Consider the following 57,671-nt stretch of genomic DNA (forward strand, 5'->3'; position numbering starts at 1 on the left):
AGGGGAGAGTCAGGGCCTACTCCTCCTCAAAGGCACCATCCGTCCCGTGACCCAGGAGACCGCGGGCGCGCCTGGGCCTGGCTAAGACAGGCGCACCCGGCACCTAGCGTGAGGAGGCCAGGGCGAGCAGGATGATGCCGACCACGGCAAGGGTGATGCCAAGCGCGGTGGTGAGGGCCTCCCGCCGGGTCCGGGTCTCCCCAAGCAGGATGATGCCGCCCAACGAGGAGATGACGAAGGCGAGCTGAGACAGCGCGAGTGAGGTGGCCACACCGACCGTCGAGGTCGACAGCAGCAAGATGACGTTGCCAACGGCCCACAGACCGCCACCGATGGCGCTGGGGGTGAAGGCCTCGCCGACAAGCGGCTCCTCGCGCGGCAGGATGACGGTGAACACCGCGGCCCCCAGCAGCAGCCCGATTCCCATGGGGCCAACGGCGTCGGAGGAGGAGACGTCCACCAGGCGCAGCATGAAGGGGTAGATGCCGTAGAGCACGGAACAGATGATCGAGCAGATCAGCCCCTCGCGGTGCTGGGCCGGGGTGGGCCCGGACCCAGCGCCCTTCTCCTGCCACGAGCACGAGGCAGCGCCAGCGATGATCGCCACGAGAGCCGTCAGCCCCAGCGGCATGGCGCCAGGGGCGCGCCACTCTCCCAGCAGGATGATGCCGGCCAGGGCGTTGATGATGATCTGTCCTGAGGCGTTGAGCGGCATCGTCCGGCTCACTCCCCAGGACTGGAAGGCGCGCAGGGTGAAGACGAGCGCCGTCGCCCACAGGACACCGGACAGCACTCCCCAGAACGTGGCGTGCAGGCTCCACGCACCACCGGTCAGCGGCGCGGCGACGACGCTCACGACTCCCGCACCGGCCAGGACTGCGACGTTCTGACGGCGTGGGCGAGCAGGCCAGGCGCCCATGATGAGCTGCTGGGTGCCGAACAGGAAGCAAGGAAGGAGGGCGAGGAGGAAGGCCACGGGGTGACGTTATCCTCCCAGCGACCCGCGAAGAAAACTCGTTCGACCACGCGTGATCCCGGCTCGCTGCGTCGGCTGGCGCGGTGGGACCCGGAGGGCGGCGGGGCACCGTTAGGGTGGTGCCCATGACGATTATCGCGGCGGCGGACGGATCCGCCCTGGGCAACCCCGGCCCCGCTGGCTGGGCCTGGTACGTGGACGAGTCCTGCTGGGCGGCCGGAGGCTGGCCGGAGTCCACCAACAACAGGGGCGAGCTCACCGCCGTCCTGGAGCTTCTGCGTGCCACCGCCGCAGCGGGCCTGGCCGGCGAGGAGCTGCTCATTCAGGCCGACTCCCAGTACGTCATCAACTCCCTGACGAAGTGGCGCCACGGCTGGAAGAAGCGCGGCTGGCGCAAGGCCGATGGCAAGCCGGTGCTCAACGAGGACCTCATGAAGGCTCTCGACGCTGAGCTGGCGGGCCGCCAGGTGCGCTTCGAGTGGGTCAAGGGCCACGCCGGGCACCCGGCCAACGAGCGTGCTGACGACCTGGCTCGCGGCGCTGCCACGGCCTACCAGCAGGGAGGCTCCGTCCCCTCGGGACCGGGGTGGCCCGGCGTGGCCGACGGCGGCCGCAACGGGCAGGACGGGGACCTCGCCTCCCAGTCCTCGGGCGCTGCCCCGGCCTCGCCGCAGGCCCACGACACGCTTTTCTAACCGCTGACCGCTCACGCCGGGAAGGCTGTGAGCGGTCGCGCAGACGCAACGGCCCCCGACGATGCTCGTCGGGGGCCGTTGCTGTGGGGCGCGCCTCAGATGAGGGTCAGCGCCTGACGGGCGATGGCCAGCTCCTCATTGGTCGGGTAGACCGTGACGACGACGGCGGAGTCCTCGGTGGAGATGGTCGTGGGCTCCGAGATGCGCATCGGGTCCTTGTCCGGGTCGATCTTGATCCCCAGGTAGGCCAGGCGCTCGCACAGGCCCTCGCGCACGCCCTTGTCGTTCTCGCCGATGCCAGCGGTGAAGGTCAGGGCGTCCAGGCCGCCCATGACCGCGGTGTAGGCACCGACGTACTTGGTCAGGCGGTGGAGGTAGATGTCCATGGACTCACGCGCCTGCTTGTCACCGGCGTCGATGAGCTTCCAGACCTCGCGCATGTCCGACTCGCCGGTCAGGCCCTTCATGCCGGACTCGCGGTTGAACAGGTGGTCGATCTCGTCGATGCTCATGCCGGCCACGCGGGCCAGGTGGAAGACGGCGGCCGGGTCGATGTCACCGGTGCGCCCACCCATGATGAGGCCCTCCAGCGGGGTCAGGCCCATGGAGGTCTCCACGGCCTTGCCGTTCACGACGGCGGACACGGAGGCGCCGTTGCCCAGGTGCAGGACGATCTGCTTGAGGTCGTCACGGCCCAGGCGCTCGGAGATGGCCTGGGAGACGAACTGGTGGCTGGTGCCGTGAGCACCGTAGCGGCGGATGGAGTACTTGTCCGCGATCTCGCGGTTGAGGCCGTAACGGGCCGCCTCCTCCGGCAGGTCCTGGAAGAAGGCGGTGTCGAAGACGGCCACGTGCGGGACGTCGGACAGTAGCTTGCGGGCGACCTCGATGCCCTTGAGGTGGGCGGGGTTGTGCAGCGGGCCGAGCGGCACGAGCTCGTCGATCTTGGCCACGACCTCGTCGTCGATGAGGGCGGGGCCGGAGAAGTAGCGGCCGCCCTGGACCACGCGGTGGCCCACGGCCACGATGTGGGCGTCGGCCAGGGAGGGGCCGTGCTCCTCGAACAGGCGCAGGACCTCGGCCAGGCCGTAGCCATGGTCGGGAACGGGCTCGTCCAGCTCGATCTTCTGGCCGGCGTGCTTGTGCGTGATAGCGCCGATCGAGTCGCCGATGCGCTCGACGATGCCCGAGGCCAGCGAGTCGCCGGAGTCGGGGTCCACCAGCTGGTACTTGATGGAGGAGGAACCGGAATTGATGACGAGGACGGTACGTGTGGTCATGGGGTGCCTTTCTGTGGGCGCTCGTGACGGATAGAAGGAGCGGGCGGGCAGCACGGGGACGCTGGTACGGACCGATCGGCCCGCGGCCAGCGCCCCGATGCCTCAGCCCTGTGCCTGGACGGCGGTGATGGCGACGGTGTTGATGATGTCCTCAACCAGCGCGCCTCGTGACAGGTCGTTGACCGGCTTGTTCAGGCCCTGCAGCACCGGGCCGATCGCCACGGCGCCGGAGGAGCGCTGGACGGCCTTGTAGCCGATGTTGCCGGCTGACAGGTCCGGGAAGATGAAGACGGTGGCCTTACCTGCCACAGCCGATCCCGGCGCCTTCTTGGCGGCCACGGTCGGGTCGATCGCGGCGTCGTACTGGATCGGGCCCTCCACGGCGAGCTCGGGAGCCTTGGCTCGCACGATCTCAGTGGCCTCGCGGACCTTGTCCACGTCCGCTCCCTTGCCGGAGGTGCCGGTGGAGAAGGAGAGCATGGCCACGCGGGGCTCGACGCCGAACTGGCGAGCGGTCTCGGCCGAGGAGATGGCGATGTCGGCCAGCTCGGCGGCGGTGGGCTCGGGGTTGACGGCGCAGTCACCGTAGACCAGGACCCGGTCCTCCAGGAGCATGAGGAAGACCGAGGAGACGATCGAGGTGCCTGGCTTGGTCTTGATGATCTGGAAGGAGGGGACGATCGTGTGGGCGGTGGTGTGAGCCGCGCCCGAGACCATGCCGTCGGCGTCGCCCATGTGCACCATCATCGTGCCGAAGTAGGACACGTCCTGGACCTTCTCGCGCGCCTGTTCCAGGGTCACGCCCTTCTTGGCACGCAGGCGGGCGAACTCGGCGGCGTACTTCTCCAGCAGCTCAGGGTCGGAGGTGGAGACCACACGGGCGGCGGCGATGTCCAGGCCCAGCTCGGTGGCGCGGGTGCGCACCGTCTCCTCCTCGCCCAGCAGGACGACGTCGGAGATGCCGCGGCGCAGGATGGCGTCAGCGGCGTGGAGGATACGGTCGTCGTCAGGCTCAGGCAGGACGATCGTGCGGCGGTCGGCACGGGCCCGCTCAACCAGCTCTGCCTGGAACATGATCGGCGTGACCACGTCAGAGGGCTCAACCTCCAGGGCGCTGAGCAGCGCCTCCAGGTCCGCCTCCTGCTCGAAGGTGGTCACGGCGACGTCGATCTTGCGGTCTGAGGCGTGGGCCAGGCTGCCAGTGACGGCGCCGGCGACCTTGGCGGCCTCGAAGGTGTCCAGGGCGGTGGTCAGTACTGGGATCGGCTGGTCCAGTCCCTTGAGCAGCTGCAGGACGTAGGGGGCCGGCTCGAAGCCGCCGTTGAGGACCAGGGCCGCCAGGTTCGGGAAGCCGGAGGCGGCGTTGGCGGCGGCCAGGGAGATGAGAACGGCCGAGCGGTCAGCCGGGGTGATGACGACCTGCCCCTCGACCAGGCGCTCCAGCAGGTGCGAGACGTCCATGGCCCCCACGAGCAGGGACTCGGCTTCGCGGTCCAGCAGGGCGTCGTCGCCGGCGATGAGGTTGGCGTCCAGGGCGGTGGCGATCTCACGCAGCGTGGGAGCGGTGAGGAAGGGGACGGCCGGCAGGGTCGTCGTCGTGACGCCGGGGACCTCGGCGATGGCGCTGGCCACCTCCTGGCGGGTCCCGGGCTGGCAGCGGTTGGCCAGCACCGCCACCGTGCGGGCGTGGTTCTCGGCGATCTCGGCGATGGAGACCTCCGCGGAGGAACGCACGTCAGCGGCGCTCTGGTCTCCAGAGACCACCAGCAGCACCGGGGCGCCGATGTTGGCGGCCACGCGGGCGTTGAGGGAGAGCTCGGGGGTGCCGGCGACGTCGTCGAAGTCAGAGCCGTCGATGATGACGACGTCGTGCTCGCGCGCCATGGCCCGGTAGGAGTCGACGATGCGGGTGAGGGCTTCCTCAGGGTCGGCGCGGAACTCGTCCCAGGTCACGCCCACGCAGGCGGCCGGGGAGGCGCTCGATCCTGAGCGGGACAGCAGCAGGCCCAGGACTGGGTCCTGCTCGCGGGTGGCCACGAAGGGGCGGAACACGCCCACCTTCGCGACGACCTTGGTCAGAGAGGCGATGAGGCCAAGGGCCACGGTCGTCTTGCCGGTTCCGGCACTGGGTGAGGCGATGTAGATACTGCGCGCCACGTTGATGCGTTCCTTCTGTGGGTCTCGGGGTCGAGCCGAGCAGGTCGGTATGGCCGATCCCGCCCACCATTGATTGTGCCTCGAAGGAGGCGTACGAGGTAAGCGCATGGTGGTCAACGGGCGAAGGTCACTGTGTGGCGGACAGCACAGCGAGGGGGTGGGTCGGTTGCTGGGCGGCAGCCAGCCCGGCTGCCGGGGGCTGGAGGAGCGGCGAGGCCGGGCTCAGGCCGACTCGCGCCTGACCAGGCTCATCTCCAGCACGATGTCTCGGGCTGGGGCGCCGTCGGCCATCTCCAGGGCCAGGGTGGCTGCCTGGCGGCCCTGCTCGACCAGCGGCTGGTGGACGGTGGTGAGCGTGGGGGTGGTCTCGGTCGCGATCCGGTGATCGTCGAAGCCGATGACGCTGATGTCCTCAGGTAGCCGTCTGCCGTGGCGCTGGAGGGCGGCCAGGGCTCCTGCCGCGATGCGGTCCGAGGCGGCGAGCACGCCGTCGATATGCGGGTCGCCCTGCAGCAGGGTCTCCATACGCTCCAGGCCGGAGACGACGTCCCAGGCTCCGTAGCTCACGGAGACCGGTGGGCAGACCGGATCAAGGATCTCCCGGTAGCCCATCACGCGGTCCACGGCTGCGGGATTGTCCTCGGGGCCGGACAGGACGGCGATCCGGCGTCGCCCGCAGGACAGGAGGTGGTGGGCCGCCATCCGGGCGCCGACGACGTCGTCAGCGTAGACGTGGGCCATGGCTGAGGTGCGCTCCCGGGCACCGGGCTGTCCGCACAGGACGGTCGGCAGGGCAGCCTCCTCCAGGCTGGACAGCAGCTCCTGGCCGATGTAGGGCGTCAGCGCGATGACGGCGTCGGCGTTGCCCTGGGCCAGTCGCCGCCGGGCGCGGGCCTGCTCGAAGCTGGTGGCGGCCTGCAGCAGGAACGGGGCGGTGGTGGTCTCGGCCAGCCCCTCGTGGATGCCGCGCACCACCATCGCGTAGGTAGGGTCGGCGAACATCTCGTCCAGGGGCTCGGTGAAGACGATGGCGATCGCCTCCGCCCTGCCCAGGGCCAGCGCCCTGGCCTGCGGGTTCATGACGTAGCCCACCTGCTCGGCCGCCGCGCGGACTCGCTCCTTGGTGTCCTCGGTGACCTTGGGGGACCCGTTGAGAGCGCGTGAGACGGTGGCCTTGGACATCCCGATGAGGTCGGCGACGTCCTGGAGAGTCGCGGCGGTGCGTCGGCTGGCGGTGCGTCGGGTCATGACTGGTTCTCCGGGCAGAGGTGGAACGGTGCGGCAAGTACGGGAAAGAGGAAGGTGCTATGCTCGTGTAACCGGTTGTATTCAATGAGGAAGGACAACGTATGCCGTGCCAGCGTGATTGGGAGAATCCTCGTGTGACGCACAGGCATCGTCTGCCGCCTCGAGCCGACTTCCAGGCCTTCGCGCCGTGGGAGGAGGCGGTAGCGGGCGCAGGACGTCGCAGCGAGCGCGTGCTCAGTCTCAATGGTCAATGGCGTTTCCACCTCCTCGACAGTCCTCTGCGCGTGACTGACCAACTCACCTCCTGCCTGCAGGAGGAGTGGGGGAGCGTCGAGGTGCCCCACATGTGGCAGCTCGACGGCTTCGGGAAGCTGCAGTACACCGACGAGGGCTTTCCCTTCCCGGTCGACCCGCCCCACGTGCCCAGTGACAATCCAACGGGAGTCTACCAACGCCTCTTTACCTACGAGCCCGAGCAGGCCGGTGAGCAGGTGCTCCTGCACCTGGGTGGTGTGGAGAGCTACGTCGAGGTCTACCTCAACGGCTCTTACGTCGGGATGAGCAAGGGCTCGCGCCTGGCGGCCGAGTTCGACCTCACCGGGCTCGTGACGCTGGGACCGAACCTGGTGGTGCTCTGCGTGGCACAGTTCAGCGACGGCACCTACCTGGAGGACCAGGACATGTGGTGGGCCAGCGGCGTCTTCCGCGACGTGTGGGTGGAGCGCCGCCCGCCGGCCCGCCTGGAGGACTTCACCGTCACCACGCACCTGGTCCGTGAGCGCGCCCAGGTGGACGTGGCCTGCTGGACCCAGGGCGCAGCGCGGGTGGAGTGCGAGATCTGGGACCACGGGACCCTTCTGGCGCAGGGATGGTGCACGAGCGAGGGCAGCGTGCGCCTGTGCGTGGACGCACCACGCACCTGGTCCCCGGAGGACCCCTACCTCTACGACCTGCGCCTGCGGGTGTGGGACGGGCAGACCCAGACCGAGGTGGTCCCCTATCGCCTGGGGCTGCGCGAGATCACGATCCGTGACGGCCTGATGTACCTCAACGGCCGCTACTTCATGATGCACGGTGTCAACCGCCACGACTTCGACCCGCGTCGGGGCCGTGCCGTGAGCGCTGAGCGCATCCGGGCGGACCTGGAGCTGATGAAGCGGCACAACATCAACGCCGTGAGGACCTCGCACTATCCCAACGACCCGCGCTTCTACGAGATGTGCGACGAGCTGGGTCTGATGGTGATGGCAGAGAACGACCTGGAGACTCACGGCTTCGCGCTGTGCGGGGACCTGGAGCGGCTCACTGACGATCCCGGGTGGCAGCCCGCCTTCGTTGACCGCATCGAGCGGCACGTCGTCGCCCAGCGTAACCACGCCTCGATCCTCATCTGGAGCCTGGGCAACGAGTCCGGGGACGGCTGCAATATCGCTGCGATGTACGAGCGGGCCAAGGCCCTGGACCCCAGCCGCCCGGTCCACTACGAGGAGGATCGCGACGGCCGGATCGTGGACGTGGTCTCCACCATGTACTCCCGCGTCTCGCAGATGAACGACCTAGGTGAGCGGCCCTGCGGCAAGCCCCGAGTCCTGTGCGAGTACGCCCACGCCATGGGCAACGGGCCTGGAGGGCTGTCGGAGTACCAGGAGGTCTTCCGGCGCTGGCCCTCGATCCAGGGCCACTTCGTGTGGGAGTGGATCGACCACGGTGTGCTCCAGGTTGATGAGGAGGGCCGCCAGTACTACGCCTACGGCGGGGACTTCGGGGATGAGCCGAACAACGCCAACTTCTGCATCGACGGGCTGGTCTTCCCGTGGCTGGAGCCCAGCCCCGGCCTGCTGGAGTACAAGCAGGTGATCTGTCCAGTGGGCGTCGAGCTGTCAGACGGCCAGGTGCGCGTGACCAGCCGTCGCTGGTTCACGGACCTGTCGGACGTCGAGCTGGAGGTGGGACTGAGGGACGACGGCGTCCTGCTCGCCTCCCAGCGGGTGCGTCCGGGTGCGCTCCTACCGGGTGAGAGCCTCACCCTCGCCCTGAGCCCTGAGCTGGCGGCCCGCCACGCCCGAGGCGAGGCGATCCTGTCCGCCAGCGTGTGGGGCACGGCGATCGCGGGCCAGGCGCCGTGTGAGCTGGGAGTCTTCCAGCAGGTCCTCACGCCCTGGAGCCCTGCCACGCTGACAGCGTCCTCGCACGAGCCGGTGACGGTCTTGAGCCGCGGTGAGCACCTCGACGTCGAGCGTGCTGGCACGCGCCTGACCTTCGACCGCGTCAGCGGCCAGCTGTGCTCCTGGCAGGTTGACGGCATCGAGCTCCTGGCCGGGCCGCCCGAGGTCGGCCTATGGAGCCCGGTGATCGACAACCACCGCCGCGAGGCGGAGACCCTGTGGTGGCCGCGCAACCTGCACCTGATGAGCCGCAGCCTGAGGCAGATGTCCTGGCACGAGGCGGGCGACGCCGTCGTGGTGGAGTGCCGGGAACGGATCGGTACGCCCTCCTACGACATCGCGATGACCGTGGACCTGCGGTGGACCGTCCGTCCCGACGGCGGCGTCGAGCTCGCCGTCCAGGGCAGGGCCGAAGGTGACTATGACGACCTCATTCCCCGCATTGGCCTGACCTGGACGCTCAGCGAGGATCTGCGCGAGATCGAGTGGTACGGACGCGGACCAGGGGAGTCCTATCCGGACTCCTGGACCGCCAGTCCGATCGGGCTGTGGGAGTCGGATGTGGAGAGCATGCTGACCCCGTACGTCCTGCCGCAGGGTAACGGCAACCACCAGGACGTGCGCTGGGTCCAGGCACGGGCCGGAGACGGCCATGGCCTGCAGGTGCGTGCCTGCTCCAGCGACCTCCTGGCCTTCTCCGCCTGGCCGTGCACCGCGCGTGACCTGGACCAGGCGCGCCACCTCAACGACGTTCCGCGCCGCGGACCGGTCACCCTCAACGTCGATCACAAGGTGCTCGGACTGGGGTCGAACTCCTGGGGCTCGGAGGTGCTGGAGCGCTACCGGCTCCGGTTCACCGACTTCAGCTTCCGTCTCATGCTTGAGCCCGTACGAGGAGGACACACAGATGCAGCTCATCACTGACTTCGACCAGGAGCAGGTGGCCTGGGGCTCGCCCCGGGTGTGGCGTGCGATCCGCCAGGCCGTGGGCAAGGCGCCCCGGATGACGCTGTCAGTGGCCTACTCGGTGGGTGACGTGCTCACCTACGTCACTGACCGTGCCAGCGCGCTCGCGGACGAGCGCTTCGTGGCACGACGCCGGTACTGGACCGTCCTGGCGTGCTTGGAGGGCCGGGTGAAGGTTGAGGTCGCGCCGCTGGCCGACCTCCAGGTGGACCAGGCCTATCGCGATTCCACGGACCGGGAGTACCTGCGGGGCCGGGGCGCGCAGGTGGTGCTTGAACCGGGGATGGGCGTCGGCATCCCGCCTCACCAGGCGGTGCGTGTCCTGCCCGGTGAGGCCAAGGTTGTCGAGCTCCACGTCGCCGTGGAGGGCTTCGCCCTGGCTCACTGAGCGCTGGTGGCACTGCCCGCCGGCGTCACTTGAGGCCCTCATCGGTTGGTTCCCATGCTGCCAGCACGGGAACCAACCGATGAGGGCCTCAAACAAGGTGTGGTCACGCCTCCTGGGAACGCCGCATCGCGATGTCGATCGCCAGCGCGGCAGACCAGCCGAATAGCACCGTGGCGCTGTCTGCGCGTTGACCGGTGTCCGGGGTGAAGTACTCACACGGACCGGCCGAGGCGACCAGCGCCAGGAGCTCGTCCTCGATCTGTCGTGCCAGGTCGAGGTAGCCGTGGCGGCGCAGCCCCTGGCAGACGAGCCACGAGGTGTTGACCCACACCGGGCCTCTCCACATGCGTGTGCGCGAGAACGACGGGTCGTCGATGGCCACGGTAGGGATCCGGTAGCGCGTGGCGAAACGGCCTCCCTCGGTGAGGTCACGGACCAGGGCCTCGACCATGTCCTGGGGCAGCTGGGGGACGAGCAACGGCATGAGTGAGACCACGGTGGCCGGAGCCAGGTCGCGCCCGTCCTCAGCCTGGGCCGGGAACATCTTCCTGTGCGGGTCCCAGCGTGCTACGAGCTGGTCGGTCAGGCGCTGGGCGCGGGCCTCTGCCTGGTGGGCTTCCGCCTCTGCACCGTCCTCGCGCTCCCATCGGGCCACGGTGAGCTCAGAGGCGATGAGGTAGGACGCAAGGTCAGGGGAGGCCACTAGGGCGTCGTCATCAAAGACGGGGCTGTCGTCGAGCCCCGAGGAGTAGGGGTGCAGGTAGCACGGCAGGCCCTGCCTGGAGGAGTGCTCATACCACCAGCGCAGGTTGGAGCGCACCGCCTCACCCAGCTTCTGGCGCACGCCGGCGTGCCCGTGGCTGGCCAGGGCGTCGACTGCCAGGGCCAGCAGGGGTGGCTTGGTCAGTGGTACCTCCTGCCCGTCGAGACTGGGCGAGGCCAGCTCGCGCAGCCGTGCCAGGTCCGCCGGCGGAAGGTCCGCGGAGGAGGCCAGCACCCCGCCGTCGTGGGTCACGTCCGGCAGCTGACCGTCGGACCGCTGGTAGCGCACGGCGAGCTGTAGCTGCTCGGCGGCGAGCTGTGGATCGCCCCACGCCAGGCCCAGGGCGATGAAGTAGGAGTCCCACTGCCAGGCGCCGAGGTAACCGATCTTGGACGGGACGACGGCGGTGGCTGGCGCGCCGGGGGTCTCCAACACGACGGTGTTGACGCCGAGCGTCCACCAGCACTGGCGCACCATCTCCTGCCAGCGCTCGTGCGGGCGTGGGCAGCGCGCCATCCAGCTGCGGGTGCGTTCGACTACCGCGTCGCGGGCCTCAGCAAGCTCGGGTTCGGGGGCCAGGTGGGCGTTCAGACCGGGATCCGCTGGCCAGCCCCCGCCCCGTTCCAGCACGACGGCGTCGCCCGGCCTGGTGACCAGGCTCGCCTGCTCAGTGCTCACCGTGCAGCCGGCCGGCAGGTGGGTCAGGACCACACTGCCGGCGGGGGTCAGTGTGAGGCTGGCGCCATTGGACATGATGAGCTCGGCCGGGGTGACGGCGCGGACGGTCGCCGGCTCGCCGTCGTCGGCCAGGCGGATCCTGGCGGCCGTAGAGGCCTCCTCGGGGCGTTCGTAGGCCGACTCGTAGACCACGAGGTCGGCCTCGTCGCGGTAGACGAGCAGGCGTGAGCCGATCGTGGTGAAGGGGACGCTACGCAGATCGACGAGGCAGTCAAGGAAGGTGGTGTCCATCGCTCAGCGCCCTCCCAGCCCGGAGGTGGCCAGAGACTCGATGATCTGGCGCTGGCCGATGAGGAAGGCGATGAGCATCGGGATAGTGGACAGCGACGTGGCGGCCATGACGATGCCGTAGTTCATACCTCCGAACTGCCCGTTGAACTGGCTGAGCAGCAGCGGGACGGTGAACAGCTCGGTGGAGTTGAGCAGGACCAGGGGAAGCAGGAAGTTGTTCCACGCGTCCAGGGCCACGATGATGCCCAGGGCTCCCATTCCCGGCCGGATCGCCGGGAGGATGACCTTCCAGTAGATCCGCCAGCGCGAGGCGCCGTCGATCATGGCAGCCTCCTCCAGCTCACGCGGGATCGAGGCGATGAACTGGCGCATGAGGAAGACCCCGAAGGGATTGACCAGGATGGCAGGGACGATGAGGGCCAGGTGAGAGTCCACCCAGCCGATCTTGGCCATGAGGAAGTAGAAGGGCACGAGCGTGACCTGCTTGGGCACCATCTGCATCGCCAGAAAGATGCCGAAGATGACCTTGGACCCCTTGAAGGGCAGGCGGCTGAATCCGTAGGCCGCCATCGAGGTGGTCAGCAGGGTTCCGGCCACCACGAGGACGGTGATGTAGAAGGAGTTGAGGTAGGCCCGGCCAAAGGGCAAGGCGTTCCAGGCATCCGGCCAGTTGGTGAAGATCCACGGGTCGGGCAGGGCTGACAGCGGGTCGGTCAGCAGCTGGCTGAGCGGCTTGAAGGAGGTGAGCACCATCCAGATGAATGGCGCGACCATCATCAAGCCAACGGCCAGGAGGACCAGGTGCTTGAGGGGCGGTACCAGGCTGCGCAGAGCGCGACGTGGAGCTGAAGAAGCGATCGTGCTCATGACATCAGCTTTCGTAGTGGACGAGTTTCTTCTGCGCGCCAAACTGGATGGCGGTGACCACGAGCGTCAGGGCCAGCAGCACCACGGAGGCGGCGCTGGACAGACCGAACTGGGACTTGGCGAAGCCCAGGTCGTAGATGTGGTAGACGATGGTGCGCGTGCCGTTGTCTGGGCCGGCGTTCTTGACCAGGACGAAGACGAGATCGAAGGTCTGCAGCGACGAGATACAGGCGACGATGCACTGGTAGAAGATGATGGGGGACAGCAGCGGCAGCGTGATCCGGAAGAAGCGGGCGATCGGGCCGGCGCCGTCGATCTTGGCGGCCTCCATGACCGACGGCGAGATGCCCTGCAGCCCGGCCATGAAGATGACGATGTTGAGGCCGACCGAGGACCAGATGGTCACGATGCACACGGAGATGAGCGCGAGCCAGGGGTGTCCGAGCCAGTCGATATTCTCCACACCGAAGACCGCCGAGATGACCCCGGAGATGACTCCGTCCTGGCGCAGCAGCTGCTGCCAGATCAGGGCGATGGCGACGGCGCTGGTGACCACCGGGGCGAAGAGCATGACCAGGTAGACCGAGCGGAAGCGGACCTTGTTGAGCACTGTGGCGCCCACGATCGACAGAAAGAGGCCGATCGGGACCGTCACGAGCATGATGACGCCGGTGTTGAGCACGGCGCGTCCTAGGTCGGGGTCGGAGAGCTGGTCGCGGAAGTTGTCCAGCCCGACGAAGCTTGGCATCCCGAAGCCGTTCCACTGGGTGAAGGCCAGGACGAAGGAGGCTGCGAAGGGAATGAGGGTGAACAGGCAGATGCCGAGGACCTGAGGGGCGACGAAGAACATCCCCCACCGTCGGTCGTTGCGGCGCCAGCGAGCCTCGGTGCTCTGAGGGCCGCGGCGTTGAGTGCCTTCAGGTTCTGCGGAAGCGGGTTGCTCGCCGGGGCGGGTGGCAGTGTCAGGACACGAGCTCATGGTCATGAGGCCTTCTCAGCCACCAGGGCGGCGATCGCGTCAAGGGTTTCCTGAGTGGTGGCCTTGCCCTGGTAGAGCGGCTGCATGTACTCCACGGCGATCTCGTTGGACAGGTCAGTGACGGCTGCCTCGACGGGGTAGTTGGAGAATCCGGCGTCACGCATGTCCAGCATGGTCTGGGCGTGGGCGGGGTAGCCGTCAGCCAGGACGATCTCGTCAGCGCCCGTGATCGAGGGTACGGCGTTGCCACCTTCGCTCAGGCGCAGCTCCTGGCCAGCGGCGCTGAGGTAGGTGTCGTAGAAGGCGAGGGCACCAGCCTTGTTCTTCGTCTTGGCGTTGATGGCGAGGTAGGAGGCAGCCACTCCTGTGGGCGCGGCAGCGCCGTCCGGGGTGGGCCAGCGAACGATGTCGTAGAGGTCCTTGTCCACGCCTGCGCCCTCGATCGTGCCGATGGTGTAGCGGCCTGCAGCGAGGAAGCCGAGCTGGTGGGTCACGAGCAGGCTGTCCTCGCCAGTGCCCTCGGGAAGCAGATCGGCCACGATGAGCTCGCCGCTGCGGAACCTCGTGGCGTACTCCTCCAGTGCTTTGACGCTGGCCGGATCCGTGTTGGCCACGTAGGTGTCTCCGTCGTAGACCTTGCCTCCGCCGCAGCTGATGATCGAGTCGTGGGTGCCCCAGTAGTTCCAGTAGCAGGCGCCGTTGAGGCCAGCTGCCTTGAGCTTGGCCGTCATGGCGAAGAAGGCCTCGGTGGTCCACTGGTCGGAGGCAGCGAGCGTGGCCGGGTCCTCGGTGATTCCGGCGGCCTTGAGCGCCTCCTTGTCGAACCACAGGCAGTCGGGGTTGCAGTCATTGGGCAGGGCGTAGAGAGCACCCTCGAAACGGGCGACGTCGAGCAGAGAGCTGTTGAAGCTGTCCAGGTCGAGGCTGGTCTCGCCCTCAATAGGAAGCAGGACGCCGTTACGGATGAAGGAGGCGATGCGGTCATCGCCCACGTAGAAGACATCCGGTGCCGTGCCTGAGGAGAGCTGGGTGAGCAGCTTGGAGTGGTAGTCGGAGTAGGACGCCGTGGGCTGGAAGACGAGCTCGACCTCAGGGTGGTCCTTCTTGAACTGCTCCTGGACGGCGTCGTAGCGCTTGAGCTCCTCGGGTGAGCCCCAGGTAGACCAGGTCACGGTGTTGGCGCCGGAGGACCCGGACGAGCCGGAGCATCCGGCCAGGACGGCGGCTGCCAGGCTGAGGCTGGAGATCTGGGCGAAACGGCGACGGGACAGGGTGTTCATGGTGTTTTCTCCTTCACTAGTCGACGGTGACGTTGTGAGATGTGACTGCGGCCTGGGTGGTCGTAGCCACGGGGGTCTGTGGGGTGCTGCGGGCGCCGAGGACCGTGGCGGCGAGGATGACGCCGCCTCCGATCAGCAGCCGCGCGCTCAGGTGCTCCCCGCCGAGCGCGATCGCGAAGAGGGAGGCGAAGACGGGCTCAAAGGTCATCATGAGCGCGGTCCGAGTGGCGCTGAGGTGCCGCTGGGCCCAGGTCTGCAGGAGCATGGTGGCGATACCGGCGACCAGCACGGTGTAGGCGATGGCACGCCATGCCACGGGGTCGGCACTCAAGTGAACGCCGCCGGGGATGGCTGCGACCAGGCAGGTCAGGGCGACGCCGACGAGCTGGACCGCGGTGAGGGCCAGCGCGTCCCACTGGGGTGCGAAGCGCTCCAGGACCACGATGTGCAGGGCGTAGAAGAAGGCTCCGAGCAGTGTGAGCCACTCGCCCCAGCCCATGGCGGCTGGACCGGTCAGCGTCAGTACACCCAGGCCGAGGCAGGCCAAGGCGACCGCAACCCATGCCTGGGCAGACAGGCGCACCTTGAGGAAGAGCCACAGGATGATGGGCGTGAGGACCACGTAGGTGCCGGTGATGAAGCCCGAGACCGAGGCGGAGGTGTGCTTGAGCCCATAGGTCTGGGCGATCTGTGCCAGCCCGTACAGGACGCCGAGCCCTAGTCCCGCGCGCCAGCCCCCGGCGGGCAGGCGGCGCAGACGCGGCCACAGGACGAGGGCGATGAGCGCTGCGGCGATGGTGAAGCGGATCGCGAGGAAGTCGATGGGCTCCATACGGTCGACGGCGTCCTTGATGATGAAGAACGTCGAGCCCCAGATCACGGTGATCGTGAGCACAGCGAGCGTCGCCAGACCTGAGCGTCGCATCCTCGCCTCCTTGCGATGTAAGCGGTTGCATTGAAGGATAGAGGCGCGTTTTCAGGTTGTCAATCACGGGAGCTGAGGCAGCCTCGTCTGCCCGGTCGTCAGGCGATCACGTGAGAGAGGCTGTGAGACAGGCGCTTGCGCGCGCAGACACCGAGCGAGGAGTATGACGGGGACGGGGCGAGCCGGTCGCTCCCGACTCGGGGTGCCCGCGGCCGCATCCCCACGAGCACGAGGCGTCACACGACCAGGAGGAGCCATGGGCAGCGCACCCCAGCGCGCCGTCACCCAGGAGCAGGTGGCTCGCGAGGCAGGGGTCTCCCGTGGACTGGTCTCCATGGCGCTGGCAGGCTCTCCCCGCGTCGCCCAGGCCACCCGAGACCACATCCTCGGCACCGCGGCCCGACTGGGCTACCGCGTCAACCGCTCCGCCGCAGCCCTGGCCTCCGGGCGCTCGGGGCTGATCGGCCTGGTCCTGCCAGACCTGCGTAACCCCTTCTTCGACTTCATCGCCCACGCCCTCCAGGTCGCGGCCCGGGAGCAGGGCCTGACCCTCGTCATCACCCTGGCCACCCAGGTCGGTGACGGTGAGGGCGCCGTGGACACCATGCTCGCCATGCAGCTCGAGGGGCTGGTGCTCGTCTCCCCGGCCATGCCCGACCCAGTGATCCGGGCCCTGGGCAGGGAGACGGCCGTGTGCCTCATCGGGCGCACCAGCGCCGGGGGCCGGGTGGACACGGTCCGCCTGGACGAGGAGGCTGCCGCGCTCGTCGTCGTCGACCACCTGCTGGGGGCCGGCACGCAGGACCTGGTCTACCTCACCCCGCCCGAGCACGAGGACCCCAACGCGACCGAGCGCGGCGGAGCCCTGGCGCAGGCCTGCCGTGAGGCGGGGGTCAGGCTGCACACGCTCCTCGCGCCGCGCGACGGGGGCGGAGGAGTCGGTCAGGCCCTGGCGCGCTGCGCCCAGGACGGGCGCCGGATCGGCGTGGTGGCACACAACGACGTCGTCGCCCTGGACGCGCTCGCGGCCCTGCGGGCCGTTGGAGGGTGGACGCCGCTGGTGTCCTACGACGACACCTACCTGGCTCGACGAGAGGAGTTCTCTCTCACCAGCGTCGAGCAGCCCGCTGACGCGATGGCCCGTGACGCGATCCGCCTGGTGTGCGAGCGGTCGGGCCGCCTCACCCTGCAGGGCCGGCAGGAGACGGGCGACGGCGTACCCGCTGGCCCGGAGGCGGCGTCGGGTCCTGGGCGCAGCCTCACCCTGGAGCCGGTGCTGGCGGTGCGGCGCTCCTCGACCCGGCCTGCCGGAGACCTCGCGCCCACCCTGCGCTGAGACCAGGGCGTCTGGGGCTGGAGGTGCTCGGAGCGACGCCGCCAGGCTGGCCGCGCGGCGTGCCACGCACGTGGCGGCAGGCGCTGCACACAGTCAAGGTCCTGGGCGCTCAGGATCGACGAGGTGGGTAAGAGCGTCCAGGAAGGTCTGGGACGACGGCGGTCGGCAGGGCCGGAGGCCTGTCTGGCCGCCGTCGTGGGCTGCTCACAGGGCCTTGGCGGCTGCCAGCAGGTTCGAGGCAGAAATCTGCAGGCCCTCGACGTTGCCGTACTCGGCGTCCTCGTGCTCGATGTTGACATTCATGTTCGGGTCAGCCTGCTCGATCGCGCGCAAGAACTCGGCCCAGTAGTCGGTGTCGTGCCCCAGACCGAAGGCAACGAAGCGCCAGGCCGGGTCCTTGGGCCAGGAACTGCACCAGTAGCCGTAGGCCACCGGGACCTTGCCCTCGGCCTCGGCCGGGACGTGGCCGAAGTCAGTGTCGAGCACCCCGCGGTAAGCGGCGCCGGGGAAGATCTTGGTGTCCTTGGCGTGGACGTGGCCGATGAACTTGCCCAGGCGCTTGGTCGCGGCGATCGGGTCCATCTGCTGCCAGAACAGGTGTGAGGGGTCCATGTTGACGCGCAGGTTGGTCGCCCCGGTCTCCTCGACAAGGCGCTCGAAGGAGGGGACGTTGAACACGAGGTTGCGCGGGTGCAGCTCGAGGCAGACCTTGACGTCGTTGTCGCGGGCCAGGGCGTCGATCTCCTTGAAGAAGGGGACGACGACGCTCCACTGGTAGTCCAGGATCTCCATGTCGATCCCGTTCCAGGGATTGACGACCCAGGTGGGGTACCTTGCACCGGGGTCGGTGCCCGGGGTGCCGGACATCGTGACGATTTCTTTCACACCCAGGGCGCCAGCCAGGCGGATGGCATTGCGCAGGTCCTCGGCGTGCTTGAGACCCTCGTTCGGCAATGGCGAGGTCGGGTTACCGGAGGTGTTGAGGCCGGACAGGACCATGCCCTTGTCCTCGAAGATCCCCAGGTAGTCCTCGCGGGCAGTTTTGGACGCCAGCAGGGAATCGACGGGGCAGTGAGGGGAGGGGATGAAGCCGCCGACGTTGACTTCTGCGCCGGTCAGGCCAGCAGCCTTGAGGACGTCGAGAGTCTCGGGCAGGCTGTGGTCGCCCAGGCAAGCGGTGTAGGCGCCGTAGGTCAGTGCCATGGTGGTCTTCTCCTAGAAACAGTCGTGGTGGGTGGTGATTACTTGTTGAAGCGGGAGACGTCGACGGCGGCGCCTCCATTGGCGGCGGACTCGGCCACGGCGTTGGCGATGAGCATCTCGCGATAGCCGTCGGCGAAGGTGGCGCAGCGCGGCAGGGAGTCGGCCTCGCTCACGCCCGCGACCTGCTGGAGGAAGGCGTAGGCCTGGTAGGTGAACTGCTCGATCTGGGTGCAGCCCACGCCGCCGAAGGCCATGGAGGAGCCACGCTCGAAGTAGGGGAAGGTGGGGTTGACCAGCACCCGGCGCGGGCCGGACAGGCCGGCCGGGGCGCAGGCGTCGTCGACCATGATCTCGCCGGTGCGGGACAGGTCCCAGGAGGCGCGGCCTCGCGAGCCGTGGACGTCGATCATCATGGCGTTGGGCATGCCCCAGGCGATGCGTGAGGCGGAGAAGGTGCCCACGGCGCCGTTGTCGAAGACGCCGGTGAAGGAGGCGACGTCGTCGTTGGTCACGGGGGCCGTCTCGGCGTCGGAGGTGTCCAGGGCGGTGCCGCGGGTCACGTGGCCCTTGGCGACCGGACGCTCCTTGATCGCGGTGACCATGGCGCCCCCGGAGACGGACACGAGGCGGCCACAGATGGTCTCAGCGGTGTCGATGAGGTGGGAGCCGACGTCGCCCAGGGCGCCCGAGCCCATGGGACCGGCGTAGCGCCAGGCCATCGGGGTGGAGGGGTCGCAGCCGTAGTCGCACCAGTAGCGGGCGTTGATGTGGTTGACCTCGCCCAGGTGGCCGGTGTCGACCAGCTTCTTGATCTCGGCCACGGCCGCGTTGCGGCGGTAGGTGAAGCCGGTGGAGGTGACGACCTCGGGGTGGGCGGCCTCGGCCTCAGCCATGGCCTTGGCGTTCTCGAGGGTGTCAGCCAAGGGCTTCTCACACAGGACGTGCTTGCCAGCGCGGATCATGGCTTCTGCGATCTCGCGGTGCAGGGCGTTGCCGACGACGATGGAGACCATGTCGATACTGGGGTCGTCAGCGATGTCGCGCCAGTCGGTGACGGCCTTCTCATAGCCGTAGCGCTCGGCGGCGTCGACGGCGAAGGGTTCGTAGGCGTCGGCGATGGCGGCGAGTCGGACCTTGGGTAGGCCCAGGTCGAAGACGGTGCCGACCTGCCTCCAGGCGTTGGCGTGGGTGGTACCGGCCATGCCGGCTCCGATGACGGCGACGGAGAGCGTTGTGTCCATGGTGTGTCCTCTTTGACGTGGTAGTGATGCAGGTTTCCACCCCGGCGTTAACGCGCGTTAACGTATGTGGCGAGTATAGACGCTCAGTGTTGACGCGTGTCAAGTCCATGTCGATGACAGCTTGAACGTGACGGTGAGCCTGACGGCGTACTTCTGGGGCGCCCGAGCGGAGGGGTGGGACTTTGCGGCGTACTTCCACGGTGGGGGCGTGCCTGCGCGGTCAGGGCGTTCTTGTGCTGTGAGGGCGCTCGCTACGACGTCGGAGCGGCACGTCTCATTTGCGGGCGTACGCCCTCATCTCACAAGCACGCCGTCATGAGGGGCGGAGAAACGTGGGATAATGGCGAAAACCATGGTAGCGATGCACAGGGAGGTGCGGGCTGTGTCCCGACCGAGACGATCGGTCACGATTGCCACCGTGGCTCAACGTGCAGGCCGCTCAATCTCGACGGTGTCTGCGGCATTGAATAATGCCTCTGGTGTCGCCGACTCGACACGCGAGGAGATCCTCAAGGTCGCCGAGGAACTCGGCTATGAGGTTGATCCTCGTGCCAGACTGATGCGAGCCGCTCACACCGGGATTATCGGGGTCTCATATTTCCCTGGACAGGCTTTTCAAGCTGAGCTCGTCGATGGCCTCTATCAGGCGGCAGAACGTCATGGACACGGTCTGGGACTTGCAGCTTCGACGCCCCGTCACAGTGAGGTTGAAGGTATCCGCGCCCTGGTGCGCGATCGTTGTGAGGCGATCATCGTCGTCGATTCGCGTGTGCCCTATGAGGATTTGCGTAGCGCCGCTGGTGATGTGCCGCTCTTAGTGTTGTGTCGTCAGGGCCTGACCGACGACGTCGACGCGGTACGTTCGGCTGACGAGGCGGCGGTGGCTGAGCTCGTTGAACACGTGCTGAGCTCGGGTCGTACGGATCTGGTTTATGTTGACGGCGGTGCAGCCTCTTCGGCTGAGCTGCGGGCAGATGGATACCGTCGGGCGATGCAGGTTCACGGGCTTGCGGAGAGGATTGTGCCCGGAGGCGACGGGGAAGAAGACGGAATCCGTGCGGTTGCCGAGCTGGCTGAGCGCGATGAACTTCCACAGGCGCTGGTGCTGTACAACGACCATGCTGCGTTAGGGGCGTTGCTGGAGCTGCGCCGTCGTGGAATCACGGTGCCGCAGCAGGTTGCGGTGGCCGGCTTTGACGACGTCGCGCTCACGGCACTCAGCGCGGTCGACCTCACCACCGTGCACCAGGACGTCGACGCCATCGCGGACGTCGCGGTGCGCCACCTGGTGGAGCGCCTGGGCTGTGAGGACCCGGGCCGCGACCTGCCGGTGCCCGACGGCGTGCAGCGCCACGACCAGCCTGGGGGCGGGGCCCTCTTCACCGTCCCGGCCAGCCTGGTGGTCAGGGGCTCGACCGCCGTGCGGTGAGCCTGCCGGGTCCTGTGCCGCAGCAGACGGGTCCCGGACTCTCCCGGGTCCCTAAGCCTGCGCTGTGTGGTGCGTCGGGTCCTTGAGGGAGCGTGTCAGCAGGAGCAGGCGGATGTAGAGGTAGACGCACAGCGCGGCGCACAGCAGCGCTGGGTGCGTCAGCTCAAAGGTGTAGGAGCTCAGGACGTCGGTCATGTGCAACGTGGTACTGAACGTGTAGGCCACACCGCATGCGAAGGCCAGTGCCAGCTGGGGAGGGAGGAGCCCGATGAGGAGGATCCTCTGCGCGCGGGCACGCGACGTCACGACTCTCGCGCTCGCGTCTGCGACGCACGCCAGGGCAAGGCCGGTTCCAAGCGCCCAGGTTGCGGCGGAAAACGGGTTGACGCCGCTGGTCGCGCGGTAGGTCACGCCGAGGAGGAGCGCCAGGCTAAGAACAAGAGCGGCTAAGGGGGGCGCTGTGCGTGAGATCTGCATTGCGGGTCTCCGTTTCTAGTGAATGTTGGGGCTGCAGGTCCACTTCGTGCAGCATTTTCCAGCCCTGCCTGCAAGCGTCGTAACGAAACATGCGATCTTCGGAACTGCTCCGGGGAGAAACGAGCAGGCGTTTTCCAGCCATCCGGGTGCGATTGATTTGAGGCAGTTCAGGCTATAGTTTTCGCAGCGATGGACTAGGCCGGCAGGGCAGGTGCCGGTTGCTGCTGCGGGGGGAGATGCTTATAGAATTGTCCAGCGCAAACGCAGGCGCTTTCTCATAGGCGGAGACTGCATCGGGTTGCTCGATGATGAGTGAGGGGTTCTTGGGATCTGATGTGTCGATGATAACATCGACAAAAGGAAGTACGGCCGTTGCTCCAGTAGCATGATCCTGATCGAATCCTCCAACTCGGTACCCGTTAACTTCGTTCTGAAGGACGATCACTCGGTCGTAGGTTGAGTATTCTGCTTTGACTCCGGAGATGACGGCCCGCTCGTCGATAGCAGACGTGCTCGCACCATGGTCGCCGTCTGGTGACGTAGCAGCCTCTGTGAGGGACGTCCTAAGCAACTGAGTAGCTGCGACGAGTTCATCCCTGTCAAGAGAGTCAATCGCTGTCACTGCGTTGCAGTCAGATTGTGTCAATGTGTCCGCGCTGGGCGCACCGGTCGCGGGTGCGACTGTGAGCAGGCTCAGGCATTGCAAATGCGGTGAGGAATTTCATTGTTGCTTTCATGATGACCTCTGGGCAGGGAATGGGGATGAGGAAGGTCTCACTAGGATATCTGCGCAATATGTGAGGTGCAACACGTAATTGACCTCGGAGGGGGCGCTCGTGGCAGGCCGGAGGCGGCTGTGCGGCAGGGACGGCAGACAAGGCGAGACGGCGCCCGCTGGTGGCGGGCGCCGTCGTCACTGAGCCGGGAGAGGTAAGCTCCCGGCCACCTCGTGCCTGGGGCTCAGCCTCAGGCCAGGCGGACCGGCTGACCGGTCCTGGCGGACTTGGTAGCGGCCTCGGCCAGGCGCAGGGCCTCGACGGCGTCGTCGATGGTGGTCGGGGTCGGGGTGTCGGCCTCAACGGCCTCGATGAAGGCGCTCAGCTCGATGCGGTAGGCGTCGGCGTAGCGCTCAAGGAAGAAGTCGAGGTACGGCTCCTGGGCGTCGGTCACCTCGGCGTTGGACAGACGCACTGTGGTGGCGCGCACGTTCTCGGCGAACAGGGCGCCGCCACGGCCGGAGGCCTCCAGGCGCTGGTCATAGCCGGAAGCGCAGTGGCGGTTGTTGATGATCGTTGCCACGGCGCCCGAGGTGGCACGCAGGGTGACGACGGCGGCGTCGTAGTCGCCGGTCTCCTTGATGGCCGGGTCGAGGTTCTGGCCAACCGCGTGGACCTCAACAATGTCGCCCAGGAAGAAGCGGGCGGTGTCAAAGTCGTGGATGGTCATGTCGCGGAAGATGCCACCGGAGACCTTGATGTACTCCACCGGCGGGGCGGCGGGGTCACGAGAGATGATGGTCAACTGCTCCAGGTCGCCGATGCGGCCCTCGTTGACCGCTGAGCGCACAGCCGCGAAGCTGGGGTCAAAGCGGCGGTTGAAGCCGAACATCACCGGGGTCGTGATGGCGTCGAGCTCGGTCTGAGCGGCGACGACGTCCTTCATGTCCAGGGCGATGGGCTTCTCGCACAGCACAGCCTTGCCAGCCTTCGCGGCGGCGAGCAGGTGGGGGATGTGCAGGGGGGTCGGGGAACCGATGACGACGGCGTCAACCTCGGGGTCGGCGAAGACGTCCTCGGCGTCCTTGCAGGAGCGAGCGCCGTACTGACTTGCCAGCTTCTCGGCGGCGTCGCCGAAGGGGTCGCAGACCAGAGCGAGGGTGGCCTGGGGGTGAGCGGCGATGGTCTTGGCGTGGACGTGGCCGATGCGGCCGGCGCCGATGAGGGCGATGTTCAGCATAGGAACTTCCTTGTTGTGTGTGCTGGTCGTGGACTGACGTATATTTCATGGCGATGATGACGCGCGTCATCGCCAGCTCTAAGAGAACCGCCTCCGTCGATGCGGTGTGAGCTCACAGGGCGGAGGCGGAACGAGGTCCGGGGCGGCTGGCTAGGCCAACCACCCCGGACCGGGTGCCTCACGGCTGGGGCATGATAACGTCGCGAACGAGGCCGTCCAGGTCCTCGTCGGACTTCATGAAGCCGCGCAGGGTGCGCACGGTGGCGCCGAAGGTCTCGAACTCCTCGATGGCCATGCCGTCAGGCTCGTAGGCGCGACGGAACTCGGGGATCTCGAGCAGGGCCTTCATGATCCTCGGATCGACCTCGTCGTCGATCTTGGAGACGACCTTGTAGCCGGAGTCGTTGATCAGCTTCTGCCAAGCGAAGGGCGGGGAGACAACCAGGTCACCGCCGACCAGCTCGGACCAGTGCATGACGTTGCGGAAGGCGGCCGACAGGACGCGGGCGCGCAGGCCACGGGCCTGGAACTCGTGGTAGGCGCGCTTGAGGGCGGCCACACCGGACCACTCGAAGATGCCCGGGTCGACGAACAGGCGCTCGCGCTTGGCGACGATCTTCATCCAGTCGTCAAGGCGGCCGCCCATGAGGGTGACGACAGGACCCATGGTGGACACGTCCTTGCCCTCGGCCTCACGGCGCTTGAGCCCGCGCTCTATGGCCTCTCCGGCAGCCACGGCCTGGGCGACGGTGAAGGAGACGGTGACGTTGATGGACACGCCGCGGTAGGTGGCGTCCTCGATAGCCTCGATACCGGTCTTGGTGGCCGGGATCTTGACGATGATGTTCTTGGCCAGCCTGGAGAACTCCTCGGCCTGGTCCGCCAGCGCCTTGGCGCTGCGAGCAAGGCGAGGGTCGGTCTGGACCGACAGGCGTCCGTTGCGGCCCTTGTGCTCCTCGAAGATGTCTTCGTAAAGCTTGGCGCCCTCGATGGACATCTCACGCACAACCTGCCAGCCGATTTCAGACTCAGACAGGGTCGGGTTCTCCTCGGCGATCTCCTTGATGCGAGGGATCCAGCGCTCCTTCTTCTGGTTGATGCAGGTGTAGGCGATGGTCGGGTTGCAGGTCGCGCCCACGCCACCGAAGGAGATCGACTGACGAAGCTCGTCGGGGTCGGCGGAGTCGTTCCACAGGACCGTCGGGGTGGTGCGGGCGGCCTCCAGCAGCGGGCCGGGGGTGTATTCAATGGTCATTGGCGCATCTCCTGGGGTGTGAGGCTCCGGTCGGCTCCTTCGCCGTGCCGGCCGATGGCTTCATTGAAATGCTTCCGAGCCCCATTCGTCAAGTTTTGTCTGGACAAATAGTGAAACGCTCGTCGAGGTGTCTGTCAGGGGCAGTGTGGTCTCAGCCAGTGAAGAGGGTGGTCTCGAAGGAGTATCGCGAGGCTCGGTAGATATGGGTGCCGTACTCGATGACCTCGCCGGTGGCGTCGTAAGCTGTGCGCGTAGCGGTCAGTAGGGCGGCGCGGCGGTGCTCGCCAAGCGCCTCGGCCTCCTTGGTGGTGGCGTTACGGGCTCCGATGACCTGAGTGGCTGAGACGGGCACGAGCCCGCTGGCGCGCAGGAGCTCGTACAGGCCGTTGCGCTCAAGGTCCTCCGCGGTGGGGGCTGAGGGGGCTGGCAGGAGGTTGGTCATCAGGGCGATCGGCTCGCCGTCAGCCTTGCGTAGCCGCCGGATTCGTACCACTTCGCAGTCGGGGGCGATCTGGAGGTTTGCTGCTTCCTCGGCGGAGGCGGGGTGGCGCTCATAGGAGAGCACGATCGTCTCGACCGTGTACCCGCTCTCGGTCAGGTCGGTGAGCAAGCTAGACAGCTGCATGGGTCGGTGCACGTGCCGGGAGGTGACGGTCGTGCCGGCACCTCGACGCCTGGCGACCAGGCCGCGGTCCGCCAAACGCTGCAGGGCCTGACGGGCGGTCGGGCGTGAGACGTTGAGTCGGCGGGCCATGGAGACCTCGTCCTCTAGGCGGGTGCCTGGCTCCAGGGTCCCGTCGAGGATGAGGGCTGCTAGTGGCTCGGAGATCTGCATGTGGAGGGGGATGTCGCTGTCGCGGTCGACGGTGATCTCGAGCTGGAAGGTAGAGCTGGGCATGAACGTTCCTTTGACGACCGGTGCGCTCGCCTCGGGGTGAGGCAGGACCGTTTCTCGGCGCAACGTTACGTGATAGCGCACAGTTCGTCAGGTCAATGGAGTCGGAGGAGGGTTGCGGTTGGTGTCGCCCCTGGCCTAGGGGTGCGGCTGTGATGGCATGCGCTCCTCTTTGTACGGACAAAGGCTTGACGAGTGTTCGTTCCGGGATGCAGGCTTGGGCGCAGACAGGCACCGGATCGCCCGCACACAACCCGCCCCCGATGATGTGGAAGGAAAGGCCATGACAGCCTCCGCCAGCACCCCACCGCTCGACGTCCTGACAATCGGACGCTGCGGTATCGACGTCTACCCGCTGCAGACAGGCGTCGGTCTGGAAGACGTCGAGTCCTTCGGAAAGTTCCTGGGAGGCAGCCCTACCAACGTGGCGGTCGCTGCTGCTCGCTACCGCCATCGCTCCGCGGTCATCACCGGAGTCGGTGACGACCCCTTCGGACGCTTCGTGCGCCGGGAGATGCGTCAGCTGGGCGTCTATGACGACTATGTCGTCACCAAGGCAGACTTCCTGACACCTTTGACCTTCTGCGAGATCTTCCCGCCTGACAACTTCCCTCTGTACTTCTACCGGGAGCCCTCTGCCCCGGACCTGGAGCTGACGCAGTCGGACATTCCAGCGGACGCGGTGCGAGAGGCGGAGATCTTCTGGATCTCAGCGACCGGACTGAGCAAGGAGCCCTCGCGCGCAGCTCACCACGCTGCCCTGGATGCCCGCGAGCGTAAGCGCCTGACCATCATGGATCTGGACTACCGTGCCAGTTTCTGGAACAGCGAGGAGGAGGCGCACGCCCGCGTCTTCGAGGCTCTGTCCAAGGTCAACGTGGCGATCGGCAACCGTGAGGAGTGCCGCATTGCCGTCGGTGAGACTGACCCGGAGCGTGCGGCCGACGCCCTGCTCGATGCTGGTGTCGAGATCGCGGTAGTCAAGCAGGGGATGTACGGCACCCTGGCCAAGACGCGCCAGGAGCGGATTGAGATGCCCGTGACTCCCGCTACGACCCTCAACGGGCTGGGTGCAGGGGACGCCTTCGGTGGCGCCATCTGCCACGGTCTGCTGTCCGGGTGGTCACTGGAGAAGACCATCTTTGCGGCCTCGACCGCTGGCGCGATCGTTGCCTCCCGGCTGGAGTGCTCGACGGCGATGCCCACCGAGCCTGAGCTGCTGGAAATGATGCGCACCTACCGTGACGAGTGTGCCCCGACCCTGACGGACCTGTGAGGAGGACGATGATGTCAAGGACACCGCTGACTGACCGGATTGTTGAGATTCGTACCCACTCCCCTGAGCGCGTCGCCGAGGTCATGGCGAGCCGACCGAGGGGAGCTATGCCCACCGGTGACGACAAGCTCCTCGTGATCGCCTGCGACCACCCGGCTCGCGGGGCGCTCGCGGCCGGGCCGGACCCGATGGCGATGGCCTCGCGAGAAGAGGTTCTGGCGCGCTGCGTCGAGGCCCTCTCCCGTCCTGGAGTGGGCGGTTTCCTCGGCACTGCCGATCTCATTGAGGACCTGGCGCTTCTGGGGGCTCTGGACGGGAAGCTGGTCTATGGCTCGATGAACCGGGGTGGTCTGGCCGGAGCGACCTTTGAGATGAATGACCGTATGACCGGCTACGACGCGCGCGGTGTGGTCGAGTCTGGTCTGGACGGCGGCAAGATGTTGCTCCGCGTCAACTACGAGGACCCACGCACGGTTGACACTCTGGCTAGCTGTGCCGATGCCGTGGACGAGCTGGCCGAGCACCACGTCATGGCGATGGTTGAGCCCTTCGTCTCGCGCTGGGTCAAGGGACGGATCGTCAATGACCTGAGCCCGCAGGCCGTGATCACGTCCATGGCCATCGCCTCAGGCCTGGGACGTACCAGCGCCTACACCTGGCTGAAACTGCCGGTAGTGGAGGACATGGAGCGCGTGCTGGAGGCCTCCACCCTGCCAGCGCTTATCCTGGGTGGCGCCGTGTCCACCGACGCCGACGCCGCACGCGAGAGCTGGCACCGGGCACTGGCCCTGCCCACAGTCAAGGGACTGGTTATCGGCCGTTCCCTTCTCTTCCCGCCCGACGACGACGTCGCCGGGGCCGTTGACAACACAATAGGACTCTTCTCATGACTCTTGATATGCACGTACGTGCGGGCGAAACGGCGCACGACAACCTCACGGTCGATATCTCCGCTGCGGACGCGGGCTGGGGATTCTCCGGCTTGCGCGTGGTTAACCTCGCAGCAGGCGAGTCTGCCACCCTGACGTCGGGCGACTGCGAGCTCCTCGTTCTGCCGCTGGAGGGCGGCGTGAGTGTTGAGGTCGACAGCGAGACATACCAGATCAACGGCCGCACCGGTGTTTTCGAGCAGATCACCGACTCGCTTTACATTCCGCGTCACAAGTCCTTCACGCTGGCCAGCGCCCAGGGTGGTCGCTTCGCCCTGCCGTCTTCGGTGGCAACCCGCGACCTGCCGGTGCGTTACCTTCCGCGTGAGAAGGCCACGACGGGCATCCGTGGCGCGGGCGACTGCTCGCGCCAGGTGACCAACTACGCCCTGAACAACGACGTGGAGACCTCTCACCTCCTGGTCACTGAGGTCATCACGCCTGGAGGCAACTGGTCCTCCTACCCGGCCCACAAGCACGAGGCCCACACGGCCGACGAGCGTGAGCTTGAGGAGATCTACTACTTCGAGATCGCCCCCTCGCCCGCTGGTGACCCGGGCTTCGGGCTGCACCGCACCTACGGCTCGACCCCGGACAAGCCGATCGACGTGTGCGTGGAGGTCCGTCACGGAGACGTCGCCCTCGTGCCCTACGGCTACCACGGCCCGTGCGTGGCTGCCCCGGGCTACGACATGTACTACCTCAATGTCATGGCGGGCCCGAGCGAGGACCTGGTGTGGCTGGCTCCCGACGACCCGACCCACCACTGGATCCGCGAGTCCTGGCAGGGGCAGGAGCCTGACCCTCGCCTGCCGATGGCCCGCTGAGCGTGCCGGACGCAGCATCTACCACCCTGACCACACCACGAGAGAGCAGATACATGAGCAACGAGGCCTACTCGGGCACCATCCGTCTGACGGTCGCCCAGGCGACGATCCGCTTCCTATCCAACCAGTACTCTGAGCGCGACGGCGTCGAGCACCGCCTCATCGAGGGCGCCTTCGGCATCTTCGGGCACGGCAACGTGGCCGGCATCGGCCAGGCGCTGCTACAGAACGAGATCGACCCCGTCCCGGGCGAGAACCCGATGCCCTACATCATGCCCCGCAATGAGCAGGGCGCTGTGCACGCGGCAGCTGCCTTCGCCAAGGTGCGCAACCGCCTGTCGACCTACATGGTCACGGCCTCCATCGGCCCGGGCTCGCTCAACATGGTCACCGGCGCCGCCCTGGCCACCACCAACCGCGTGCCGGTCCTCATCTTCCCCTCCGACCAGTTCGCCACCCGCGTGCCCGACCCGGTGCTCCAGCAGCTGGAGGACCCCACCACGCTGGACCTGACCGTCAACGACGCCTTCCGCCCGGTCTCCCGCTTCTTTGACCGCATCAACCGCCCCGAGCAGCTCATTCCCTCGCTGCTGGCCGCCATGCGTGTGCTGACCGACCCCGCTGAGACCGGCGCCGTCGTCATCGCCATGCCGCAGGACGTCCAGGCCGAGGCCTTCGACTGGCCGGTCGAGCTCTTCCGCAAGCGCGTGTGGCACGTGCGCCGTCCCCTCGCCGAGCCCGCTGCCCTGGCCCGTGCGGTGGCCAAGATCAAGGCCGCCAAGCGCCCGATGATCATCTCCGGCGGCGGCACGATCTACTCTGAGGCCTGCGAGGAGCTGCGTGCCCTCGCCACGGCGACCGGGATCCCGGTGGCTGACACCCAGGCCGGCAAGGGTGCCATCAACTTCGACCACCCCTGCGCCATCGGTGGCGTGGGCTCGACCGGAGGCGACTCCGGTAACCACATCGCCGACAAGGCTGACCTGGTCATCGGTATCGGTACGCGCTACTCCGACTTCACCACGGCCTCCAAGACGCAGTTCAAGGACCCGGGTGTGGAGTTCGTCAACATCAACGTCACTCCCTTCGATGCCGCCAAGCAGAGCGCCGAGATGGTGGTGGCCGACGCCCGCGAGGCCCTGGTCGCCCTGACCGAGGCTCTGAAGGGTTACCACGTCGACGAGGCCTACACCGCTGAGATCGCTCGTGAGCGCAAGTCGTGGCTGGCTCGCACCAGCGAGTGCTACCACCTGGGCCACGGCCCGCTGCCGGCCCAGACCGAGGTCTTTGGCGCGCTCAACGAGATGCTCGGCGACGAGGACATCGTCATCAACGCCGCCGGGTCCATGCCTGGCGACCTTCAGGCCCTGTGGCAGGCCCGCACCCCGGTGCAGTACCACGTGGAGTACGCCTTCTCCTGCATGGGCTACGAGATCCCGGCCGGCCTGGGCTGCAAGCTGGCTCGCCCCGAGTCCGAGGTCGTGGCGATCGTGGGCGACGGCACCTACCAGATGCTCCCCATGGAGCTGGCCACCGTGGTCCAGGAGAACGTCAAGGTCATCTACGTCCTGCTGCAGAACTACGGGTTCGCCTCCATCGGTGCCCTGTCGGAGTCGCGCGGCTCCCAGCGCTTCGGGACCAAGTATCGCCAGCGCGGCGAGGGCACGCACCTGGCTGACGAGCAGAGGGTCAGGGGCGTGGACATCGCCGCCAACGCCGAGTCCTGGGGACTGAAGGTCTACCGCGTGAGCACCATCGAGGACTTCAAGGAGGCCTACGCCCAGGCTCACGCCGGCGAGGAGGCCGCTATGATCCACATCGAGACCGACCTCTACGGTCCCAACCCGCCGGCCTCCTCCTGGTGGGACGTGGCGGTCTCCCAGGTCTCGCGCCTGGAGTCCACCCAGAAGGCGTACCAGGACTACCTGGAGGACAGGAAGCCTCAGCGTCACTACCTGTGAGCCTGCTGCCGGGGCTGAGGGCATGAGGGCCCTCGCCCCTGGCACCGGGGAGGCACGCCCCTGTCCACGGCAGGAGGGTGGGTCCCGGTCATGACGGCGGGGCCGCGGCTCGTCACCGCGGCCCCGCCGTCATGCTGCGGGTGCTGGGCAGGTGCCTGCGAGCCGGCTGTGCGCTGGAGGGGAAATCCAGACATATTGTGCTGACAAAATGTGCCCATACGGGGGTCAAAGGGGTTAGGGTGGCACCGCACATGCACGACAGGTGCTTCGACCCCGCACCACGGTGAGGAACCCAGCCCTGTCCCGTGACGACTCAGGAGTCAACGACGATGAAGACGATTGCCCACTGGATCGACGGACGGTATGACGAGGGAAGCCCTGTCGGCCGTTTTGACGTCGAGAACCCCGGGACCGGTGAGGTCGAGGCCCAGCTCCTCCAGGCCTCCTCCGACGACCTGGACCGCGTGGTCGAGGTAGCCCGCAAGGCGCAGAAGGAGTGGGCCAAGGTCTCCCTGGCCAAGCGCACGGCCATCATGTTCAAGATGCGCCAGCTGGTCCTGGACCACCAGGACGAGATGGCCCGCCTGATCGTGGCCGAGCACGGCAAGAACTACTCCGACGCCGTCGGTGAGATCCAGCGCGGTCGAGAGACCCTGGACTTCGCCACGGCGATCAACCTCGCCCTCAAGGGCGAGCACTCCTTCGACATCTCCACCGGCGTGGACATCCACACCCTGCGCCAGCCGGTGGGTGTGGTCGCGGGCATCTGCCCCTTCAACTTCCCGGCCATGGTGCCGATGTGGATGCACCCCATCGCCATCGCCACCGGTAACGCCTTCATCCTCAAGCCCGCCTCCACCACCCCCTCGGCCGCCCTGCTGACCGCCGAGCTGTACAAGGAGGCCGGTCTGCCCGACGGCGTGTTCAACGTCCTGTCCGGTAACCGCGACCTGGTCACCGACATCCTGGAGCACCCCGGCATCGACGCCATCTCCTTCGTGGGCTCGACCCCGGTGGCCCACATCGTGCAGAACACCGGTGTCACCCACGGCAAGCGCGTCCAGGCTCTGGGCGGGGCGAACAACCACGCCATCGTCATGCCCGACTCCGACCTGGACTTCGCGGCCCAGCACATCTCCGCCGCCGCCTTCGGTGCGGCCGGTGAGCGCTGCATGGCACTGCCGGTCGTCGTCGCCGTGGGCGGCTGCGGTCCGGACCTGGCGCAGCGTGTCAAGGCCCACGCCGAGAAGATCAAGGTCGGCTACGGCATGGACGAGGGCGTGGAGATGGGCCCGGTCATCGACGCCAAGGCCAAGAAGCGCATCATCGGCCTCATCGACGACGCGCAGGCCAAGGGTGCCGAGGTGGTCCTGGACGGGCGTGGCCTCGTCGTCGAGGGCCACGAGCACGGCCACTTCCTCGGCCCGACCATCGTGGACAACGTGCCGCTGGACTCTGAGCTGTACTCCGAGGAGGTCTTCGGGCCGGTGCTTGCCATCGTGCACGCCGACACCTACGAGGAGGCCATCACGCAGGTCAACTCCTCGCCCTTCGGCAACGGTGCGGCCATCTTCACCAACGACGGCGGAGTCGCCCGCCGCTTCGAGCTCGACGTGGAGGCCGGCATGGTCGGCATCAACGTCCCGATCCCGACGCCGGTGGCCTACTACTCCTTCGGCGGGTGGAAGGAGTCGCTGCTGGGCGACACCCACATCCACGGTCCCGAGGGCGTGCGCTTCTACACCCGGGCCAAGGCCGTCACGAGCCGCTGGCCCAGCGAGAAGACCTACGCCGCCACCATGTCCTTCCAGCGCGAGGAGTAGGAGCAGACTGCGCCGGTCGGTGACGAGCGCCGACTGGTAGCGCGCAACCGGGGTGGGACTACCTGACGCCAGGTGGTCCCACCCCGGTTGCGCGCTACCCGGAGCGGCCCGTCAGGACTCCTGAGGTGACTTGCGACTCCTCTGACAGCACGCCTGCTGGGAGAGTAATGCGGGCCACGCCAGGACGCGTTGTGCGTCTTCTGGCCCCTTGCGGACAAGGATGTGATCTCAACGATCAAGAAGGTCGTCTCGGTCGCTGCTTCTGTCCTTATTGCTGTGGGTGCGCTAGGGGTTTCCTCTGCTTATTTCACGAGCCAGCTTCCTGCTGGCGGGTGGTGCTGATGGGGCTCCGGTCGTGGTGCCCGAGGGTACTGGCCTTCGTGCTGCTCGCGGCGGGGTCGTCTGCCTGCGGTCCTGAGACGGCTGAGCGGGAGGTCGGTGCTGACGTCTCGTCCATGTCCCCTAGTGACATCTCCCCGGACGGAACGGTGTCGGTCTCGGGCTTGACGATCAAGGACTATGAGAAGGGGAGCCTGCCTTCCTATCCCTATGAGGGGGTTGACCCCAGGCTGTGGGGTTACGCCTATGACCTCCACGTGGCCTCGTGCATGGTGGACCGAGGTAGAGTGGCGCCACCGGTGCAGAGTTTGACTGGAACGCCCCAGAGGCGGAGACGCTTTCTGGTGGATGGGGCCGACCCCGAACGGTTGACGAGGCAAGGCAGTACGGATACCACGCTGCCCCCTCAGAGCTCCGTGACTTTGTGATGGCGGCCGAAGCCTTCCTCGCCTCTCAGGGGGAGGCCTACCACGAGAACTTTGAGGACTGTAGACGCCGTGTGATGGAAGACCCCGTATTTGAGCGGGCCGGCCAGGCTATGAAATACATGCCGCAGGCGTCTGGATTTGAGGAGAATCCTGCGCTCAAGGAGGCGATGGCCGCATGGCGTGAGTGCATGGCTCCGCTGGGGATTCCGGACCTGCCTGAGGACCGTCCGGGCCCTGCTCCGTCGGTGATGGAGCGTTTTGGCCTGGGCGGGGCTGATAACGCTCGGTATGCCGACCTGTCGACTCTGACGGAGGAGGAGGTCGAGATCGCGGTCCATGAGGCGCAGTGCACCGAGAACAGCGGCTATGACCGGCTGGCCTACGGCCTGACGTGGGAGGCCGATGACAGCTACCTTGCGGACCATGCCCCTGAGTTCGCGGCTGTTCTGGAAGAGATCCGCGAGCAGGAGCAGACGCTGAAGGACTACATCAACGCCCATCGCAGCGTGGTGGATTGAGAAGATGACGTTCCCTGGACCCTCTGATCCCATGGACACGCAGGAGGCTGACGCCCCTCGCCCGCAGCGACGCCGTCGGCTCGTCCTCCTGGCCGTCGTCGTCACCGTCGCAGTGGTCGCCGGGACCTGGTGGCTGGCGCGCAGCGTCCAGTCCCCGGCCCAGCGTGACGCGGCCGCGGCACCGCCCACCGTCCAGCCGGTCACGGTGGCGGTGGCCAGCGGCGACCTGCACGATGAGATCACCGCCGCTGCCACGGTCGTGCAGACCGAGACCCAGACAGTGACCCTGCCTCTGGCGGACGGACGGAGTGTCGTCAGCCGCCAGCTGGTCGCGCCGGGCCAGCAGCTGCGCGCCGGTCAGGTCCTTCTTCACGTCAACGGCCGTCCGCTCATCGCGCTGCCCGGGGCCTTTCCCACCTACCGGGACCTTGTCCAGGGCGACCAGGGCGACGACGTCGTCCAGCTTCAGCAGGCCCTGGCGAGCCTGGGTTACAACGTGCGGGCGGACGGCGACTTCGGAGCAGCCACCGCCAGCGCGCTGAGGAACCTATACACGGATCTTGGCTACTCCGTGCCCACGACCACCAGGCAAGCAGGAGGGACAGAAGGGGACGGGGCTGATGCCACGCAGCGGGGCATGTCCTCCTCGGGCCCCGGTGCCCAGGAGAGGAAGGACGCTCAGGCTGGGACGGCTACCCAGACGACGCTGCTCACGCTCCCCCAGGCCGAGGTCGTCTACGTCCCCAGTCTCGCCTCCTGCCCTGTCGTCACCGAGCTACCCGCCCAGGGCAGGTCCTTGACGCTGCCACCGCCGTCATGACCGTGGCTGGCGGCTCGGCCCGCGTGGAGGCCCAGATGCCCAAGGGGACGGCTGACACCCTCAGCGTCGGGACCAGGGCGCGCGCGGTGAGCGCAGCGGGAGAGCTCTCCCTGGCCCTGTCCCAGACGCGTCTGGTGGAGCAGGACACCGCCAAGGGGAGTGAGGCCGGTGCTCAGCAGGCGGCCCCCCAACGCCGGGGTGGGCGGCGCGATGGGCTCCTACCTAGGTGGCGCCCAGTCCGTCGCCGTCTTTACCCTGGAGGGCGGGGGAGAGCTGCCTGGGCCGGGGGAGGAGCTTGTGTTCACCATCGAGCGCACTCCCACGATCACCGGCGCCCTGCTTGTCCCCAAGCGTGCCGTGTCTACCGTCGCTGACGGGGCGCACACCGTCCTGGCCAGGCAGGAGGACGGCTCCTTCCTCACCGTCCCGGTGGCCCTCGAGGGGTGCGTGGGCGGGCAGTGCGCGATCACCGCCGACTCCCTCGCGGTGGGCGACCAGCTCCGGGTCGACCAGTCATGACCGAGCTCCGCCTGGAGGCGGTCAGCCGCACCTACCCCGGTGCTGTCCCCGTCAAGGCACTGCGTGAGGCGGAGCTGGTGATCCGGCAGGGTGACTTCGTGGCGATCGAGGGACCCTCCGGGGCGGGGAAGTCCACCCTGCTCAATGTCCTGGCCCTGCTGGACACCCCGACCGCAGGCCAGTACCTCATTGATGACGTGCCTGCCGCTGACCTGGACGACGGCGAGGCCGCGCGCATGCGTGCCCGGACCTTCGGCTTCGTCTTCCAGTCCTTCCACCTCATCCCCCACCGCAGCGCCGTGGAGAACGTCATGCTCGGGCTGGCCTACCAGGGCGCCACCGTCGACCACGCCCGGCGGCGGGCGCTGAGGGCGCTGGACTTCGTGGGCCTGTCCCACCCAGCCACATGCCGGTGGACCGTCTGTCCGGAGGCGAGCGCCAGCGCGTGGCGATCGCCAGGGCTATCAGCGGTGGCGCACCGGTGCTCCTGGCCGACGAGCCGACCGGCAACCTCGACTCCGCCTCCTCGCAGGCAGTGATGGACCTCCTCCAGGAGCTGAGCGGGGCCGGCACCACGGTCGTCGTCGTCACCCATGATCCGGCGGTGGCGGCGCGTGCGGACCGGCGCGTGCGGGTCGTTGACGGGCGGGTGAGTGAGGAGACCCGGCGCCTAGACCCCGGCTCCGCCCAGAGGCCGGGGCAGGTTGCCAGCCGTGAGGACGGTGACGGCCCCGCTGCTGCGGAGGCTGGCGCGCTCACTCGCCCCTCCACGGTGCGCTGGCGCATGATGCTGCATGACGTCGCGCGCACCCTGGACGCGGAGCCGGGGCGCACCCTCAGGCTCGTGTCGGTGGTGGCCGTGGCCGTCATGCTGTGCCTGACCATCATCGGCCTGGCCTACACGGCCCGCTACCAGGTCTCAGCCGCCTTTGACGCCCAGCGCAACCGCCGGGTCGCTGTCGGTGTCCAGGAGGACTCCCTGACCGGCGTCGGCCCGGCCCAGGTGGCGGCCGCTCCGGACCGGGAGGGGATGGCGCGTGTCGCCTCGGTCGCGGGTGTCGAGGAGGTCATGGCGCTCAGCGTCCATGAGGACCTGGAGGCGACGACGGATCCCAGCCTGCCGACCTCAAGCGTGAGGGCCTACGGGATCACCCCCGCCACCCCGGTCTCCCACCTCCTGGGTGTCCAGGAGCTGGCTCCCGGGGTCGACCTGTCCCGTGGGCTCGGCGAGGGACAGGTCCTCGTCGGCGCAGCCGCTGCCGCCTCCCTTGGGCTCGGCCCTGTACAGGCCTCACCGACGCTGTGGGTCGAGGGCCTCCCCTACGAGGTCGTCGGGATCATCTCGCAGGCGGGGCTGAGGGCGGAGATAATGAGCGCCGTCGTCATGAGCCAGGAGCAGCTCTCGGGGCTCTCACCCGCCCGTGAGGCGGGCGTGGAGATCTGGGTCCAGCCGGGGGCCGCCCAGGAGGTGGGCAAGGTCGCCGCCGTGGCCTGGCTGCCCGAGCTCGCTGAGCAGACCACGACGCTGGCGCCGCCGGACCCGCAGGCCATGCGTGCGGTCCTGGAGTCTGACGTGCGCAACATCCTGCTCACCCTCACTGCCGTCGCGGTGCTCGCGGGGCTGGCGACCCTGTCCAGCGCCATTAACACTGCTGTCCAGGCCCGCCACGGTGAGCTGGCGCTGCGCCGTGCCATCGGCGCCCGCCGGATCCACCTGCGCGTGCTCATCGCGGGGGAGTCCGTGCTCATCGGCCTGGTGGGCGGGTGCGTTGGCGTGGTCGGCTCGGTGCTGGTGATCCTTGGGGTGACCATCGCCCAGCGCTGGCAGCCGGTCATCGAGCCCCTCACCCTGCCCCTGGGGGTGCTGCTCGGCGTGGTCGCAGGTCTGTCGGCGGCGCTGCTGGCAGCCCGTCGGGCCAGCCGGATCGATCCTGCGGCGGCGCTGCGCTAGGTGAGGCCGGGGCCTGGTGGCGCAGCCTGCTCGTGCGTCGCGGCTGCGATCGGTCTTTCTCAATTTGTCTACACAAACGGGTGGCGTCTCGCCCAGCAGCGATGTATTCTCGATCGCGTCCGAAACGATTCGGACATTCTGGCCCTCCACCTCAAGGAGCGACAACGATGTCACCGTCAAAGGCTGTCAACACTCTCGACCCCACGTACTCCCAGCTCACCATCGGCGTGTGCCCCGACCAGTGGGGCGTCTGGTTCCCGGACGACCCCAAGCAGATGAGCCCCCGCCAGGCCTGGGAGGAGATGGCTGAGGCCGGCTTCGAGGTGATCGAGACCGGGCCCTTCGGCTACTTCCCGACCGACCCCAAGGAGCTGCAGAAGTGGTGCGACGAGTACGGCATGCGCGTGGTCGCCGGCACCGGCTGGGGAGTCCTTCACAAGGCTGAGGCCTGGGAGACCACCCTCACGACCTTCCGTGCCATCGCCGAGACCCACGCCGCCGTGGGCGCCGAGTACATGGTCCACCTCCCCCCGCTGTACCGCGACGACAAGACCTGGGAGTGGACCGACGACCGAGTCCTGAGCGACGACGCCTGGAGGCTCTACATCGAGCACGCCAACGCCCTGGGGCAGATGCTGCTCGACGAGTACGGCCTCAAGATGGTCCTCCACCCCCACGGTGACTCCCACATCGAGACGCCCGAGGAGATCGCCCGTGTCCTCGACGCCACTGACCCGTCCTACGTCAACCTGTGCCTGGACTCCGGGCACGTCGTCTACGGCGGCGGTGACCCGATCGAGCTGTGCAAGAAGTACCCCGAGCGCATCGCCTACGTCCACATCAAGGCCTTCGACGAGGACATCACCCGCCAGGCCCACGAGAAGGACTGGCCCTTCGGTGAGGCCGTGACCAAGGGTGCTTCGGTGTGCCCGCCCAAGGGTCTGCCCGAGATGCACGCCTTCGTTGACGCCCTGGCTGCCCTCGACAAGCCGCTCTACGCGATCTGTGAGCAGGACTGCTACCCCTGCGACCCGTCCTTCCCCAAGCAGAACGCGATCAACATGCGTCAGTACCTGGCTGAGTGCGGCCTGGGTCTGGCCTGACCTCGGCCTGAACCTCTCCACCCCCCTGACTCGCTGTGGGCACCGCCGCGCTCCGCACGACGGTGCCCACAGCACCCCCACCACACCATGACTCAAGGAAGAGATACTGACATGACTGTTCGCATTGGACTCGTCGGCGCCGGCGGCATGGGCCGTGCACACCTTGCCCGCATCCACAATGACCTCGCGGGCGCCAAGATCACTGCTGTGGCCGACATCGTCCTGGACGCAGCCCGCTCGGCGGCCGAGCCCTACGGTGCCAAGGCTTATGACAACTCCGAGGCGCTGATCAACGACCCCGAGGTCGACGCCGTCGTCATCGCCACCTTCGGCAAGGTTCACGCTCCCGACGTCATCAAGTGCATCGAGGCAGGCAAGTACGTCCTGTGCGAGAAGCCGCTGGCAACCACTGCTGAGGACTGCCTGGCCATCATGGAGGCTGAGCAGAAGGCTGGCAAGAAGCTCGTCACTGTGGGCTTCATGCGTCGATTCGACGCCGCCTACAACGAGATGAAGGCTGTCCTGGACAAGGGGGACAACGGTGAGGCGCTGCTGGTTCACAACCGTCACCGCAACCCTTCGGTTCCCGAGTCCTACACCTCGCGCATGGCGATCGACGACACCGCCATCCACGAGATCGACACCATGCGCTGGCTGCTGGGAGAGGAGATCACCGAGGTCCGCGTTGACCGCCCGAAGCTGACCACCCGCCGCTTCGACCACCTCATTGACCCGGTCGTCGTGGTGATGCGCACGGAGTCCGGCGTCCTCATTGACGATGAGGTGAACGTCAACCTCGAGTACGGATACTCCATAGAGTGTGAGCTCGTGCTGGAGAACGCGGCTGTGCGCCTGGGGGACCAGGAGAAGATCTTCATCCGTGACATCCACGGTGACCGCAACGCCATGTGCCAGTCCCACATCGACCGCTTCCAGGCTGCTTTCACCACCGAGTTCCAGTCCTGGATCAACGCGGTGGATGCTGGTGAGCACACCGGATCGACGTCCTGGGATGGCTACGCTGCCACCGCAGTCGTGGACGCAGCGGTGGAATCGCTTGAGAACGACGGCAAGGTTGTCAAGGTTGCGCTGGTGGAGCGCCCCGCCTTCTACGCGTGAGTTGTCCTGACACATTAAGTCTGGACATTTACCCCTTGTTAAGACATACTTGTCCTAGGCGACGAGGATGTCGACGTCAGAGAGGAGGACCCAATGGCTGACATTGCCTTGGATCCGAACATGTATTACATGACGATGTCTACTCCGGACACGCTGCGTAAGGCACGCGAGCTCGGCTTCGACTTCGTTGAGCTCTCCCCGAACCACGAGCTGCACCTGTGGCACCACTACCCCAAGGCCGACCGCGCCTTCCTCGATGAGATCCTCAAGGCGCAGAAGGACACCGGGGTCAGGGTCCGCACCCTCAACCCGGTGTTCAACTGGTCCTCGCCCGATGAGGCCGAGCGCCAGGCGCAGGTGCGCAACTGGCGCCGTCTACTGGAGATCGCTGACGCGCTTGACGTGCGCGACATTGTCTCGGAGTTCTCCGGCGACCGTAACCAGGCCAGCCGCTCTGAGCAGCAGTGGTACCGCTCGATGGAGGAGCTTGCTCCCGACTTTGAGCGTTACGGGATCCGCCTCAACATGGAGGCTCACCCCTATGACTTTGTTGAGCTCCATGATCGTGCTCTTGAACTGGTCCGCTCCATTGACAAGGACTGGATTGGCTATGAGTACTGCTGCCCGCACACCTTCCACCTGTCTGACGGTGCAGGTGACGTGGCGCGTATGATCCGCACGGCGGCGGAGGCTGGCAAGCTGCGTGAGGTTCACGTGGCCGACGGCTTCAACCACCGGGCGAACGACGGTAACCGCTACATCATCAACCCTCCGGGTGCTGACGTGACGGTTCACCAGCACAACGCCATCGGGCAGGGTGAGGTCCCCTGGGATCAGGTGTTCTCTACCCTGCGCGAGGTCGGATTCGACGGCGTGCTAAGCGTGTGCATCTTCGGATGGCACGAGTACGCCGACGACTACAACCGGGCTGCCCTGGCCCGGTTGAAGGAAGAACTCGGCTGATACCTGAGGGCGCCGGGAGGCGTGCGGCGTTATCGCGCCCTCTCGGCCGGTCTCCGAGTCCCTTCTTCCTCTCACTGGTTCCGTGGTGATGCGGGGCCACGCGACGCCGTCGGTCATACTGGCGGGTCATCCCTGACCTAGCGACGAGGCTAGGTCCTTCTCTCAAAGGAGAATCTGTGTCACACGCCCCTGTTACAGCGACTGACCTGTCGCGTGAGCGGCTGGAGGAGCTTGTCAAGACGACGCCTGCCTCCGGCAAGAAGCGCTCCCTTGGCCTGATCGCGCTGGTCGCGACCTTAGGCTCCCTGCTCTTCGGCTACGACACCGGTGTCATCTCTGGTGCTCTGCCGTACATGTACCTTCCTCACGCTGCCGGAGGCCTCGGCTTGACCACGGCCGAAGAGGGGTGGATTGGCGGCCTGCTATGCCTGGGCGCCGCGCTGGGTGCCTCGGTGGGCGGCAAGCTGAGCGACAAGTACGGTCGTCGTCACAACATCACGCTGCTGGCCATTATCTTCTTCTTCGGGGCCGTGGGCTGTGCCCTGAGCGTCAACATCTGGATGCTCTACGTCTTCCGGGTCATTCTTGGCTTCGCCGTCGGAGGCGCCTCGGCTACCGTCCCGGTCTTCCTCGGGGAGACCGCGCCCAAGCGCATCCGCGGCACCCTGGTGGCCCTGGACCAGATGATGATCGTCTTTGGTCAGTTCCTGGCCTTCTCCATGAACGCCGCCATCGCTCAGGTCAACGGCGGACCTCACGTCACGACGGCTGACGGGACCCTGGACTACACCACGAAGGTCGCCAACGACGTCGCCAACGGCCTGGCCGTCACCGGCGGAAACGGACACACCTGGCAGTGGATGCTCATCCTGGCCTCGCTGCCCGCCATCGCGCTGTGGGTCGGTATCCGCATGATGCCTGAGTCCTCACGATGGTACGTCGCCAACCTCCGGATCCCCGAGGCCATCGGCTCCCTCAAGCGCGTGCGTAACGAGGCCAAGGACGGCTCCATCGTCGACGAGATCGACGAGATGCTGGAGGTACGTCGCAAGGAGGCCAGTCAGGAGAAGTGGCGCCTGGGCCAGATCTGGAACACCAGGTGGACCCGTCACCTGCTGGTCATCGGTATCATCCTGGGCCTGGCTGACCAGGTCACCGGTATCAACACCGCCATGTACTACACGCCCAAGGTCCTGGCTGCCGCGGGCTTCCCGATGACGGACGCCATCTCCCTCAACGTGATCTCCGGTGGTATCTCCTTCATCGGCTCGGCCGTGGGGCTGTGGCTCGTCACCCGCTTCGCCCGCCGTCACGTGGGTATCTACCAGGAGGCCGGCATCGTGGTCTCCCTGGGCCTGCTGGCAGCCGTCTTCTACTTCCTCATCCAGCCCTACCAGAACGCGGACGGCGACATCTCCGGCGCCCCGGCCTTCGCCCCGATCCTCGTGCTCGTCATCGTCTGCCTGTTCGTCTTTGTCAAGCAGTCCGGTACGGTCACCTGGGTCCTGGTTGCCGAGATCTTCCCCTCGAAGATTCGTGGTACCGCGATGGGTCTGGCTGTCGGAGCACTGTGGATCGGCAACGCGCTTGTCTCCATCGTCTTCCCGATCATGATGAAGAACCTGGGCGGCGCAGGTACCTACCTGGTCTTCTGCCTGCTCAACGTCCTGTCTCTGCTCTTCTACATCAAGTTCGTTCCTGAGACGAAGTACCACTCTCTGGAGGAGCTCGAGGAGCGCTTCGAGAAGGAGTACAGCTGATCGACGGAACGTGTCCGGCGCTGACCTGAGGGTCGGCGCGGACCTCGCCTGAGACGGACACCTCGGCACCCCGACCGCACACGTGGTCGGGGCGCCGTCGTCTGTCGGGGCGATGATGAGCGTCTGGCGCGTCTGAGGGCGGGGCTGTTGGGGCCTGGGGGTGGTGCAAGGAGCCCGTCGTGCATGACACGGGCCCCGGTGGGGGAGAGGGCGGCGTACTTGTCCCCGGTGGCGGCGTGCCTGCGGGGCGGGGGGCGTGGCTGCCTGGTGACGGCGTACTTCTAGTCGGTGGGGGCGTGGCTGTGCGTTGACGGCGTATCTGACGACGTTCTCAGATACGCCCCCAACAACCCCACGCACGCCCCCAACAACCCCACGCACGCCCCCAACAACCCCACGCACGCCCCCAACAACCCCACGCACGCCCCAAGCAGCTGATGAGGGCTCCTTGGCGCGAGAGGGGCACTGGAGCCTGGGTGAGCCAGGAATGCATCACATGAGTCTCTGCGAGAGGAGTCGCCGGAGACGTCAGCCGCCCCTCTGCGCCGGCGTACCGTCGTGCCGGAGCCGGAAGGACCACGTGCTGACCGTCGCTCTCCTGGGTACAGGCTTGATCGGGCGTCCGCTCCGAGAACCTTGCCCCCCAGACATCGCGTTCTTCACCGGCCTCGCCGCCGCCTTGGGCGACGGTTATGGGCTGGTCGGTCCCCACCTGCCCTCATCCGGGAGCCCAGGTGCATGGCTCCTGCGCCGTCGCACAGACGCATGAGGATCAGGACGCCGGAGGTGACGCGGTGTCCTAGCCGAGCAGCAGTGAGGTGAGCGTGGCGACCAGAGCGACGAAGCCTACGGAACGCCGTTGACTCCGCGGCGGGGTGCGGACGGGAGGCTGCCGCACGAGATGTATTTATGTCCTGACAAAGATGTGTCGGTGGGGTAGTGTTGAGCACGAACGAGGACGCGGGAGCGCCCCAACCGCCCAGCCGAGAGAGACTGAACCATGACGAGCAACGAAGCACTCCAGATCCCCGAGACGATGCGTGCCGCGGTGCTGCGCGACCACGCCAAGGGTCTCGAGGTCGAGACGATCCCTACCCCCCGTCCCAAGAACGGCGAGGTCCTCATCAAGGTCGCGGCCTGCGGCCTGTGCCACTCTGACCTGCACGTGATCGGCGGCGCGATCGCCTTCCCGCTGCCCGCCGTCCTGGGGCACGAGGTCACCGGTACGATCGTCGAGGTCGGCCCCGGTAACGAGCACACCGGCCTCAAGGTCGGTCAGAACGTCGCGGGCGGCTTTCTCATGCCCTGCGGCCAGTGCGACGCCTGCGCCCGCGGCCATGACGAGCTGTGCGGCCCCTTCTTCGACCTCAACCGCCTCAAGGGTGTGCTCTACGACGGGACCACACGCCTGTCCAGCCTTGATGGCGAGCCCATCTACATGTACTCCATGGGCGGCCTGGCTGAGTACGCAGTCGTTCCTGCTACCGCGGTCGCTCCGGCCCCTGAGTCCATCGACCTCGTTCCCGCCGCCATCCTCGGTTGCGCTGCCATGACCGGTTACGGCGCGGTGCGCCGCGGCGCGGACCTGCGCTTCGGTGAGACCGTCGCCGTCGTGGCCACCGGTGGTGTGGGCACCAACATCGTCCAGATCGCGGCCGCCATGGGCGCCTCGCAGGTCATCGCTATCGACGTCTCCGACGAGAAGCTGGCGCCGATGTTCGGCTACGGCGCGACCGCCGTGGTCAACTCCGTGACGCAGGACGCCCGCGAGGAGGTCTTCCGGCTCACCGGCGGCAAGGGTGTGGACGTGTCCTTCGAGGCCCTGGGGATCCCGGCCACCTGGAAGACGGCGCTCGACGTCCTGTCCGACGGCGGTCGTATGGTTCCGATCGGCCTGGGCGCCGGTGTCCAGACCGCTGAGGTGGAGATCAACCGTACCGTGCGTCGCTCCCAGTCGATCCTGGGCTCCTACGGTGCCCGTACCCGTCAGGACCTGCCGGCCGTGGTCGACCTGGCCGCGCGCGGCATCATCAACTACAAGGACGTCGTCTCCCGTCGCTTCCCGCTCGAGGAGGCAGGAGCCGGCTACGAGGCGCTGCGCAACCGTGAGGTCCAGGGCCGCGCCGTCGTCGACATGAGCCTGTGAGCGCTCAGCAGGCTTGAGCACCTGAGCTGAGCCGCGCACACGTCAGGGGCGCCCGCCACCGAGGAGGTGGCGGGCGCCCCTGACGTTGTCATGATGTGGCGCAGTTTGGCACGGTGACGTGGTGCTCCGGTACGGGCGAGGGGAGTGTTGGATGAGGCGCTGGCAGCGCGTGAGTGCTCAGCCAGATCACACAAAGACCGGTGGGCCACTATGTCCGAATGGAATAGTGACCCACCGGTTCAGAGCCAAGCAGACTCAGCGTTTCGCTAGCGCCCGGGCATCACATGCTCACAGAGTGAACAGCGTGGACTCGATGTACGTGCGTGCCTTCTCGCCGTACTCGTGCGGGTTGGCCACAGCCGGGTCCTGCTCAGCCTCGACCAGGATCCACTTGTCGTAGCCGTGGTCGATGAGGAACTTGTAAGGCTCGGTAAAGTCGATCATGCCGTCGCCGGGGACGGTGAACATACCGTTGAGGAAGGAGTCGAGGAAGGAGCGCTCAAGCTTCTTGGACTCTTCCATCTTCTCCGGACGCACATCCTTGAAGTGGACGTGCTTGATGCGGTCGATGGTGGCCTCAAGCAGACCCATGACGTCGCCGTCGCCGACGAAAGCGTGACCAGTGTCGAACAGGAGGGAGACCTTGGACGGGTCGGTCATCTCCATGAGACGGATGGTCTCCTCCTTGGTCTGGACCACCGTGCCCAGGTGGTGGTGGTAGACCAGCTCAAGGCCGTGCTCGTGGGCGATGTCGCCCAGACGGTTGAGGCCCTCGGCCAGCACCGGCCACTCCTCGTCCTTGAGCACGGGCTTGTTGGTGAAGATGCAGATGTCGCGGTCGCCCTGCACCGATCCAGTCTGCTCGGAGACCACGATGCGGGTGGCGCCCAGGTACTGCAGGTACTCACAGTTGGCAGTGAACTCAGGGATGACGGCGTCAATGCCATCACGCACGATGAAGGACGAGAACCACTGTGCCACGATCTTGATGCCGCGGGCGTCAGCGCGCTCCTTTGTCTCCTCCTTGCTGGGGTACCAGCCGGCGACCTCGGTGCCGAGGTAGCCCAGGTCGGCAAGGTCGAGCAGCTCGTCCTCGAGGGTGTTGTAGGCGCCGACCTCCTTGACATCGTCGTTGCGCCAGGCGATGGGGTGCATACCCCATGAGATGCCGTGCGGGTCATTGATGGCAGTGGCAGGGTCGAGGCGGAATGCCATGTCAATCTCCTTTGATAGAGGCTAGATGAGGGTGGCCCATGGGCCGGTCGGAAGAGGGGTTGATGGTGCGCTCGCTCTTCCGGTTGCTCACGCAAGTTATCTTATTTGTCCGAACGAATCGCGGTCAATGACAACGAGTGTCACTCGGCGATACCTCGCCTGAGGGATGCATATGTCAGGAGTAACGCTCTTCCATGTCGTGCTCAACCTGCTCAAGGGATCGTCCCGACGTTTCAGGCATGATCTTGAACAGGATGACGGCGACGATGAGGTTGAGCACACCGTAGAGCGCGTAGGTCAGACCACCGCCAAGAGATTCCATCATGGGCGGGAATGTCCAGGTGATGATCGCGTTGGCGATCCACATGCAGAAGATGGCAGTGCCGTTCATGACGCCGCGAACGTTGGCGGGGAAGATCTCACCCATCATGGTCCACACCACGGTTCCGTTGGAGGACTGGACGATGAGCATGAACACGGCCATCAGGCCCAGGATGAGGTAGGCGGTCCAGGCAGGCGGCGTGGTGCCGGCGGACATGTGCGGGGCGATGGCCAGCTGGAAGGTTGCGGCGATGCCGAGCAGGCACAGGCCCACACCGGTGACGTCGGCGATGAGGATCTGACGACGGCGGAAGCGCATGATGAGCCAGATACCCAGAGCGGAGCCAACCACGCTCATCACGCCGTTGGCGACCTGTGCCGTGATGGATGCGGAGGTGGACATGCCGGCGTACTCCAGCACCTTGGGGGCGTAGTACATGACCGTGTTGACGCCGGTGGTCTGGTTAATGACAGCGAGGAAAATTCCAACTAGCAGAAGCCTACGCAGCCACGGGGTAGACCAGACATAGCCCAGTCCCTTGGCCCGCTGCTGCTCGAGCAATTCATGCTGGCGAGACTCTGCCATCTCCATGAGCTCGTCCTCGAGCGGGCCGTCCTTGCCGGGCTCGCGCACCCGCTTGAGGGAGGCAATGGCGTCATACAGGCGCTCCTTGGCGATGTACCAGCGAGAAGACTCGGGCATGAGGCGGATACCGATCCACAGTGCGATGGCGGGAATCGAGCAGAGCACCAGCATGTAGCGCCAGGCCTCGCCGTTACCGGAAGTGATGGTGAGCTGGTCGAGGAAAGCGTGGAACTGCTCGCTGGTCATCGATCCACCCTTGGATGTTTGCAGGGCGGTGAGGGTGTCGTAGGAGTACGCCCCAGGCTCAAAGAGGCCGGAAGGATCAGCCTCGATGGTGAGCTGGGGGCCACCCTTGGCCGTGTTGATGATTGCATTCATGGTGAATGCGAGCAACTGGCCGGTGACGATCATGAGCTGGTCGATGGCGACGATCGAACCGCGGATGCGCTTGGGCGCGGTCTCTGCCAGATACACCGGCACGGTAGCGCTGGCGCCACCCACGGCCAGGCCGAGGATGACGCGGAACGGGTACATCACCCATACGTTGGGAGCGAAGGTAGTCCCTAGAGCGCCAACGAGGAAGATGATGGCGAGCAAGGTGATGTTGTGGCGGCGACCGTAACGGTCGGACAACCGTCCACCGAACAGCGCGCCAAGTGCCGCACCGATGAGCAGGGTTCCGCCGATCGCTCCCTCTTCGAGGCTGGTCAGCTGCAGGCCCTTGGCGGCGTCGGGCATGTACATGTACGGCAGGGCGCCGGAGATGACTCCGGTGTCGTAGCCGAACAGGAGGGAGCCGAGCGTGGCGACGGCGGCGATGGAGAGGATGCCTCTGTGCTTGCCGGAGGCGGGTGTGTGGCTGACGGCCTGCGCCATCTGCTCGCGGGTGATCCCCTTCAAGGAGATCCGTTGAGCGCTGGTGGTCATGCCTTGTCCTTTCTGAATATCTGAGGCTCGGCGTCGTTGTCCGGCCTTGAGAAGGCGGGAAAAATGGGGTGCTCAGGCGTCAAAGGTGGTGTTGCCCTGGACTCGGGGAACGTCATGCCACTGGCCGTCGGCTGCGGAGGCGACGACGGCCTCGTCGACCTCGGCGGCGCACCAGGCGTCAGCGGTCGAGGGCGCCAGCTGCTCACCGGTGAGGACGGACTTGAGGAACTGGGCGGCCTCGATGGACTTCATGTCGTCAAAGCCCATCGAGGTGCCGATGGCGGGCTGGTAACGGCTCCAGTCGCCCCAGGCCGGGCCGGCCATGGCGCGGGTGTAGCCGTGGGTGGGGCCGCCGTCGACGGTGGTGCACACCTCGAGCTCGTTGAGACGCTCGAAGTTCCAGCGGGCCGAGCCGTTGGTGCCGTAGACCTCGACGACGTACTCGGCGCGCGGGCCCACGCTGACGCGCGAGGACTCCATGGTGCCGATGACGCCGCCGTCGAAACGGACCAGCATGGAGACGTAGTCCTCGTTCTCGACCGGGCCGCGCTCGTCGCCGATCTCGAAGCCGGAGTGCCCGAAGCCCAACTTGGTGGGGATGGGACGCTCGGTGATGAAGGTGTCGGTGGCGGCGGTGACCGAGGCGATACGACCGACGACGTACTGGGCCAGGTCGGCGCCGTGGCTCATGAGGTCGGGAACGACGCCGGCACCGGCCTTCTCGCGCGAGGCGCGCCAGGTCAGGGGCCCCAGGGGGGAGGAGTTGTAGTCGGCGATGAGCCACACGCGCACGTTGGTGATGCGGCCGAGCTTGCCGGTGCGCACGAGCTCGCGCATGTACTCGATGGCGGGGGTGTGGCGGTAGTTGAAGCCGACGGCGGTGACCGGCCGGCCTTCTCGGCGGCCTGGGCCACGGTGCGGGCCTGCTCGGCGCTGACTCCCATGGGCTTCTCGATCCAGAAGGGCTTGCCGGCCTCGATGGCGGCCAGGGCGATCTCGGCGTGGAGGAAGTTGGGGGAGCAGATCGAGACGACGTCGATCTCGGGGTCGGCCAGCAGCTCGTGGTAGTCGGCGTAGGCGCGCTCGAAGCCGAGGTCCTCGACGGCGGCGCGCTGGACCTCCTCGATGGGGTCGGCGGCGGCGACCAGGCGGGCCTCGACGCCGAGCTCGGGGAAGCGCTCGGAGACCGAGCGGTAGGAGCGGGCGTGCAGGCGCCCCATCCATCCGAGGGAGACAACGCCGACGCCGATCGTCTTCTTTGCCATGGTGAGTGAGCTCCTTCGTGCCGTCATTGGCGTGTGTGGGAGTGTGGTGGGCACGCGCCCCGTCGTTGGTAACGCGCGTCACCACTTTGTACAGACAAAATTAGCAGCGTGCACCTGGGTGCGCAAGAGGTGGTGTGAGAACCGACCTGGTCAGGTCGCGCGTTCCGCCTGCCCGCCAGGGCGCCGACGAGGAGGACAGGGGTGGCTCAGCCCTCAGAAAGAGGCTGTGAGGAGTCGCGGACCACCAGTCTCGCCCCCACGACCCGGTGCACCGGGGCCTGCGTGGGCTCCTGAAGAAGGAGGGACACGCACTGAGCCGCCAGCAGGTCCGGTGACTGGTCGATGCTGGTGAGGCGGAACTCGGGGCGGTCGGCCCACGGGGAGTTGTCGTAGGACACCAGCGCGACGTCACGCCCTGGGCGCAGGCCTGAGGCCAGCAGGGCCGTGTGCAGGTCAAGCGCCAGGACGTCGTTGTACGCCACCGCGCCAAAGCGCCCTGCCGTGCGCGAGCGCGCCGCAGCCAGGGCGGGCGTGGCGCCGTCGTCGCAGACCACCGCCTGGAAGCGCATGCCGAGACGCTTCGCGGCCAGGCGGCACGCCTCGCGACGCTCGTCGACCAGCGTCTCGTGCATCGATCCTGACGGGCTGAAGAACACCGTCTCGGACACGCCCTGGCTCGCGAGGTGATCAGCGATCTGCGCGGCGGCGTCGTCCTCGTCGAGCCGGACGACGTTGAGCGTGTCGGTGTCCAGGCGGCGGTCCATGACGACCAGGGGGAGCTGGGCGGACAGCTCACGCAGCTCCGTCAGTGACAGGGAGGTGCCGGGCAGGATGAGGCCCTCGGGCCGCATGGACAGCACGTCGTCGATCGTGGATCGCTCCACCTGGTCCGTCAGGTCCGAGACGAAGGAGGCCAGGATGTAGCCGGCCTGTGAGGCGTGGCGCCGCAGGGCCCGCAGCAGCAGGTCGAAGAAAGGGTTGTCGAGGTAGGGCACGATCACCGCCAGGCGTCGCGAGCGACGGGAGGCGAGCTCGGTGGCCGCGTTGTTCGGCCGGTAGCGCAGGGTGCGGGCCGCCTCCAGGATCCGCTGGCGGGTCTTGTCCGACATGCGGCCCCCGCCCTTGAGGGCCAGGGAGACCAGGCCACGAGAGACCTTCGCCAGGTCGGCGACGTCCTGCTGGGTGGCAGGCGCTCGGCGAGCAGTGGGAGCGGCCTCAGGCACGGGAACCTCCGAGGGGTGGCGGGTGTGCTCCTCAGGATAGGGCGGATCACACGAGCAGGTAGATCGCCGAGCCGATCGTCAGCAGCGTGACCAGGGGGTTGAAGACCTTCTCGTTCATCCGGGTGGCCAGGGAGCGGCCGGCAAAGGCGGAGACGATGACCACCGGGACCAGGACGGCGTCCGTCGCCAGGGTGCTGACGTGGATGATCCCCAGGCCGATCGAGAAGGGGAGCTTGACCAGGTTGACCAGGAAGAAGAACCAGGCGGTCGTGCCCAGGAAGGTGGAGATCGAGAAGCGTGAGGCCAGGAAGTACATCGTGGTCACCGGGCCCCCGGCGTTGGCGGCCATCGTCGTGAACCCTGCCAGGGTGCCGTAGACCGCGCGTCCGGCGCGCCCCTGGACCTGCGGCGGCCTGGGCAGGCGCATGAGCAGCAGGGTGACGGCGATCAGGGCCAGGAGCAGCACGCCGATGAACCGCTGCGTCGCGCCGTCGGAGGCCACGTGCAGGAAGGCGGCCCCCAGCACCACGCCAGCCAGCACACCAGGAACCAGGCGCCGCAGCGTCGGCCAGTCGGCGTCGCGGCGGTACATCCAGATCGCCAGGACGTCGCCGACCAGGAGGAGGACGAGCATGGTGCCCGTGGAGGCCTTGGCGGGCAGCACGGCGGCGAACAGTGCGACGGCAAGGGTCGCGGCTCCGGGCAGCGCGGTCTTGGAGACCCCGATCGCCGCTGCCGCGATGACGAGGACCACCCAGGTCGAGGTAGACAGCATTGTCAGCACAAAGGCATCCTAGTGTCACGGACGGACGATTCGCACCTGCTCTGAGGACCTGCGTCGTCGGAGTCCGGGCCCCGACCCTACCGGTGACAGGAGACGGTCGATGAAGATCGCACGAAGCTCAGCGCAGCGCCGTCTGCGCCTCCTGCTGGCGTGCACCGGCGTGGCTACCGGCGGTGCCTGGGGCTCGGTGGCGCTCGCCCTCGCTCACGACCACGCCAGCGCCTCGCTGCTGCAAGGACAGGCGGCGACGGCGGAGACGGTGAGGATCATCGTCCTTCTGGCTGCGCTGCCGCTGGGCGCACTGGTCGGGGCGCTGCCCCTGGACCTGGTCTCCCACGCGCTGGGACGACGGCCGGCGACGTTGGTGTGTGCCACCTTGGTCATGGTCGGAGCCGTGGTCGGGGCCGTGAGCGCCGCCGTGGCCTCCACCTGGGGGCAGTCGGTCGGGGCGCTGGTCACGGGTCTGGGTGTCGGCGGCTTCACCATCGTGACGCCCAAGCTGGCTCACGAGCTGGCCGAGCGCGGGCACCGCAGGCTCGTTCCCCGTCTTGCTGCCTCGCTGCCAGCAGGAGCGGGCCTGGCGCTGCTTGCCGGTGAGGCCGGTGAGCTGCTCCTGCCGGGCCAGGCCCTGGTGCTCGGGTGGCTGGCCCCCTTGACCTCCGGCGTCCTGGTCGTCCTGGTCGCCACCAGCCTGCCTGAGACGCCTCACTGGTACGTCGCCCACGGCAAGGTCGAGGCCGCTCACGCTGCCCTGCGCCGGATGACCGATCCGCTCGAGGCCGCGGTCGGGATCGACTGGGTGATGATGGACGCCGGGATGCTCGGTGAGCAGAAGGCGCTGAGCGCGAGCGACCTGCGCGTGGACCGGGTGCGCCGGACCGTCGTGGTCGGTGCGGTGCTTGAGCTGGTCCAGGGGCTGCCGCTGGGGCTGACGGCGATCTGCCTGACGCCGGCGGCCCTGGCGCTTCGTGCAGGAGGGTGTGCGCCGGTGTGGGGTGTCGCCGCGCTGGCGTGCGCGTGGATGGTGCTGGGGATCGTCGCCAGGCGCCGTCGTCCCGAGCACATGCTGCTGGCCTGGGTGCTGGCTGGTACCGGGATGGCGGCCTGCGGCCTGGTGCTCCTGACGCTGCTGGGGCGCATGGGCCTGGCTGGGGACCAGTGGGTGCTGGTGGTGGTGTCCACGATCCTCGTCGCCGCCCACTACGTGCTTATCGCCCCGGCCTGCACCGGCGGCACCGATCCGCTGGTGCCGCCCTGGCTGCTGCGCTCCCAGCGTCGCGCTGAGGCCGTCAACCGCCCGCTTGTCCAGCTCGTGTCAGTCCTGTGCCCGACGCTCATGCTCGCGCTGGGGGTGAGTGGCCCGGTCGTCCTCGGGGTGTGCCTGGGGCTGCAGCTGACAAGTCTGCTGCTCGTGCTGCTCGCGCTGCCGCGGCTGGCTACGGCGCTGCGCTGAGGAGGGGGCGCGGCGGCGCCGCGGCTGGCAGTGGGTATTGCGTGCTGCTGAGGCTGTGGCGGTGGTTGTGGTGCTGGTAGGGGGTGTGGCGGTGGTTGCAGTGCCGGGGTGAAGACGGTGTTGACAGCAATGAGGGTGACGGTGCTCTTGGCGGCGTGCCTGCGTGCTGGCGGCGTGTTTGTGCGTTGTGGGGGCGTGCCTGCGTGCTGTGAAAGCGTGCCTGTGCGCTGTGGGCGTGTCCTACGACGTCGTCACGCACGCCCTCGTCGTGGAGGCACGCCCCGTCATTGGGAAGCCACGCCGCCACAACACGCAGGCACGCCGCTATGTGGTGCGTAGGCCTCACGGGGGTGGCCGGGCTTTGGTGGCCGGGCTTGGCAATACGCGCCTTGGTGATCGAGCCGTGGCGCACGAGCCTGGCGCACAGGCTTTTGGGAGGGTCGGGCCTAGGCAGTGGGCCTGGGGGCTTGAGCACGTCCCAGCCGGACGCGGCCCGGACACGACAAGAGCGCCGACCCTCGTTGGGCGGCGCTCGCGGTGCTGACGTGACCTCGTGGTGGCCTGACGGTGTCGGGCGTCCCGGTCTACGTCGCTGCGCGGGCTTCGCTGGCCGCGCAGCTCAGGAAAGCCCGGGGGGCTTCCCGGACCTTTTCGGGGAGCCTCAGGCGCTCATCAGGTTGATGCCGGTGTAGGTGCCCACGAAGGCCGCGATCGAGCCGGTGACGCCCGAGGCGATGAGCAGCGGGGCGGAGGCGGTGAGAGCGCCGACGGTAGCCATGACGACGATGACGGCGGCAATGATGGCCATACCGATCTTGAAGGTGAGCAGGTCGGCAGCCTTGACCTCAGCCTCGGAGGAGGCGGTGGACTCAGGGGTGGTGACAACGACCTGGTCGATGACGGGAGCGATCATGGTGGTGTTCCTTTCGGTTCCGCTGTGCGGAACCGTGAAGGAGGCCCCGCACGGCTGTGTGCCCGACCGGTCTGGTCGGATCCGACCCCGGTGGGCCGGTGGCTTCAGCATAGACAGGTCGTCGACGCCTTGTCGAGGTGATTGTCCATACAAACTATGAGGGATGAGTCGCACACTCGACTGCCCGGTTACTAGGGGCGGCCAGCGTCCCTCCGCCGGCTGCGGCCTGTGGCAGGCACCCCTGCCGTCTCCTCGCTATCCTGGGCCGGTGACGACCAATCCCCACGCCACCGCCTCGCACGCGGACCCGCAGGCCACCGGCCCGGTCCTCGTCGTCGACTTCGGTGCGCAGTACGCCCAGCTCATCGCCCGCCGCGTGCGTGAGGCGAGTGTCTACTCCGAGATCGTCCCGTCCTCGATGCCGGTGGAGCAGATGCTTGCCAAGCACCCGGCGGCCATCATCCTGTCCGGTGGCCCCTCCTCGGTCTATGCCGACGGCGCCCCGGGCATCGACCCAGCCGTCTTCGACGCAGGCGTGCCGGTTCTCGGCATCTGCTACGGCTTCCAGACCATGGCCCAGGCCCTGGGCGGCACGGTGGGGCGCACCGGCACGCGCGAGTACGGCCACACCGAGGCCAAGGTCGACGCCAGCTCCTGCCTCTTCGCCGGCACGCCGCTGGACCAGGCCGTGTGGATGAGCCACGGGGACGCCGTCCAGGCCGCCCCGGCGGGCTTCGCCGTCACCGCCTCCACGGCAGAGACCCCGGTGGCGGCCTTCGAGAACCGCGAGCGCGGCCTGTACGGTCTGCAGTGGCACCCCGAGGTCCTCCACTCCGCCTACGGCCAGAAGGCGCTGGAGAACTTCCTGCACGAGGCTGCCGGCATCCCGGCCACCTGGACGGCTGGCAACATCATTGACGAGCAGGTCGAGGCCATCCGCGCCCAGGTCGGCGACGCTCACGTCATCTGCGGCCTGTCAGGCGGGGTGGACTCCTCGGTGGCCGCGGCGCTGGTCCACCGCGCGATCGGTGACCAGCTGACCTGCATCTTCGTTGACCACGGCCTGCTGCGCGCCGGCGAGCGTGAGCAGGTGGAGCAGGACTACGCCGCTGGCATGGGCATCCGCGTCATCACCGTGGACGAGTCCGAGCGCTTCCTCTCCGCGCTGGCTGGGGTGACGGACCCTGAGACCAAGCGCAAGATCATCGGCCGGGAGTTCATCCGCTCCTTCGAGGCGGCCCAGCGCCGCGTCATCGAGATGGTGGGTGAGCAGGGGGGCGAGATCAAGTTCCTCGTCCAGGGCACGCTCTACCCCGACGTCGTGGAGTCCGGTGGCGGTACCGGGACGGCCAACATCAAGAGCCACCACAACGTCGGCGGCCTGCCTGACGACCTCAATTTCGCCCTGATCGAGCCGCTGCGCACCCTGTTCAAGGACGAGGTGCGCGCGATCGGCCGCGAGCTGGGCGTGCCGGAGAAGATCGTGGCTCGCCAGCCCTTCCCGGGCCCTGGCCTGGGGATCCGCGTCATCGGTGAGGTGACGCGCGAGAACCTGGAGATTCTGCGGGCGGCGGACCTCATCGCTCGCGAGGAGCTGACGGCCGCCGGCCTGGACGAGGAAATCTGGCAGTGCCCGGTCGTCCTGCTGGCTGACGTGCGCTCGGTGGGAGTCCAGGGCGACGGCCGCACCTACGGTCACCCGATCGTGCTGCGCCCGGTCTCTTCCGAGGACGCGATGACGGCGGACTGGACCCGCCTGCCTTACGACGTCTTGGCGCGGATCTCCACGCGCATCACCAACTCCGTCCCGGAGGTCAACCGCGTGGTTCTGGACTGCACCTCCAAGCCGCCGGGCACCATCGAGTGGGAGTGAGGTCGGCCCTTAACTCCCTGGACGACGGCGGCCGGTGACCTGATGAGCAAGAGGTCACCGGCCGCCGTCGTCATGCTCGAGGGAGCCTCTGGTCCGTCTGACGCCATGGTGAGAGCAGGCCTGCCTGACCGTCCCTGCGGCGCTCGGCCTGGCCCGCGGGCCAGGCGAGGGGCGACGTCGTCGGTGAGGCCGTGGAGCGCACCCGCCCCCTTGCTGCCTTCCAGGACCTGGCAGGCCCTGGAAGGCGGGCGGTCACCGGCAGAGGCTGGAGCCGTTCCTCGAGTGTGCAGGTAGGGGCATGAGCGTGCACCTGGGGGCTGCACACTCGTACCAGCACCTGCACGCTCACGCCTGGACCAGGAGAACCGATGCAGTACACGACCCTCGGGACCACGGACATCACCATCCCCCGCCTGTGTATCGGCGGGATGAGCTTTGGCGAGGTCTTCCCCGACTCCCACCAGTGGGTCATCGATCAGCCTGCGACCCAGGAGGTCATTGCTCACGCCTTAGACCTCGGCGTCAACTTCATTGACACCGCCAACACCTACGCCCACGGCACCTCAGAGAGCTTTATCGGCCAGTCGCTGAAGAACCTGGGCGTGGCCCGCAAGGACGTGGTGCTCGCCTCGAAGGTCTACTTCAATGACGGGCACCTGTCCGCCGAGGCGATCGAGCGCGAGATCACCGGCACCCTGGAGCGCCTGGGTACGGACTACCTCGACCTCTACATCATCCACCGCTTCGACTACTCCACGCCGGTGGAGGAGACCATGGAGGCGCTGGACCGCCTGGTACGCGATGGCCGCGTGCGTGCGCTGGGTGCCAGTGCGATGTACGCCTACCAGCTCCACTCCATGCAGGTGGTGGCCGACGAGCATGGCTGGACCCGCTTGGCCAGCATGCAGAACCACTACAACCTGCTCTACCGCGAGGACGAGCGCGAGATGATCCCGGTCACCCAGAGGTACGGGATGAGCCTGACGCCCTACAGCCCGCTGGCCTCGGGGCACCTGGCGCGTCCGACCTGGGACTCGGCCTCCTCCCGCTCGACCACGGACGCCACGATGCGTGCCAAGTACGACTCGGCTCGCGCGCTGGACATGCCGATCATCGAGCGGGTCGCGCAGGTCGCCTCGCAGCATGAGGTAGCGATGTCGGACGTCGCGCTGGCCTGGTTGTGGGCCAAAGGCGTGGCAGCGCCGATCGTGGGGTGCTCGCGGCCGAGCCGGGTCGATGACGCCGTGCGCGCGCTGGACCTCACCCTCAGTGAGCAGGAGATTGCCTTCCTGGAGGAGCCCTACCGCGCTCACGAGCTCGTGGGACCGCTGGCCCGCCCGGGTGAGAAGGCGCTGGCTGGTGGCACCAAGGTCGAGGACCTTCGACGCCGCTGACCCCCTGCCGGCCGCGACGTGGGACGGACTCGCAGCCCGTCCCACGTCGTTGTTGCCGTTCGACACACGGGATCGGGGCCTGCCCACTGGGCAGGCCCCGATCCCGTGTGAATGAGGCCAGGAAGCCGATGCAGGCCTAGGAGGCTGACAGGCCTTCAGGCTGTGGCGCTGGGACTCGCCGGCGTCGCGGGGCAGGGTCGCTCCGCGACGCCGATGGGTCTTACTCGGTCTTACCGGTGTCCTCGGCCCAGACCTTCTCGATGAGCGGGAAGGTGGACCAGGCCTTGGGCCATCCGCAGTAGAAGGCGAGCTGGGTGACAACCTCGATCGCCTCAGCCTTGGTGATGCCGTTCGTCCGGCCGATGCCCAGGTGCGCCTCCAGCTGGGGGAAGAGGCCGGCGGAGAAAAGCGCGGCGATGGTGATGAGGGAACGGTCGCGGGCGGGCAGCTCGTCCTCGCGGGACCAGACCTGGCCGAACAGGACGTCGTCATTGAGAGCGGCGAACTGAGGGGCGAGGCGGCCTAGCTGGTCGCGGCCGGCAGTCTGCTTGACAGCCATGGTGGTGCTCCTAGAGGTCAGGGGACATGGACGGCAGCCTGGGGCGGTCTCCCCAGACGCGGGTGACAGTCCCCAGGCGGGACGACGGTGCAGGCGGGCTGCGTCGTCGTCCCACCTCGCAGTCAAGGTCGGGACAGTCCGGTGATCCAGGGCGTGTCAGGGCCTGCTTAGTCGCGAGTGTGCAGGTGCGTGCGCGAATGAGCACTCTGGGACTGCACACTCATGGGCGGACCTGCACACTCGCGAGTCAGTAGAGGGTGCTTCCGCCCAGCTGCTGGTCCTTGACCAGATCCCCCAGCAGCCAGCGCACGATCTCGGGGTCGTAGTGGTCGAAGATACGTGGGAAGGAGGGATCGTTCAGCGTCTCAAAGGCCGCCAGGTCCTCGGCGTCCAGCATGAAGTCCATGACGTCGATGTTCTCCTCCATGCGCTCGCGGCGCACGGTCTTGGGGATGACGATCACGTCCTTCTGGATCAGCGCGCGCAGGGCGACCTGGCCGGGCGTCTTGCCGTACTTCTGGCCGATCCTGGCCAGCACGGGGTTGGCGAAGATGTTGTTCTGGCCTTCGGCGAAGGGCGCCCAGGCCTCGTGAGCCACGCCGAGGTCTTGCATGAGCCCGTGGGCCTCGGCCTGCTGACGGAAGGGATGGGTCTCGACCTGGTTGACCGCAGGTGGCACCTCGGCAAGCAGCGCGACGTCCACCAGGCGCTCGGGATAGAAGTTGGACACGCCGATGGCGCGCAGCTTGCCCGCCTGGTAGGCCTCCTCCATGGCGCGGTAGGCGCCGGGGTAGTCACCCATGGCCTGGTGGAGGAGCATGAGGTCGATGTAGTCGGTGCCGAGCCTGCGCAGGGACTCATCGATCGAGATCTTGGCGCGCTCGTAGCTCATATTCGACACCCAGATCTTGGAGGTGATGAAGACCTCCTCGCGGCTGGTGACGCCGTCAGCAATGGCCTGCATGACGCCGGCGCCCACGCCCTCCTCGTTGCCGTAGGCCTGGGCGGTGTCGAGGAGGCGATAGCCCACCTCCAGGGCGGTGCGCACGTGCTCGGCGGTCTGCTCCGGCGGCGTCTGGAAGACGCCGTAGCCGAGCATCGGCATCTGGACGCTGTTGTTAAGAGTGATGACGGGAATGGTGGTCATGGAGTCTCCTGGGTCGGTGTCTGGGGCTGAGATGGTCGGGCCGGTGGCGGGACGTCGGCGGAGCCGAGCTGCGTCGTCG

At 67.4% G+C, this 57,671-nt stretch carries 45 protein-coding genes and 1 pseudogene; 23 read left to right on the top strand and 23 right to left on the bottom strand.

The annotated features are described in order from the left end of the window. Positions 1–103: 103 nt before the first annotated feature. A complete protein-coding gene (locus HMPREF0058_RS04185; RefSeq protein WP_006548441.1) occupies positions 104–976 on the bottom strand; it encodes a GRP family sugar transporter in 873 nt (290 codons plus the stop codon). 125 nt (positions 977–1,101) lie between these two features. Here HMPREF0058_RS04185 and HMPREF0058_RS04190 point away from each other — a divergent pair, with 125 nt between their 5' ends. Next, positions 1,102–1,671, top strand: a complete 570-nt coding sequence (locus HMPREF0058_RS04190; protein WP_006548442.1) for a ribonuclease H family protein — start codon at positions 1,102–1,104, stop codon at positions 1,669–1,671. A 95-nt stretch (positions 1,672–1,766) separates the two neighbouring features. Here HMPREF0058_RS04190 and HMPREF0058_RS04195 read toward each other — a convergent pair whose 3' ends face one another. From HMPREF0058_RS04195 to HMPREF0058_RS04205, 3 genes are all read right to left on the bottom strand, one after another. Next, positions 1,767–2,951, bottom strand: a complete 1,185-nt coding sequence (locus tag HMPREF0058_RS04195; protein ID WP_006548443.1) for an acetate/propionate family kinase — start codon at positions 2,949–2,951, stop codon at positions 1,767–1,769. Positions 2,952–3,053: 102 nt separating this feature from the next. Then, a complete protein-coding gene (gene pta / locus HMPREF0058_RS04200; RefSeq protein ID WP_006548444.1) occupies positions 3,054–5,108 on the bottom strand; it encodes a phosphate acetyltransferase in 2,055 nt (684 codons plus the stop codon). A gap of 222 nt (positions 5,109–5,330) precedes the next feature. Further along, complete coding sequence (locus HMPREF0058_RS04205; RefSeq protein WP_006548445.1) at positions 5,331–6,356, bottom strand: LacI family DNA-binding transcriptional regulator; 1,026 nt, start codon at positions 6,354–6,356, stop codon at positions 5,331–5,333. A gap of 134 nt (positions 6,357–6,490) precedes the next feature. On the opposite strand from HMPREF0058_RS04205, the gene HMPREF0058_RS04210 reads away from it, so the two are divergent. Together HMPREF0058_RS04210 and HMPREF0058_RS04215 are read left to right on the top strand one after the other, a co-directional pair. Beyond that, positions 6,491–9,445 (top strand): glycoside hydrolase family 2 TIM barrel-domain containing protein, encoded by a 2,955-nt coding sequence (locus HMPREF0058_RS04210; protein WP_161800707.1) that lies wholly within the window; start codon positions 6,491–6,493, stop codon positions 9,443–9,445. Then, entirely contained in the window at positions 9,429–9,875 is a 447-nt protein-coding gene (locus tag HMPREF0058_RS04215) for a NanQ anomerase/TabA/YiaL family protein (RefSeq protein ID WP_006548448.1), read from the top strand. Before HMPREF0058_RS04210 ends, HMPREF0058_RS04215 begins: the two co-directional genes overlap by 17 nt. A 103-nt stretch (positions 9,876–9,978) precedes the next feature. Here HMPREF0058_RS04215 and HMPREF0058_RS04220 read toward each other — a convergent pair whose 3' ends face one another. From HMPREF0058_RS04220 to HMPREF0058_RS04240, 5 genes are read right to left on the bottom strand one after another with little or no spacing between them, the layout of a single operon-like run. Continuing rightward, a complete protein-coding gene (locus tag HMPREF0058_RS04220) occupies positions 9,979–11,607 on the bottom strand; it encodes an MGH1-like glycoside hydrolase domain-containing protein (RefSeq protein ID WP_006548449.1) in 1,629 nt (542 codons plus the stop codon). A gap of 3 nt (positions 11,608–11,610) precedes the next feature. Further along, positions 11,611–12,474, bottom strand: a complete 864-nt coding sequence (locus tag HMPREF0058_RS04225) for a carbohydrate ABC transporter permease (protein ID WP_006548450.1) — start codon at positions 12,472–12,474, stop codon at positions 11,611–11,613. Between the two features lie 4 nt (positions 12,475–12,478). Next, positions 12,479–13,453, bottom strand: a complete 975-nt coding sequence (locus tag HMPREF0058_RS04230) for a carbohydrate ABC transporter permease (protein WP_048780475.1) — start codon at positions 13,451–13,453, stop codon at positions 12,479–12,481. Between the two features lie 2 nt (positions 13,454–13,455). Beyond that, positions 13,456–14,733, bottom strand: coding sequence for an extracellular solute-binding protein (locus HMPREF0058_RS04235; protein WP_006548452.1), 1,278 nt, complete (start codon positions 14,731–14,733; stop codon positions 13,456–13,458). Positions 14,734–14,749: 16 nt separating this feature from the next. Next, positions 14,750–15,658 carry a DMT family transporter gene (locus HMPREF0058_RS04240; protein WP_006548453.1) on the bottom strand — a complete coding sequence of 303 codons (909 nt, stop codon included), beginning with the start codon at positions 15,656–15,658 and terminating at the stop codon, positions 14,750–14,752. Positions 15,659–15,914: 256 nt separating this feature from the next. Between HMPREF0058_RS04240 and HMPREF0058_RS04245 the strand changes: the two genes are divergently transcribed. Then, a complete protein-coding gene (locus HMPREF0058_RS04245) occupies positions 15,915–16,994 on the top strand; it encodes a LacI family DNA-binding transcriptional regulator (RefSeq protein ID WP_006548454.1) in 1,080 nt (359 codons plus the stop codon). A gap of 204 nt (positions 16,995–17,198) precedes the next feature. Here HMPREF0058_RS04245 and HMPREF0058_RS04250 read toward each other — a convergent pair whose 3' ends face one another. Continuing rightward, positions 17,199–18,197, bottom strand: coding sequence for a sugar phosphate isomerase/epimerase family protein (locus HMPREF0058_RS04250; RefSeq protein ID WP_006548455.1), 999 nt, complete (start codon positions 18,195–18,197; stop codon positions 17,199–17,201). 38 nt (positions 18,198–18,235) lie between these two features. Continuing rightward, the gene (locus HMPREF0058_RS04255) at positions 18,236–19,438 is read right to left on the bottom strand and encodes a Gfo/Idh/MocA family protein (RefSeq protein ID WP_006548456.1); all 1,203 of its coding nucleotides are present in this window, start codon (positions 19,436–19,438) and stop codon (positions 18,236–18,238) included. 340 nt (positions 19,439–19,778) lie between these two features. Between HMPREF0058_RS04255 and HMPREF0058_RS04260 the strand changes: the two genes are divergently transcribed. Continuing rightward, entirely contained in the window at positions 19,779–20,867 is a 1,089-nt protein-coding gene (locus tag HMPREF0058_RS04260) for a LacI family DNA-binding transcriptional regulator (protein ID WP_211205884.1), read from the top strand. Positions 20,868–20,918: 51 nt separating this feature from the next. On the opposite strand, the gene HMPREF0058_RS12670 is transcribed toward HMPREF0058_RS04260, so the two are convergent. The 4 genes from HMPREF0058_RS12670 to HMPREF0058_RS04280 form a co-directional block, all read right to left on the bottom strand. Then, positions 20,919–21,062: a hypothetical protein gene (locus HMPREF0058_RS12670; protein WP_156102124.1), complete on the bottom strand. Its 144-nt coding sequence runs from the start codon at positions 21,060–21,062 to the stop codon at positions 20,919–20,921. A gap of 1,248 nt (positions 21,063–22,310) precedes the next feature. Further along, on the bottom strand, positions 22,311–23,300 hold the full coding sequence (gene iolG, locus HMPREF0058_RS04270; protein ID WP_006548459.1) for an inositol 2-dehydrogenase: 990 nt from the start codon (positions 23,298–23,300) through the stop codon (positions 22,311–22,313). A 178-nt stretch (positions 23,301–23,478) separates the two neighbouring features. Then, the gene (locus HMPREF0058_RS04275) at positions 23,479–24,555 is read right to left on the bottom strand and encodes a transaldolase family protein (RefSeq protein WP_006548460.1); all 1,077 of its coding nucleotides are present in this window, start codon (positions 24,553–24,555) and stop codon (positions 23,479–23,481) included. A 151-nt stretch (positions 24,556–24,706) separates the two neighbouring features. Further along, positions 24,707–25,453: a GntR family transcriptional regulator gene (locus HMPREF0058_RS04280; RefSeq protein ID WP_006548461.1), complete on the bottom strand. Its 747-nt coding sequence runs from the start codon at positions 25,451–25,453 to the stop codon at positions 24,707–24,709. Positions 25,454–25,733: 280 nt separating this feature from the next. Here HMPREF0058_RS04280 and iolC point away from each other — a divergent pair, with 280 nt between their 5' ends. The 15 genes from iolC (at position 25,734) to HMPREF0058_RS04360 (ending at position 43,932) form a co-directional block, all read left to right on the top strand. Beyond that, entirely contained in the window at positions 25,734–26,726 is a 993-nt protein-coding gene (gene iolC / locus HMPREF0058_RS04285; RefSeq protein ID WP_006548462.1) for a 5-dehydro-2-deoxygluconokinase, read from the top strand. An 11-nt stretch (positions 26,727–26,737) separates the two neighbouring features. Beyond that, the gene (locus HMPREF0058_RS04290) at positions 26,738–27,616 is read left to right on the top strand and encodes a Cgl0159 family (beta/alpha)8-fold protein (protein ID WP_024035795.1); all 879 of its coding nucleotides are present in this window, start codon (positions 26,738–26,740) and stop codon (positions 27,614–27,616) included. Then, on the top strand, positions 27,613–28,482 hold the full coding sequence (gene iolB, locus HMPREF0058_RS04295; protein ID WP_006548464.1) for a 5-deoxy-glucuronate isomerase: 870 nt from the start codon (positions 27,613–27,615) through the stop codon (positions 28,480–28,482). Before HMPREF0058_RS04290 ends, iolB begins: the two co-directional genes overlap by 4 nt. Positions 28,483–28,535: 53 nt before the next feature. Next, positions 28,536–30,443, top strand: coding sequence for a 3D-(3,5/4)-trihydroxycyclohexane-1,2-dione acylhydrolase (decyclizing) (gene iolD / locus HMPREF0058_RS04300; RefSeq protein ID WP_006548465.1), 1,908 nt, complete (start codon positions 28,536–28,538; stop codon positions 30,441–30,443). Between the two features lie 329 nt (positions 30,444–30,772). Next, positions 30,773–32,266, top strand: coding sequence for a CoA-acylating methylmalonate-semialdehyde dehydrogenase (locus HMPREF0058_RS04305; protein ID WP_006548466.1), 1,494 nt, complete (start codon positions 30,773–30,775; stop codon positions 32,264–32,266). Positions 32,267–33,032: 766 nt separating this feature from the next. Further along, positions 33,033–33,551 (top strand): hypothetical protein, encoded by a 519-nt coding sequence (locus HMPREF0058_RS04315; protein WP_006548469.1) that lies wholly within the window; start codon positions 33,033–33,035, stop codon positions 33,549–33,551. Positions 33,552–33,555: 4 nt separating this feature from the next. After that, positions 33,556–34,371 (top strand): peptidoglycan-binding domain-containing protein, encoded by an 816-nt coding sequence (locus tag HMPREF0058_RS04320; protein WP_081449149.1) that lies wholly within the window; start codon positions 33,556–33,558, stop codon positions 34,369–34,371. Between the two features lie 168 nt (positions 34,372–34,539). Further along, positions 34,540–34,890 carry a hypothetical protein gene (locus tag HMPREF0058_RS04325; RefSeq protein WP_024034980.1) on the top strand — a complete coding sequence of 117 codons (351 nt, stop codon included), beginning with the start codon at positions 34,540–34,542 and terminating at the stop codon, positions 34,888–34,890. Further along, the gene (locus tag HMPREF0058_RS04330; RefSeq protein WP_006548472.1) at positions 34,887–35,429 is read left to right on the top strand and encodes an ABC transporter ATP-binding protein; all 543 of its coding nucleotides are present in this window, start codon (positions 34,887–34,889) and stop codon (positions 35,427–35,429) included. The genes HMPREF0058_RS04325 and HMPREF0058_RS04330 overlap by 4 nt, the downstream gene beginning before the upstream one ends. Continuing rightward, positions 35,336–36,841, top strand: a complete 1,506-nt coding sequence (locus tag HMPREF0058_RS12005; protein ID WP_248597005.1) for an FtsX-like permease family protein — start codon at positions 35,336–35,338, stop codon at positions 36,839–36,841. Before HMPREF0058_RS04330 ends, HMPREF0058_RS12005 begins: the two co-directional genes overlap by 94 nt. 167 nt (positions 36,842–37,008) lie before the next feature. Then, positions 37,009–37,944, top strand: a complete 936-nt coding sequence (locus tag HMPREF0058_RS04335) for a sugar phosphate isomerase/epimerase family protein (RefSeq protein ID WP_006548474.1) — start codon at positions 37,009–37,011, stop codon at positions 37,942–37,944. A gap of 111 nt (positions 37,945–38,055) precedes the next feature. Further along, on the top strand, positions 38,056–39,063 hold the full coding sequence (locus HMPREF0058_RS04340; protein WP_006548475.1) for a Gfo/Idh/MocA family protein: 1,008 nt from the start codon (positions 38,056–38,058) through the stop codon (positions 39,061–39,063). Positions 39,064–39,156: 93 nt separating this feature from the next. Then, positions 39,157–40,026 (top strand): sugar phosphate isomerase/epimerase family protein, encoded by an 870-nt coding sequence (locus tag HMPREF0058_RS04345; protein WP_006548476.1) that lies wholly within the window; start codon positions 39,157–39,159, stop codon positions 40,024–40,026. Positions 40,027–40,202: 176 nt separating this feature from the next. Further along, the gene (locus HMPREF0058_RS04350; RefSeq protein ID WP_006548477.1) at positions 40,203–41,786 is read left to right on the top strand and encodes an MFS transporter; all 1,584 of its coding nucleotides are present in this window, start codon (positions 40,203–40,205) and stop codon (positions 41,784–41,786) included. 1,000 nt (positions 41,787–42,786) lie between these two features. Beyond that, complete coding sequence (locus HMPREF0058_RS04360; protein ID WP_006548479.1) at positions 42,787–43,932, top strand: zinc-binding dehydrogenase; 1,146 nt, start codon at positions 42,787–42,789, stop codon at positions 43,930–43,932. A 288-nt stretch (positions 43,933–44,220) separates the two neighbouring features. Here the strand turns inward: HMPREF0058_RS04360 and iolE are convergent, their stop codons facing one another. The 5 genes and pseudogenes from iolE to HMPREF0058_RS04385 form a co-directional block, all read right to left on the bottom strand. Beyond that, on the bottom strand, positions 44,221–45,147 hold the full coding sequence (gene iolE / locus HMPREF0058_RS04365) for a myo-inosose-2 dehydratase (protein WP_006548480.1): 927 nt from the start codon (positions 45,145–45,147) through the stop codon (positions 44,221–44,223). A gap of 175 nt (positions 45,148–45,322) precedes the next feature. Then, positions 45,323–46,981: an MFS transporter gene (locus HMPREF0058_RS04370; protein ID WP_006548481.1), complete on the bottom strand. Its 1,659-nt coding sequence runs from the start codon at positions 46,979–46,981 to the stop codon at positions 45,323–45,325. A 72-nt stretch (positions 46,982–47,053) separates the two neighbouring features. Then, positions 47,054–48,246, bottom strand: a pseudogene (locus tag HMPREF0058_RS04375) (Gfo/Idh/MocA family protein). A 206-nt stretch (positions 48,247–48,452) separates the two neighbouring features. Then, the gene (locus tag HMPREF0058_RS04380; protein ID WP_006548484.1) at positions 48,453–49,469 is read right to left on the bottom strand and encodes a LacI family DNA-binding transcriptional regulator; all 1,017 of its coding nucleotides are present in this window, start codon (positions 49,467–49,469) and stop codon (positions 48,453–48,455) included. A gap of 46 nt (positions 49,470–49,515) precedes the next feature. Then, positions 49,516–50,253 carry a sulfite exporter TauE/SafE family protein gene (locus HMPREF0058_RS04385; RefSeq protein ID WP_006548485.1) on the bottom strand — a complete coding sequence of 246 codons (738 nt, stop codon included), beginning with the start codon at positions 50,251–50,253 and terminating at the stop codon, positions 49,516–49,518. Between the two features lie 100 nt (positions 50,254–50,353). On the opposite strand from HMPREF0058_RS04385, the gene HMPREF0058_RS04390 reads away from it, so the two are divergent. Further along, positions 50,354–51,706, top strand: a complete 1,353-nt coding sequence (locus HMPREF0058_RS04390; protein WP_006548486.1) for an MFS transporter — start codon at positions 50,354–50,356, stop codon at positions 51,704–51,706. Positions 51,707–52,367: 661 nt separating this feature from the next. Here HMPREF0058_RS04390 and HMPREF0058_RS04395 read toward each other — a convergent pair. Beyond that, positions 52,368–52,619, bottom strand: coding sequence for a hypothetical protein (locus HMPREF0058_RS04395; RefSeq protein ID WP_006548487.1), 252 nt, complete (start codon positions 52,617–52,619; stop codon positions 52,368–52,370). A 268-nt stretch (positions 52,620–52,887) separates the two neighbouring features. On the opposite strand from HMPREF0058_RS04395, the gene guaA reads away from it, so the two are divergent. Together guaA and HMPREF0058_RS04405 are read left to right on the top strand one after the other, a co-directional pair. Continuing rightward, the gene (gene guaA / locus HMPREF0058_RS04400; RefSeq protein WP_006548488.1) at positions 52,888–54,492 is read left to right on the top strand and encodes a glutamine-hydrolyzing GMP synthase; all 1,605 of its coding nucleotides are present in this window, start codon (positions 52,888–52,890) and stop codon (positions 54,490–54,492) included. A 368-nt stretch (positions 54,493–54,860) separates the two neighbouring features. Continuing rightward, positions 54,861–55,886, top strand: coding sequence for an aldo/keto reductase (locus tag HMPREF0058_RS04405; protein ID WP_006548489.1), 1,026 nt, complete (start codon positions 54,861–54,863; stop codon positions 55,884–55,886). Positions 55,887–56,106: 220 nt separating this feature from the next. On the opposite strand, the gene HMPREF0058_RS04410 is transcribed toward HMPREF0058_RS04405, so the two are convergent. Further along, positions 56,107–56,445 (bottom strand): carboxymuconolactone decarboxylase family protein, encoded by a 339-nt coding sequence (locus tag HMPREF0058_RS04410; protein WP_006548490.1) that lies wholly within the window; start codon positions 56,443–56,445, stop codon positions 56,107–56,109. Positions 56,446–56,692: 247 nt separating this feature from the next. Then, positions 56,693–57,592: an aldo/keto reductase gene (locus HMPREF0058_RS04415; RefSeq protein ID WP_006548491.1), complete on the bottom strand. Its 900-nt coding sequence runs from the start codon at positions 57,590–57,592 to the stop codon at positions 56,693–56,695. Positions 57,593–57,671: the final 79 nt, after the last annotated feature.

Source organism: Actinomyces urogenitalis DSM 15434, assembly GCF_000159035.1.
Lineage (GTDB): Bacteria > Actinomycetota > Actinomycetes > Actinomycetales > Actinomycetaceae > Actinomyces > Actinomyces urogenitalis.

Bases quoted from the DNA above. Each gene is read 5' to 3' on its own strand.
- HMPREF0058_RS04340 (WP_006548475.1), top strand. From the start codon at position 38,056: ATGACTGTTCGCATTGGACTCGTCGGCGCCGGCGGCATGGGCCGTGCA.
- HMPREF0058_RS04205 (WP_006548445.1), bottom strand. From the start codon at position 6,356: ATGACCCGACGCACCGCCAGCCGACGCACCGCCGCGACTCTCCAGGAC.
- HMPREF0058_RS12670 (WP_156102124.1), bottom strand. From the start codon at position 21,062: ATGACCGACGTCCTGAGCTCCTACACCTTTGAGCTGACGCACCCAGCG.
- iolD (WP_006548465.1), top strand. From the start codon at position 28,536: ATGAGCAACGAGGCCTACTCGGGCACCATCCGTCTGACGGTCGCCCAG.
- HMPREF0058_RS04250 (WP_006548455.1), bottom strand. From the start codon at position 18,197: ATGGCACTGACCTACGGCGCCTACACCGCTTGCCTGGGCGACCACAGC.
- HMPREF0058_RS04415 (WP_006548491.1), bottom strand. From the start codon at position 57,592: ATGACCACCATTCCCGTCATCACTCTTAACAACAGCGTCCAGATGCCG.
- HMPREF0058_RS04220 (WP_006548449.1), bottom strand. From the start codon at position 11,607: ATGGACACCACCTTCCTTGACTGCCTCGTCGATCTGCGTAGCGTCCCC.
- HMPREF0058_RS04360 (WP_006548479.1), top strand. From the start codon at position 42,787: ATGACGAGCAACGAAGCACTCCAGATCCCCGAGACGATGCGTGCCGCG.
- HMPREF0058_RS04390 (WP_006548486.1), top strand. From the start codon at position 50,354: ATGAAGATCGCACGAAGCTCAGCGCAGCGCCGTCTGCGCCTCCTGCTG.
- HMPREF0058_RS04190 (WP_006548442.1), top strand. From the start codon at position 1,102: ATGACGATTATCGCGGCGGCGGACGGATCCGCCCTGGGCAACCCCGGC.
- iolC (WP_006548462.1), top strand. From the start codon at position 25,734: ATGACAGCCTCCGCCAGCACCCCACCGCTCGACGTCCTGACAATCGGA.
- HMPREF0058_RS04330 (WP_006548472.1), top strand. From the start codon at position 34,887: ATGACCGAGCTCCGCCTGGAGGCGGTCAGCCGCACCTACCCCGGTGCT.
- iolE (WP_006548480.1), bottom strand. From the start codon at position 45,147: ATGGCATTCCGCCTCGACCCTGCCACTGCCATCAATGACCCGCACGGC.
- HMPREF0058_RS04230 (WP_048780475.1), bottom strand. From the start codon at position 13,453: ATGAGCTCGTGTCCTGACACTGCCACCCGCCCCGGCGAGCAACCCGCT.
- HMPREF0058_RS04345 (WP_006548476.1), top strand. From the start codon at position 39,157: ATGGCTGACATTGCCTTGGATCCGAACATGTATTACATGACGATGTCT.
- HMPREF0058_RS04235 (WP_006548452.1), bottom strand. From the start codon at position 14,733: ATGAACACCCTGTCCCGTCGCCGTTTCGCCCAGATCTCCAGCCTCAGC.
- HMPREF0058_RS04275 (WP_006548460.1), bottom strand. From the start codon at position 24,555: ATGACCATTGAATACACCCCCGGCCCGCTGCTGGAGGCCGCCCGCACC.
- HMPREF0058_RS04370 (WP_006548481.1), bottom strand. From the start codon at position 46,981: ATGACCACCAGCGCTCAACGGATCTCCTTGAAGGGGATCACCCGCGAG.
- HMPREF0058_RS04215 (WP_006548448.1), top strand. From the start codon at position 9,429: ATGCAGCTCATCACTGACTTCGACCAGGAGCAGGTGGCCTGGGGCTCG.
- HMPREF0058_RS04320 (WP_081449149.1), top strand. From the start codon at position 33,556: ATGACGTTCCCTGGACCCTCTGATCCCATGGACACGCAGGAGGCTGAC.
- HMPREF0058_RS04225 (WP_006548450.1), bottom strand. From the start codon at position 12,474: ATGAGCACGATCGCTTCTTCAGCTCCACGTCGCGCTCTGCGCAGCCTG.
- HMPREF0058_RS04335 (WP_006548474.1), top strand. From the start codon at position 37,009: ATGTCACCGTCAAAGGCTGTCAACACTCTCGACCCCACGTACTCCCAG.
- HMPREF0058_RS04245 (WP_006548454.1), top strand. From the start codon at position 15,915: ATGGGCAGCGCACCCCAGCGCGCCGTCACCCAGGAGCAGGTGGCTCGC.
- HMPREF0058_RS04305 (WP_006548466.1), top strand. From the start codon at position 30,773: ATGAAGACGATTGCCCACTGGATCGACGGACGGTATGACGAGGGAAGC.
- HMPREF0058_RS04280 (WP_006548461.1), bottom strand. From the start codon at position 25,453: ATGCCCAGCTCTACCTTCCAGCTCGAGATCACCGTCGACCGCGACAGC.
- HMPREF0058_RS04195 (WP_006548443.1), bottom strand. From the start codon at position 2,951: ATGACCACACGTACCGTCCTCGTCATCAATTCCGGTTCCTCCTCCATC.
- HMPREF0058_RS04315 (WP_006548469.1), top strand. From the start codon at position 33,033: ATGGCGGCCGAAGCCTTCCTCGCCTCTCAGGGGGAGGCCTACCACGAG.
- HMPREF0058_RS04240 (WP_006548453.1), bottom strand. From the start codon at position 15,658: ATGCGACGCTCAGGTCTGGCGACGCTCGCTGTGCTCACGATCACCGTG.
- HMPREF0058_RS04405 (WP_006548489.1), top strand. From the start codon at position 54,861: ATGCAGTACACGACCCTCGGGACCACGGACATCACCATCCCCCGCCTG.
- iolB (WP_006548464.1), top strand. From the start codon at position 27,613: ATGACTCTTGATATGCACGTACGTGCGGGCGAAACGGCGCACGACAAC.
- HMPREF0058_RS04410 (WP_006548490.1), bottom strand. From the start codon at position 56,445: ATGGCTGTCAAGCAGACTGCCGGCCGCGACCAGCTAGGCCGCCTCGCC.
- HMPREF0058_RS04290 (WP_024035795.1), top strand. From the start codon at position 26,738: ATGTCAAGGACACCGCTGACTGACCGGATTGTTGAGATTCGTACCCAC.
- HMPREF0058_RS04255 (WP_006548456.1), bottom strand. From the start codon at position 19,438: ATGGACACAACGCTCTCCGTCGCCGTCATCGGAGCCGGCATGGCCGGT.
- iolG (WP_006548459.1), bottom strand. From the start codon at position 23,300: ATGCTGAACATCGCCCTCATCGGCGCCGGCCGCATCGGCCACGTCCAC.
- HMPREF0058_RS04395 (WP_006548487.1), bottom strand. From the start codon at position 52,619: ATGATCGCTCCCGTCATCGACCAGGTCGTTGTCACCACCCCTGAGTCC.
- HMPREF0058_RS04260 (WP_211205884.1), top strand. From the start codon at position 19,779: ATGGCGAAAACCATGGTAGCGATGCACAGGGAGGTGCGGGCTGTGTCC.